The 57,671-nt window shown below is 55.0% G+C and carries 51 protein-coding genes and 1 riboswitch (1 of these 52 running past the window's edge); of the genes, 22 read left to right on the forward strand and 29 right to left on the reverse strand.

Annotated features, from left to right (window positions below):
• Positions 1 to 601: 601 nt before the first annotated feature.
• Together miaE and rraB are read right to left on the reverse strand one after the other, a co-directional pair.
• Positions 602 to 1,369, reverse strand: a complete 768-nt coding sequence (gene miaE / locus ACJY2L_RS17800; protein WP_439213700.1) for a tRNA isopentenyl-2-thiomethyl-A-37 hydroxylase MiaE — start codon at positions 1,367 to 1,369, stop codon at positions 602 to 604.
• A 61-nt stretch (positions 1,370 to 1,430) separates the two neighbouring features.
• A complete protein-coding gene (rraB, locus tag ACJY2L_RS17805; RefSeq protein ID WP_067427701.1) occupies positions 1,431 to 1,850 on the reverse strand; it encodes a ribonuclease E inhibitor RraB in 420 nt (139 codons plus the stop codon).
• A gap of 161 nt (positions 1,851 to 2,011) precedes the next feature.
• On the opposite strand from rraB, the gene argF reads away from it, so the two are divergent.
• The 4 genes from argF to ridA all read left to right on the forward strand — a co-directional run bounded on the left by argF (position 2,012) and on the right by ridA (position 5,138).
• Positions 2,012 to 3,022, forward strand: a complete 1,011-nt coding sequence (argF, locus tag ACJY2L_RS17810; RefSeq protein ID WP_439213701.1) for an ornithine carbamoyltransferase — start codon at positions 2,012 to 2,014, stop codon at positions 3,020 to 3,022.
• Positions 3,023 to 3,257: 235 nt separating this feature from the next.
• Positions 3,258 to 4,193: an aspartate carbamoyltransferase gene (gene pyrB / locus ACJY2L_RS17815; protein WP_439213702.1), complete on the forward strand. Its 936-nt coding sequence runs from the start codon at positions 3,258 to 3,260 to the stop codon at positions 4,191 to 4,193.
• A gap of 12 nt (positions 4,194 to 4,205) precedes the next feature.
• On the forward strand, positions 4,206 to 4,670 hold the full coding sequence (pyrI, locus tag ACJY2L_RS17820) for an aspartate carbamoyltransferase regulatory subunit (RefSeq protein ID WP_067427695.1): 465 nt from the start codon (positions 4,206 to 4,208) through the stop codon (positions 4,668 to 4,670).
• A gap of 81 nt (positions 4,671 to 4,751) precedes the next feature.
• Positions 4,752 to 5,138 (forward strand): 2-iminobutanoate/2-iminopropanoate deaminase, encoded by a 387-nt coding sequence (ridA, locus tag ACJY2L_RS17825; RefSeq protein WP_067427693.1) that lies wholly within the window; start codon positions 4,752 to 4,754, stop codon positions 5,136 to 5,138.
• Positions 5,139 to 5,190: 52 nt separating this feature from the next.
• Here the strand turns inward: ridA and exbD are convergent, their stop codons facing one another.
• Complete coding sequence (gene exbD / locus ACJY2L_RS17830) at positions 5,191 to 5,616, reverse strand: TonB system transport protein ExbD (protein WP_067427691.1); 426 nt, start codon at positions 5,614 to 5,616, stop codon at positions 5,191 to 5,193.
• A gap of 5 nt (positions 5,617 to 5,621) precedes the next feature.
• Positions 5,622 to 6,338: a tol-pal system-associated acyl-CoA thioesterase gene (gene exbB / locus ACJY2L_RS17835; protein WP_187485913.1), complete on the reverse strand. Its 717-nt coding sequence runs from the start codon at positions 6,336 to 6,338 to the stop codon at positions 5,622 to 5,624.
• Between the two features lie 350 nt (positions 6,339 to 6,688).
• Here exbB and ACJY2L_RS17840 point away from each other — a divergent pair, with 350 nt between their 5' ends.
• The 5 genes from ACJY2L_RS17840 (at position 6,689) to ACJY2L_RS17860 (ending at position 11,597) form a co-directional block, all read left to right on the forward strand.
• Complete coding sequence (locus ACJY2L_RS17840) at positions 6,689 to 7,654, forward strand: TRAP transporter substrate-binding protein (protein WP_439213703.1); 966 nt, start codon at positions 6,689 to 6,691, stop codon at positions 7,652 to 7,654.
• A 45-nt stretch (positions 7,655 to 7,699) separates the two neighbouring features.
• Positions 7,700 to 8,206 carry a TRAP transporter small permease gene (locus tag ACJY2L_RS17845; RefSeq protein WP_439213705.1) on the forward strand — a complete coding sequence of 169 codons (507 nt, stop codon included), beginning with the start codon at positions 7,700 to 7,702 and terminating at the stop codon, positions 8,204 to 8,206.
• A gap of 14 nt (positions 8,207 to 8,220) precedes the next feature.
• Positions 8,221 to 9,507 carry a TRAP transporter large permease gene (locus ACJY2L_RS17850; RefSeq protein ID WP_439213706.1) on the forward strand — a complete coding sequence of 429 codons (1,287 nt, stop codon included), beginning with the start codon at positions 8,221 to 8,223 and terminating at the stop codon, positions 9,505 to 9,507.
• A gap of 133 nt (positions 9,508 to 9,640) precedes the next feature.
• Complete coding sequence (metC, locus tag ACJY2L_RS17855) at positions 9,641 to 10,834, forward strand: cystathionine beta-lyase (RefSeq protein WP_439213707.1); 1,194 nt, start codon at positions 9,641 to 9,643, stop codon at positions 10,832 to 10,834.
• 100 nt (positions 10,835 to 10,934) lie between these two features.
• Positions 10,935 to 11,597 carry a DedA family protein gene (locus ACJY2L_RS17860; RefSeq protein ID WP_439213708.1) on the forward strand — a complete coding sequence of 221 codons (663 nt, stop codon included), beginning with the start codon at positions 10,935 to 10,937 and terminating at the stop codon, positions 11,595 to 11,597.
• On the opposite strand, the gene ACJY2L_RS17865 is transcribed toward ACJY2L_RS17860, so the two are convergent.
• The 5 genes from ACJY2L_RS17865 to ACJY2L_RS17885 form a co-directional block, all read right to left on the reverse strand.
• Complete coding sequence (locus tag ACJY2L_RS17865) at positions 11,591 to 12,622, reverse strand: fimbrial protein (protein WP_439213710.1); 1,032 nt, start codon at positions 12,620 to 12,622, stop codon at positions 11,591 to 11,593. The genes ACJY2L_RS17860 and ACJY2L_RS17865 overlap by 7 nt on opposite strands.
• A complete protein-coding gene (locus ACJY2L_RS17870) occupies positions 12,623 to 13,123 on the reverse strand; it encodes a fimbrial protein (RefSeq protein ID WP_439213711.1) in 501 nt (166 codons plus the stop codon).
• On the reverse strand, positions 13,120 to 15,537 hold the full coding sequence (locus ACJY2L_RS17875) for a fimbria/pilus outer membrane usher protein (protein ID WP_439213712.1): 2,418 nt from the start codon (positions 15,535 to 15,537) through the stop codon (positions 13,120 to 13,122). The genes ACJY2L_RS17870 and ACJY2L_RS17875 overlap by 4 nt, the downstream gene beginning before the upstream one ends.
• A gap of 14 nt (positions 15,538 to 15,551) precedes the next feature.
• Positions 15,552 to 16,250: a fimbria/pilus periplasmic chaperone gene (locus ACJY2L_RS17880; protein ID WP_439213713.1), complete on the reverse strand. Its 699-nt coding sequence runs from the start codon at positions 16,248 to 16,250 to the stop codon at positions 15,552 to 15,554.
• 81 nt (positions 16,251 to 16,331) lie between these two features.
• A complete protein-coding gene (locus ACJY2L_RS17885; protein WP_439213714.1) occupies positions 16,332 to 16,877 on the reverse strand; it encodes a fimbrial protein in 546 nt (181 codons plus the stop codon).
• A gap of 226 nt (positions 16,878 to 17,103) precedes the next feature.
• Here ACJY2L_RS17885 and ACJY2L_RS17890 point away from each other — a divergent pair, with 226 nt between their 5' ends.
• Positions 17,104 to 17,721: a response regulator gene (locus ACJY2L_RS17890; RefSeq protein WP_439213715.1), complete on the forward strand. Its 618-nt coding sequence runs from the start codon at positions 17,104 to 17,106 to the stop codon at positions 17,719 to 17,721.
• Positions 17,722 to 17,724: 3 nt separating this feature from the next.
• Here ACJY2L_RS17890 and ACJY2L_RS17895 read toward each other — a convergent pair whose 3' ends face one another.
• Complete coding sequence (locus ACJY2L_RS17895; protein ID WP_067427666.1) at positions 17,725 to 18,618, reverse strand: AraC family transcriptional regulator; 894 nt, start codon at positions 18,616 to 18,618, stop codon at positions 17,725 to 17,727.
• Between the two features lie 210 nt (positions 18,619 to 18,828).
• Between ACJY2L_RS17895 and dkgA the strand changes: the two genes are divergently transcribed.
• Positions 18,829 to 19,653, forward strand: coding sequence for a 2,5-didehydrogluconate reductase DkgA (dkgA, locus tag ACJY2L_RS17900; RefSeq protein ID WP_209500642.1), 825 nt, complete (start codon positions 18,829 to 18,831; stop codon positions 19,651 to 19,653).
• A 50-nt stretch (positions 19,654 to 19,703) separates the two neighbouring features.
• On the opposite strand, the gene ftsP is transcribed toward dkgA, so the two are convergent.
• From ftsP to ACJY2L_RS17920, 4 genes are all read right to left on the reverse strand, one after another.
• Positions 19,704 to 21,119, reverse strand: a complete 1,416-nt coding sequence (gene ftsP / locus ACJY2L_RS17905) for a cell division protein FtsP (RefSeq protein WP_439213716.1) — start codon at positions 21,117 to 21,119, stop codon at positions 19,704 to 19,706.
• 120 nt (positions 21,120 to 21,239) lie between these two features.
• Complete coding sequence (locus tag ACJY2L_RS17910; RefSeq protein WP_067427659.1) at positions 21,240 to 21,980, reverse strand: 1-acylglycerol-3-phosphate O-acyltransferase; 741 nt, start codon at positions 21,978 to 21,980, stop codon at positions 21,240 to 21,242.
• Between the two features lie 112 nt (positions 21,981 to 22,092).
• Complete coding sequence (parC, locus tag ACJY2L_RS17915; RefSeq protein ID WP_067427658.1) at positions 22,093 to 24,369, reverse strand: DNA topoisomerase IV subunit A; 2,277 nt, start codon at positions 24,367 to 24,369, stop codon at positions 22,093 to 22,095.
• Between the two features lie 156 nt (positions 24,370 to 24,525).
• A complete protein-coding gene (locus ACJY2L_RS17920; protein WP_439213717.1) occupies positions 24,526 to 25,293 on the reverse strand; it encodes a transporter substrate-binding domain-containing protein in 768 nt (255 codons plus the stop codon).
• A 152-nt stretch (positions 25,294 to 25,445) separates the two neighbouring features.
• On the opposite strand from ACJY2L_RS17920, the gene ACJY2L_RS17925 reads away from it, so the two are divergent.
• Positions 25,446 to 26,027 (forward strand): NAD(P)H-dependent oxidoreductase, encoded by a 582-nt coding sequence (locus ACJY2L_RS17925; protein WP_439213718.1) that lies wholly within the window; start codon positions 25,446 to 25,448, stop codon positions 26,025 to 26,027.
• Positions 26,028 to 26,063: 36 nt separating this feature from the next.
• Positions 26,064 to 26,372 (forward strand): putative quinol monooxygenase, encoded by a 309-nt coding sequence (locus ACJY2L_RS17930; RefSeq protein ID WP_067427652.1) that lies wholly within the window; start codon positions 26,064 to 26,066, stop codon positions 26,370 to 26,372.
• A 479-nt stretch (positions 26,373 to 26,851) separates the two neighbouring features.
• Here ACJY2L_RS17930 and ACJY2L_RS17935 read toward each other — a convergent pair whose 3' ends face one another.
• The 4 genes from ACJY2L_RS17935 to ACJY2L_RS17950 form a co-directional block, all read right to left on the reverse strand.
• On the reverse strand, positions 26,852 to 30,637 hold the full coding sequence (locus ACJY2L_RS17935) for an Ig-like domain-containing protein (protein WP_439213720.1): 3,786 nt from the start codon (positions 30,635 to 30,637) through the stop codon (positions 26,852 to 26,854).
• A 200-nt stretch (positions 30,638 to 30,837) separates the two neighbouring features.
• Positions 30,838 to 31,707 carry an OmpA family protein gene (locus tag ACJY2L_RS17940; RefSeq protein WP_439213721.1) on the reverse strand — a complete coding sequence of 290 codons (870 nt, stop codon included), beginning with the start codon at positions 31,705 to 31,707 and terminating at the stop codon, positions 30,838 to 30,840.
• A 65-nt stretch (positions 31,708 to 31,772) separates the two neighbouring features.
• Positions 31,773 to 34,538, reverse strand: a complete 2,766-nt coding sequence (locus ACJY2L_RS17945; protein WP_439213722.1) for an Ig-like domain-containing protein — start codon at positions 34,536 to 34,538, stop codon at positions 31,773 to 31,775.
• Between the two features lie 279 nt (positions 34,539 to 34,817).
• Positions 34,818 to 35,717, reverse strand: coding sequence for a LysR family transcriptional regulator (locus ACJY2L_RS17950; protein WP_439213723.1), 900 nt, complete (start codon positions 35,715 to 35,717; stop codon positions 34,818 to 34,820).
• A gap of 109 nt (positions 35,718 to 35,826) precedes the next feature.
• Here ACJY2L_RS17950 and ACJY2L_RS17955 point away from each other — a divergent pair, with 109 nt between their 5' ends.
• The gene (locus tag ACJY2L_RS17955) at positions 35,827 to 37,326 is read left to right on the forward strand and encodes a tetratricopeptide repeat protein (protein WP_439213725.1); all 1,500 of its coding nucleotides are present in this window, start codon (positions 35,827 to 35,829) and stop codon (positions 37,324 to 37,326) included.
• A 28-nt stretch (positions 37,327 to 37,354) separates the two neighbouring features.
• Here the strand turns inward: ACJY2L_RS17955 and parE are convergent, their stop codons facing one another.
• From parE to nudF, 5 genes are read right to left on the reverse strand one after another with little or no spacing between them, the layout of a single operon-like run.
• Positions 37,355 to 39,250, reverse strand: a complete 1,896-nt coding sequence (parE, locus tag ACJY2L_RS17960; protein WP_067427640.1) for a DNA topoisomerase IV subunit B — start codon at positions 39,248 to 39,250, stop codon at positions 37,355 to 37,357.
• A 54-nt stretch (positions 39,251 to 39,304) separates the two neighbouring features.
• Positions 39,305 to 39,886 (reverse strand): esterase YqiA, encoded by a 582-nt coding sequence (gene yqiA, locus ACJY2L_RS17965; protein WP_439213726.1) that lies wholly within the window; start codon positions 39,884 to 39,886, stop codon positions 39,305 to 39,307.
• A gap of 3 nt (positions 39,887 to 39,889) precedes the next feature.
• A complete protein-coding gene (cpdA, locus tag ACJY2L_RS17970; protein ID WP_439213728.1) occupies positions 39,890 to 40,717 on the reverse strand; it encodes a 3',5'-cyclic-AMP phosphodiesterase in 828 nt (275 codons plus the stop codon).
• A gap of 44 nt (positions 40,718 to 40,761) precedes the next feature.
• Complete coding sequence (locus ACJY2L_RS17975) at positions 40,762 to 41,184, reverse strand: DUF1249 family protein (protein WP_067427635.1); 423 nt, start codon at positions 41,182 to 41,184, stop codon at positions 40,762 to 40,764.
• Entirely contained in the window at positions 41,181 to 41,816 is a 636-nt protein-coding gene (nudF, locus tag ACJY2L_RS17980; protein WP_439213729.1) for an ADP-ribose diphosphatase, read from the reverse strand. The genes ACJY2L_RS17975 and nudF overlap by 4 nt, the downstream gene beginning before the upstream one ends.
• 216 nt (positions 41,817 to 42,032) lie before the next feature.
• On the opposite strand from nudF, the gene tolC reads away from it, so the two are divergent.
• From tolC to ACJY2L_RS17995, 3 genes are all read left to right on the forward strand, one after another.
• Entirely contained in the window at positions 42,033 to 43,496 is a 1,464-nt protein-coding gene (gene tolC / locus ACJY2L_RS17985) for an outer membrane channel protein TolC (protein WP_439213730.1), read from the forward strand.
• Between the two features lie 144 nt (positions 43,497 to 43,640).
• A complete protein-coding gene (locus tag ACJY2L_RS17990; RefSeq protein ID WP_209500667.1) occupies positions 43,641 to 44,300 on the forward strand; it encodes a DUF1190 family protein in 660 nt (219 codons plus the stop codon).
• Between the two features lie 6 nt (positions 44,301 to 44,306).
• Positions 44,307 to 45,470 (forward strand): glutathionylspermidine synthase family protein, encoded by a 1,164-nt coding sequence (locus ACJY2L_RS17995; RefSeq protein WP_187485769.1) that lies wholly within the window; start codon positions 44,307 to 44,309, stop codon positions 45,468 to 45,470.
• Between the two features lies 1 nt (position 45,471).
• On the opposite strand, the gene ygiD is transcribed toward ACJY2L_RS17995, so the two are convergent.
• Positions 45,472 to 46,263, reverse strand: a complete 792-nt coding sequence (ygiD, locus tag ACJY2L_RS18000) for a 4,5-DOPA dioxygenase extradiol (RefSeq protein WP_439213732.1) — start codon at positions 46,261 to 46,263, stop codon at positions 45,472 to 45,474.
• A 198-nt stretch (positions 46,264 to 46,461) separates the two neighbouring features.
• Here ygiD and zupT point away from each other — a divergent pair, with 198 nt between their 5' ends.
• Entirely contained in the window at positions 46,462 to 47,229 is a 768-nt protein-coding gene (gene zupT, locus ACJY2L_RS18005) for a zinc transporter ZupT (protein WP_439213733.1), read from the forward strand.
• 148 nt (positions 47,230 to 47,377) lie between these two features.
• Positions 47,378 to 47,761 (forward strand): cell wall hydrolase, encoded by a 384-nt coding sequence (locus ACJY2L_RS18010; RefSeq protein ID WP_067427621.1) that lies wholly within the window; start codon positions 47,378 to 47,380, stop codon positions 47,759 to 47,761.
• A 57-nt stretch (positions 47,762 to 47,818) separates the two neighbouring features.
• On the opposite strand, the gene ribB is transcribed toward ACJY2L_RS18010, so the two are convergent.
• A complete protein-coding gene (gene ribB / locus ACJY2L_RS18015) occupies positions 47,819 to 48,475 on the reverse strand; it encodes a 3,4-dihydroxy-2-butanone-4-phosphate synthase (protein WP_439213735.1) in 657 nt (218 codons plus the stop codon).
• Positions 48,476 to 48,584: 109 nt separating this feature from the next.
• Positions 48,585 to 48,735: riboswitch (FMN riboswitch) on the reverse strand.
• Positions 48,736 to 49,112: 377 nt separating this feature from the next.
• Between ribB and ubiK the strand changes: the two genes are divergently transcribed.
• Positions 49,113 to 49,517: a ubiquinone biosynthesis accessory factor UbiK gene (ubiK, locus tag ACJY2L_RS18020; protein ID WP_187485767.1), complete on the forward strand. Its 405-nt coding sequence runs from the start codon at positions 49,113 to 49,115 to the stop codon at positions 49,515 to 49,517.
• Between the two features lie 40 nt (positions 49,518 to 49,557).
• On the opposite strand, the gene hldE is transcribed toward ubiK, so the two are convergent.
• From hldE to ACJY2L_RS18035, 3 genes are all read right to left on the reverse strand, one after another.
• Positions 49,558 to 50,985, reverse strand: a complete 1,428-nt coding sequence (hldE, locus tag ACJY2L_RS18025) for a bifunctional D-glycero-beta-D-manno-heptose-7-phosphate kinase/D-glycero-beta-D-manno-heptose 1-phosphate adenylyltransferase HldE (RefSeq protein ID WP_067427617.1) — start codon at positions 50,983 to 50,985, stop codon at positions 49,558 to 49,560.
• A 75-nt stretch (positions 50,986 to 51,060) separates the two neighbouring features.
• Entirely contained in the window at positions 51,061 to 53,898 is a 2,838-nt protein-coding gene (glnE, locus tag ACJY2L_RS18030; RefSeq protein ID WP_439213736.1) for a bifunctional [glutamate--ammonia ligase]-adenylyl-L-tyrosine phosphorylase/[glutamate--ammonia-ligase] adenylyltransferase, read from the reverse strand.
• A gap of 31 nt (positions 53,899 to 53,929) precedes the next feature.
• Complete coding sequence (locus tag ACJY2L_RS18035) at positions 53,930 to 55,234, reverse strand: CYTH domain-containing protein (protein ID WP_439213737.1); 1,305 nt, start codon at positions 55,232 to 55,234, stop codon at positions 53,930 to 53,932.
• A 206-nt stretch (positions 55,235 to 55,440) separates the two neighbouring features.
• On the opposite strand from ACJY2L_RS18035, the gene ACJY2L_RS18040 reads away from it, so the two are divergent.
• Both ACJY2L_RS18040 and ACJY2L_RS18045 read left to right on the forward strand, forming a co-directional pair.
• The gene (locus tag ACJY2L_RS18040; protein WP_439213738.1) at positions 55,441 to 56,061 is read left to right on the forward strand and encodes a TIGR04211 family SH3 domain-containing protein; all 621 of its coding nucleotides are present in this window, start codon (positions 55,441 to 55,443) and stop codon (positions 56,059 to 56,061) included.
• A gap of 114 nt (positions 56,062 to 56,175) precedes the next feature.
• Positions 56,176 to 57,408: a multifunctional CCA addition/repair protein gene (locus ACJY2L_RS18045; protein ID WP_439213739.1), complete on the forward strand. Its 1,233-nt coding sequence runs from the start codon at positions 56,176 to 56,178 to the stop codon at positions 57,406 to 57,408.
• A 15-nt stretch (positions 57,409 to 57,423) separates the two neighbouring features.
• Here ACJY2L_RS18045 and bacA read toward each other — a convergent pair whose 3' ends face one another.
• Positions 57,424 to 57,671 carry the end of an undecaprenyl-diphosphate phosphatase gene (bacA, locus tag ACJY2L_RS18050; protein WP_067427606.1) on the reverse strand. The gene runs 571 nt beyond the window's last position, so only the last 248 of its 819 coding nucleotides appear in the window; its start codon lies off the right edge, out of view; it ends in the stop codon at positions 57,424 to 57,426.

Consider the following 57,671-nt stretch of genomic DNA (forward strand, 5'->3'; position numbering starts at 1 on the left):
CAAAAACCAGGTCAAAAACCAGGTCAAAAACCAGGTCAAAAACCAGGTCAAAAACAAAAATCTTAAGTTCTGAATAACAAATCAAACTTTTCACTGTTTATCTTCGCTGATTCTGTGCTTCTAAACACTGGCTTTGGCTTTAATTTTGGGTTTTAGGTTTTGGGTTTTAGGTTTTAGGTTTTAGGTTTTAGGTTTTGGGTTTTAGGTTTTAGGTTTTGACTTGGGTGTTGACCTTGAGGAGGCATCACAAACGCTGAGGAGGTAAACATTTTAGGATGTCCCGCCATGGATGGCGGGGCAAGGGAGCGCTGAGCGGGGAGCGAATCGCGACCGGTCCGTGAAGAAATGTGAGCCGACGAAGGTACCCGCCTTTGGCGGGCGGTTGTGTTTGCCGGATAGCGCGGGTGCAGGGCCGGGGCGACTGCCGGCCCTGCTCGGGCAGGCTTTTAGCCTGGACGAAATGGTCCTTGACCTGGTCCTGCTCGGGCAGGCTTTAGCCTGGACGAAATGGTCCTTGACCTGGCCGTTGACCTGGCCCTTAAAAGGCCTGCCGCCTTAAGGCCAATCCCCGGTCGCTGACCTTAACAGCCGCCTGCCAAGGCTACTCTCGTCCCGCCGGTATCCCACTATGAAACCGTAATTCGCTGTCGGGCTCGGCGATCAGCCGCCCTTCTGCTTCGCCGATGGCTTTTACTCGCGGCGCAATGTCCACCGGTGAAATCTGCGCGGCCAACGCAAGGTAATCCTGATAGTGACGCGCCTCGGAGCGCAGCAGCGACAGGTAAAACTTCTTCAGCTCCTCATCCAGAAACGGCGCCAGGCTGGCAAAACGTTCACAGGAGCGCGCTTCAATGTAGGCGCCGCAGATAAGCTTATCCACCAGCGTGTCCGGTTCGTGAGTGGTGACTTCGCGCAGCAGCCCTTTGGCATAGCGGCTGGCGGTGATTTTTTTATAGACGATGCCGCGCGCCTGCATGATCTCCCACACCTGATAAAAATGGTGCAGCTCCTCTTTGATCAGCAGCACCATCTTTTCAACCAGATCGTCAGCCCACGGCAGTTCGTTACGCACGATAATGCTGCGCGTCAGACCGCGATGGGCGTTGAGAAAGTCCGTGTCGTGATGTTCGCGAAAAATGAAGTTTTCATACGGCTTGAGCCACGCGAGGATCAGATCGCCGCTGGGCTGGTCGGCAACATATTTACGAATCAGCCAGGCCGCGGTTTGCGCCGCCTTGAGTTCGCATACCATATGATCGGTGAGCAGCAGCGTCAGATTTTTCGGCTTGCGGGCCTCATCAATCCACGCCTGAGAGGTGCGGCAGGTCAAAAAATGGTGGACGGGTTCGAGCAGTGCAGCGTAGTTCATGTTTTTCTGGCGTTATCAGCGAAAGGAAACCCGGCCAGCAAGCCGGGTTAATACAGAAGAATCAGTGACGAATACCGGTATCGTCATCGTCGATCATGTCGCCTTCTTCGTCTTCATCTTCGGCGTCAGGATCTTCAAAATAGGTGCCCCAGCCGTCGTAATCGACATTGTACTTGCCTGCCAGATTCACCAGCTGCTCAACCTGCACGTCGATCAGATCCGCATTCAGCGCACCTTCACTCAGAATATCCACGCACATCACCTTGCTGCCATCTTCCAGCTCCAGCTCTTCCGGCTCGCTGACTTCATAGCCCAGCTTGAACGCGTCTACCGCCACTTTTTCCAGCGAGTCGAAGTTGTTGCAGGAGAGATGATGCTCAATGGTGTAGAGCGCTTCCGGATCGCTTCCATCGTCCAGCAGCTCTTCAATGATCAGCCGCGTCTCTTCGCGCTGTTCTTCCAGTAATTCTTCATATGCCATGATTTATTCCCCATTAATTGGCAGAGTCTTGATTATTTTCCCACACACGCCGACGCGCCACTACACAAAAGCGAAAGTTTCTTTACCTCAGGGTTGAAAATGCATATTCAGACGGTTAAATTGAATTTTAATTCATTTTGCATCGCCTTATGGAGCACCACATGACCTCGCTTTATCACCGTTCTTTCCTGCGTTTACTGGATTTCACCCCGGCGGAAATAGACAGCATGCTGACGCTGGCGGCTGAATTAAAAAGCGCGAAAAAAAAGGGCAATGAAACGCCGCGGCTGACCGGAAAAAACATTGCGCTCATCTTCGAAAAAGACTCGACCCGCACCCGGTGCTCTTTCGAAGTTGCCGCTTACGATCAGGGCGCCAACGTCACTTATTTGGGTCCAAGCGGCAGCCAGATAGGCCATAAAGAGTCGATCAAGGATACCGCACGCGTGTTAGGCCGTATCTATGACGGCATTCAGTATCGCGGCCATGGCCAGGAGATTGTGGAAACGCTGGCGCAGTATGCCGGTGTGCCGGTGTGGAATGGGCTGACCAATGAGTTTCATCCTACGCAATTGCTGGCCGATCTGCTGACCATGCAGGAGCATCTGCCGACGAAAAAGCTGAATGAGATGACTTTTGTCTACGTTGGCGATGCGCGCAATAACATGGGCAACAGCATGCTCGAAGCCGCGGCGCTGGTTGGCCTCGATCTGCGGCTGGTGGCACCAAAAGCGTGCTGGCCCGATGAGGCACTGGTGGAAAGCTGTCGCGAAGCGGCTCAGCAGACCGGCGGTAAAATCACCCTGACCGAAGCGGTCGCCGAAGGCGTACAGGGCGCGGATTTTATCTATACCGACGTCTGGGTTTCCATGGGCGAACCCAAGACGGTGTGGGCCGAGCGCATCGCGCTGCTGCGTGATTATCAGGTTAACCGCGCCATGCTGGAACTCACCGGCAATCCTGAGGTGAAGTTTCTGCACTGCCTGCCCGCTTTTCATGATGATCAAACCACGCTCGGCCAGCAGATGGCAGAAGAGTATGGGCTGCACGGCGGCATGGAAGTGACCAACGAAGTGTTTGAATCGCCGCACAGCATCGTTTTTGATCAGGCTGAGAACCGTCTGCATACCATTAAGGCGGTCATGGTAGCGACCCTGAGCAAAGCGCCCTGAACAAGGCGGGCAAACGATTACGCGCGGCCGTTTTTCACTTGCCGCCCGGCACAGTTTCCGTATAATGCCCGACACTTTGCCGGGAGGATGTATGACTCAGCGTCACGCTTTTATCATCGCTCAATCACGCCTGATTGCAGGCGCACCTTCCGTTCTATTTTCGATCTTAAGAAAGCCCCTCATTGCAGGGGCTTTTTTTTGTCCATTATCCGGCACGCGCAGAGGAGAATGACAGATGGCCAACTCGCTATATCGCAAGCACATCATTTCCATTAACGATTTGAACCGACAGGAGCTTGAGCTGGTGCTGCACACCGCCGCCATGCTGAAAGCCCGTCCTCAGCCCGAACTGCTGAAGCATCAGGTGATCGCCAGCTGCTTCTTTGAGGCGTCGACGCGTACGCGCCTGTCGTTTGAAACGGCGATGCATCGCCTTGGCGCGTCGGTCGTGGGCTTTGCCGACGGCAGCAATACCTCGCTGGGCAAGAAAGGGGAAACCCTTGCCGATACCATTTCGGTGATCAGCACTTACGTGGATGCCATCGTGATGCGTCATCCGCAGGAAGGCGCCGCCCGTCTGGCCACTGAGTTCTCCGGCGGCATTCCGATCCTCAATGCCGGTGACGGGGCTAATCAGCATCCGACGCAAACGCTGCTCGACCTGTTCACCATTCAGGAGACGCAGGGCCGCCTCAGCAACCTCAGCGTGGCGATGGTAGGCGACCTGAAATATGGCCGCACCGTGCATTCACTGACGCAGGCTCTGGCCAAATTCGACGGCAATCGCTTCTACTTTATCGCGCCGGATGCGCTGGCGATGCCGGGTTACATCACCGATATGCTGGATGAACAAGGCATTGTCTGGAGCCGCCACGACAGCATTGAAGAGGTGATTCCGCAGCTCGACATTCTCTATATGACCCGCGTGCAGAAAGAGCGTCTTGACCCTTCAGAGTACGCCAACGTTAAAGCGCAGTTCATCCTGCGCGCTGCCGACCTGGCCGGCGCCGGCGACAATATGAAGGTGCTGCATCCGCTGCCGCGCATTGATGAGATCACCACCGATGTGGATAAGACGCCTTACGCCTGGTATTTCCAGCAGGCGGGCAACGGTATCTACGCGCGCCAGGCATTGCTGGCGCTGGTGATGAACAGCGAACTGGATCTGTAAGGAGAAAACCCGATGACACAGGACAATAAACTACAGGTTGAAGCGATTAAACGCGGCACGGTGATTGACCATATTCCGGCGCAGATTGGTTTTAAACTGCTGAGCCTGTTTCGCCTGACCGAAACGGACCAGCGCATCACCATCGGCCTGAATCTGCCTTCCGGCGAGATGGGCCGCAAAGATCTGATCAAAATTGAAAATACCTTTCTCACCGACGATCAGATCAACCAGCTGGCCGTTTACGCGCCGCACGCCACCGTCAACCGCATCGACGAATATGAAGTGGTCGGCAAAATCTCGCCCACGCTGCCGGATCGCATTGAGCGGGTGCTGACCTGCCCTAACAGCAATTGCATCAGCCGCAACGAGCCCGTCTGCTCGAGCTTTGCGGTGCGTAAACGCCAGGATGCGGTGCAGCTGAAGTGCAAATACTGCGAGAAAGAGTTTGCCCATCATGTGGTGCTGGCAAACTGGTAAACCCTGAGGCGGCACTTATAATGATGCCGCTATGTCAGCGCGTAACGGATGCCGTTGCGTCAACGTCTTCAAGGAGAAAATATGTCTCGTGAAATCAGTACCGACAACGCACCAGCCGCCATCGGACCCTATGTACAGGGCGTGGATTTAGGCAGCATGATCATCACCTCCGGCCAGATTCCGGTCGACCCAAAAACCGGCAACGTGGCCAGTGATATCGCTGCGCAAACCCGTCAGTCGCTGGAGAACGTGCAGGCGATTGTGGAAGCAGCCGGACTGAAGGTGGGTGACATCGTGAAAACCACCGTTTTCGTTAAGGATCTCAACGATTTTGCTACGGTGAACGCCACCTATGAAGCGTTTTTTAGCGAGCATCAGGCGAGTTTTCCGGCCCGTTCCTGTGTGGAAGTGGCGCGGCTGCCAAAAGATGTGAAAATTGAAATTGAAGCGATTGCGTTACGTCGTTAAATAAACGCCCGCCCGCTCGCCGCCTTGCGCAGCTGAGCGGGACGGGCATCGGTTATTTTTTCGCGACGCTTTCCATGCCCATCAGACCAATCTTGAGATAGCCCGCCTGACGTAAGGCGTCCATTACGCCCATCAGCGTTTCATAATCAACGCTCTTATCCGCCTGGAAGAAAATGGTGGTCTCTTTGTTGCCCTGCGTCTGAGCGCTGAGCACGTTGACCAGATTGGCTTCGGTCACCGCTTCATTGCCGATATAGAGCTGCTTATCCGCTTTGATCGAGAGATAAACCGGTTTTTCCGGGCGCGGCTGCGGTGAACTGGTGGAGGCTGGCAGATTAACGCGTACGTCAACCGTGGCCAGCGGTGCTGCCACCATGAAGATAATCAGCAGCACCAGCATCACGTCGATAAACGGCGTGACGTTGATCTCATGCATTTCACCGTCTGTTTCGACACCGTCGTTTAATCGCATGCCCATGATAATTATCCTAAGCGTAATTTCTGCGTGGTCGTCGGACGGCCAACGCCGCTGTTAGCCAGATCGAGATCGCGGCTCTGCAACAGCAGCACCTGCGCGGCAACGTCGCCCAGCGACGCTTTGTAATTGGCAATCATGCGCGCAAATACGTTGTAGATCACCACCGCAGGGATCGCCGCAACCAGGCCGACGGCAGTAGCCAGCAACGCTTCGGCGATACCCGGCGCCACGACGGCCAGGTTAGTGGTTTGCGTTTTGGCGATGCCGATGAAGCTGTTCATGATGCCCCATACCGTACCGAACAAGCCGATAAATGGCGCCACGGAACCGACGGTGGCGAGGAAACCGTTGCCACGACCAGCATGACGGCTGAAGGCGGCAACGCGGCGCTCAAGGCGAAAGCCGGTACGATCTTTAATGCCGTCATTGTCTTCGCTGCCCGCAGAGAGCTCCAGCTCGTTCTGCGCGTCTTTGATCAGCTGCAGGCTGGCGCTTTGCGCTTTGAATGCACCGGCAACCTGCGCGGCTTCATTCAGCGATCGCACTTCGGTCAGCGCCTGATGTTCACGCTTCAGGCGGCGACGGGCGCCGCTCAGCTCGGCATATTTACTGAAGAAGATCGCCCACGTGGCAACCGAGGCCAACAGCAGCCCAATCATCACCGCTTTTACCACGATGTCTGCATGTTCATACATGCCCCAAACGGAGAGATCCGTTTGCATCAAATCACTGGTTACCACGCTGTATCTCCAACATCATTTATGGCTGTTTTACGTCAGGGGCGGATCATACCAAAAAAGCGGCGAATTGATAGTAGTTCTCATTACTATTTACATTTTTCGCTGATTTTTCGCGCGCCTTTCTGCCTGATGACACCGGCTGGTTCCATAAATGTGATGGCCTGTTGAATTTTATTAAAACGTTGTTTTAATTTTGTGATGTATTTCATTCAATCCAACAGCCGCCCATTTGCAGCAGCAGACTTTTCTTTATAGTGATTCAGCCGCTGTCCCTGCTTGCGCCTCACTTCCTTCCCTAAAGCGGCATACCTCTTCGCTGGAGATAAAAAATAATGCTGAAAAAGTTACTGCTTGCCGTGTCGCTGACCGCTGCCTTTAGCGGTATGGCCTCAGCCAAAGTATTAAAAGTCGCGGAAGTTCAACCGGCCGGTTATCCGACGGTGGTAGCGCTGCAAAATATGGGCGAAAAATTGAAAAAGGCCACTGATGGCCGCCTGGAGATGAAGGTTTACGCGGGAGGCGTGCTGGGTGATGAAGATCAGGCGCTGCAACAGGTGCAGCTGGGGGCGATCGATATGATTCGCGTGTCGCTGGCGCCGGTTACTACCATTGCTCCGGAAACCAGCGTCTTAACCCTGCCCTATATCTTCCGCGATGAAGCTCATATGCATAAGGTGTTGGATGGTGACGTTGGCAAGACTATCACCGATAAATTCGACAAAGACCCTGCGGCACGCATGATATTTCTCGGCTGGACCGATGCCGGCGTACGCAACATGATCACCAAAAAGCCGATCGCTAAACCCGAAGACCTTAAGGGCATGAAAATTCGCGTGCAGAACAGCGCAATTTCCCTCGCCACGCTGAAAGCGATGGGCGCTAATCCGGTAGCGATGGGCGTCAGCGAAGTGTTCAGCGCCATGCAAACCGGGGTGGTCGACGGCACCGAGAACAACCCGCCAACCTTTGTGGCGCATAACTATATGCCAGTCACCAAGTATTACACCCTGACCGGTCACTTTATGCAGCCGGAAATGATCCTGTTCTCAAAAACCTCATGGAATAAGCTCTCGGCGGACGATCAGGCGCTGCTGAAAAAGCTCGGCAAAGAGGCGCAGGACGATGAGCGCGTGCTGTGGGCGAAATACACCGAAGAATCGCTGGCCAAAATGAAACAGGGCGGCGTGACCTTTCAGCAGACCGATCGCGATTACTTCATCAAGGCAACACAGCCGGTGCGCGACAAATTTGGTGCTAACTATCAGGATCTGATGAAGCAGATTGCTGAAGTTAAATAATTTTCCCCGTGCCGCGCTCGCGGCACTTTTCGCAGGAACCCAGTTATGACCTCTTATTGTCGTCTGATGGACGGGCTTTATCTGCTGTGCATGGTGGTGGCCGGTATTGCCTTACTGATTATGGTGTCGGTGATACCGGTGGGAATTTTTGCCCGTTACGTATTGGATGGTGCCCTCTACTGGCCCGAACCGGTGGCCATTGTCTGTATGATCATTTTTACCTTTATTGGCGCCCCGGTTGGCCTGCGCGCCGGTACGCATATCTGTGTATCGATGGTCACCGATCGGCTGCCTGCCCCGCTGCAACGGGCGGCGCGCATCCTCTGCGATCTGCTGATGCTGGCATTCTGCGTGATGCTGTTTCAGTCGAGCTTTAGCCTGTGTGAAGCGATGTGGTCACAGGCGCAGGCATCGCTGCCTGCGGTGACCTACGGGCAAATGTATCTGCCGATTCCGCTGGGCACGCTGATCACGCTGCTGTTTGTGATTGAGCGTTTATTCGCGGGCGAGCAGACCGCTCGTCCGGTTGTCATGCTTGGCGGCACTCACTAAGGCGGAGCAGGAAAATGGATGCACTTATACTGATTGGTAGTTTAGCGGTGCTGCTGCTGCTGGGGTTTCCGGTGGCTTTTTCAGTGGGCCTCAGCGCTTTTATCGGTGCCTGGTGGATTGATCTGCCGTGGGAAGCGGTGGTGATTCAGATCACCAACGGCGTGAACAAATTCTCTCTGCTGACCATTCCCTTCTTTATTCTCGCCGGTGCCATCATGGCCGAGGGCGGCATTGCCCGGCGGCTGGTGAATTTTGCCTATATCTTTGTCGGCTTTATTCGCGGCGGCCTGTCGCTGGTGAATATCGTTGCCTCGACCTTCTTTGGTGCCATATCAGGATCGTCGGTCGCCGATACCGCCTCGATCGGATCGGTGATGATCCCGGAGATGGAAGCCAAAGGCTATCCGCGCGATTTTGCCGCCGCGGTGACCGCCAGCGGATCGGTGCAGGCGGTGCTGACGCCGCCCAGCCACAACTCGGTGATCTACTCGCTGGCAACCGGCGGCGTGGTCAGCATCTCGTCGCTGTTTGTGGCGGGGATCTTTCCCGGCCTGCTGCTCGGCCTCTGTCTGATGATCATGTGTGTCGGCTTTGCCAGAAAACGCGGTTATCCAAAAGGCGAGCGCATTCCGTTTAAGCAGGCGCTGAAAATCTTTTTTGATGCGTTCTGGGGCCTGTTTACCATTGTGATCATTCTTGGTGGCATCCTCACCGGGATCTTTACCGCCACGGAATCTGCCGCTATTGCCTGTTTATGGGCATTTCTGGTCACCATGTTTATCTATCGTGATTTCAAATGGAATCAGCTGCATATCCTGCTGTTTCGCACCATCAAAACCGTGACCATTGTCATGGTGCTGATCGCCTTTGCCGCCAGCTTTGGCGCGGTCATGACCTTTATGCAGCTGCCGCAGATGATCACCGATACCTTCACCAGCATCTCTGACAACAAATATGTCATCCTGATGTGTATTAACGTGTTGCTGCTGGTGATCGGTACGCTGATGGATATGGCGCCGATCATTCTGATTCTGACACCGGTGCTGCTGCCGGTTACCAATGCGTTAGGCATCGATCCGGTGCATTTTGGCATGATCATGATGACTAACCTTGGCATCGGTTTGATCACACCGCCGGTGGGATCGGTGCTGTTTGTCGCCAGTGCGGTGAGCAAGCAGAAGATCGAGCAGGTGGTGCGTGCGATGCTGCCGTTTTATTGCGTGCTGTTCATCGTCCTGCTGTTAATCACTTACATACCGGCCATTTCGCTCTGGCTACCGCGTGCCATGGGTGTGATTTGAGTCTGGCGGGCGAACCTGGTTCGCCCGCTGCTTCCCGCTGGCAGCACTCTGATTATGCCAATTCCTTATCAACGCCCTGCCGGGATTCATGCTAAGTTTATGCCTTTCACAGGGATCAGCAGGGCGTCCGCAGATGAGCAAAGAGAAGTTAGAAACCACATTAATCCGCGCCGGCCGGGCAAAGCGATTTACGCAGGGATCGGTGAACAGCGTGATTCAACGCGCCTCGTCACTGGTGTTCGACACCGTGGCGGACAAACAGCGCGCCACCGCAGGCCGTGCGCACGGCGAACTCTTTTATGGCCGCCGCGGCACCCTGACCCACTTTGCACTTCAGGAAGCGATGACCGAGCTGGAAGGCGGCGCCGGCTGCGCGCTCTACTCCTGCGGCGCGGCAGCGGTAGCCAATGCGATGCTTGCCTTTGTTGAAGCGGGCGATCACGTATTGATGTGCGGTTCGGTCTACGAGCCAACGCAGGATTTCTGCACCAAAATTCTTAGCAAGCTTAACGTCAGCACCACCTTTTTCGATCACTGCCTTGATGGCGGTATCGCCGCGCTGATCCAGCCCACTACGCGCATCGTTTTCCTCGAATCCCCCGCGTCCATCACTATGGAAGTGCAGGATATTCCGGCCATTGTCGCCGCCGTGCGCGCCAAAGCGCCGGAAGCGATCATCATCGTCGATAATACCTGGGCGGCGGGCGTGCTGTTTCGGCCGCTGGATCACGGCTGCGATATTTCGATTCAGGCAGGCACCAAATATCTGATCGGTCACTCCGATGCGATGATCGGCACCGCGGTCGCCAATGCGCGCTGCTGGGATCGCCTGCGTGAGAACTCCTATCTGATGGGACAAATGGTCGACGCTGATACTGCCTATATGGCCAGCCGCGGATTGCGCACGCTGGCGGTACGTCTGCAACAGCATGAAGAGAGCGGCATTAAAATCGCAGAATGGCTCGCCACGCGGCCAGAAGTGGCGCGGGTAAACCATCCGGCGCTGGCGCAGTGCAAAGGCCATGCTTTCTGGCAGCGTGACTTCAGCGGCAGCAGCGGCCTGTTCTCTTTTATTCTGCATCAAAAGCTGAGTCCGCAGCAGATGGCTGACTATCTCGACCATTTCCAGCACTTCAGCATGGCCTATTCGTGGGGCGGCTTTGAATCGCTGATCCTCGCCAATCAGCCCGATGAACTGGCGGCGATCCGACCGGCCGGTGGCATCGATTTCAGCGGCACGCTGGTGCGGCTGCATATTGGCCTGGAACACGTTGACGATCTGATCGCCGATCTGTCGGCAGGCTTCGATCGTCTGCTCAGCGTCTAAACTACACGGGGGATACGGTTTTCGCGTGGCGGAAACCCGACCTGACTGGCTTCTTATTATTCGTTAAAATTAAACGAAACCGCTGTCAACGGGATTAAACATGGGTGTTTTACACGAGATTGTGCAGGCGTTGTGGCATCAGGATTTTGCTGCGCTGGCCAATCCGGATGTTGTGTGGGTCGTTTACGGGGTCATGTTCCTGACGCTGTTTCTGGAAAATGGGCTGTTACCCGCCTCGTTTCTGCCGGGCGATAGTCTGCTGCTGCTGGCGGGTGCCATGGTGGCCAAAGGCGTCATGGACTTCGTTCCCACGCTGATTATTCTGACCATGGCGGCCAGCCTCGGCTGCTGGTTGAGCTATTTGCAGGGCCGCTGGCTGGGCAATACGAAAATGGTGAAACGCTGGCTGATGCATTTACCCGCGCAGTATCATCAGCGCGCCTGGCAAATGTTTCACCGCCATGGCCTGACGGCGCTGCTGGTGGGCCGTTTTCTGGCCTTTATCCGTACCTTGCTGCCTACCATGGCGGGCATTTCCGGCCTGAAACATGGCCGCTTCCAGTTCTTTAACTGGCTCAGCGGCCTGCTGTGGGTCACCATCGTGGTGACGTTTGGTTACGGCATCAGCCAGGTGCCGTTTATCAAACGCCATGAAGATCAGGTGATGACCGTGCTGATTATCCTGCCGGTTGCCCTGCTGTTTATCGGCCTGGCGGGAAGCCTGTTGCTGATCTGGAAAAAGCGCCGCGGTGCGTCTCACTGATAGGAAAAGGTGATCGACGCGATACCGTTGGCGCTGCCAGCGGTAATCGGCCCGGTGCGAATATAGCGCGCCATAAGCGGCACGGTCAGGATCTGCTGATCGTACTGCGCTTGTTCTATCCTCCACTGGTTGAGCGTGCCCTGAGCGCTGGCGTCCGGTCCGTAACGAATCACGTTGCCATCATCGCGCACAAACTGAATGCCCACGCCGGTCGCCGTGGAGTCTGGGGTCAGGTTGAGAATATCGCTGAGATTGCCCTTCTGGCTCTGGTCGGTCATCACCGCGTGTAACACCACGCCTTTGTCGCAGCTCAGCGAAATCGTGGCGGATCCACTCCCATAAACGCTGCCCACCTCCGGTAATGAACCTGCCCACACTTTTCCCAGCATCACCGGCTCTGAGGCACCGGAGACCACCGAGCACCCTTGTGGCTGAATGCGAATCGTCATCTTATGCAGCACCACCGGCGCAACAACGTTGAAGCGCCCATTGCGCGCCGTAATCTGTGCAATGGGCAAAGACAGCGTCTGCGTCACGCCGGTCTGCAGCTGTTCGCCGGTTGTAATGAAACGCATGCGGGCACGTACGCCGCGTGTGGCGCTGAGGCGGCTGCTGCCGGGAAATGGATACAGCTGCAATTCCTGTTGCAACTGATTCACCGGCTTAAACCGGTTGTCCTCAAAATCCTGAATACCCAGCACGTAACCGATGCCGGTTACCGAACTGCGATAGACATCATAACGCTCCCCCTCTTCGTAGTATTGAATGCCGGTAGCCAGCGTGCCGACGGGCCTGACGGTCATCAGATCGATGCACTCACCTTCTGCGGGCTCGCACTGAAATAGCGTGCTGACTGCCGCATCGCCTTGCCATTCGTTACCCACCAGTTGGCCAACCGGCAGGCCATCGGCGGGTAAACTGTAGGGCGGCGGATCGACATCGGGCGCCACATCAACGTCGTCAACCGCACTCATGGCGTGCAGCTTCAGGCTCAGCAACATTATCCAGATCGGGTTCCATCTCATTCAGTCATACTCCAGGCTAAGCAGCGCCGTCGCGTTGGCCGCACCGGCAGTAATGGGCGGTGTTAAAGAGATATAGCGCGCGTGAAAGTGCAGCACGTTATCAACCTCAGGCAGCAGCGGCTGACGTATGCCGCGCTGATTAATGGCCAGCGGCTCTCTGTTCGCATCACTGAGCTCAATTGCCAGTCCGCTGATGCTCTGCTGATCCAGCTTCAGTAACTGAGGGTTGGCCGCAGCGGCTTCACCCTGGAAGCTGACGCGCACGCCGGTTATCGCGTTGATGCACTGGCTGAGCACCAGCGTAAACGGTCGATGATCGCTGGCGCTGCCCGGCAGGGAAAAATGGGTGGTTTCCCATTCCCCCATCGCCACTTCAGGCGGCTTTTCACGGTAATTCAGCGTGCAGGCTTCATTCACTATTTCGCCGGTCACCTCCAGCATCACATCGTGTGCCTGCAGGCAGGCACTCCCCAACAGCAATAGCGTGCAGAATCGTCTCACTGGCACTCTCCCTGTAAGCGTTGAATGCCGCTGGCGGCATCGTCGGGTAAACGGTAGCGCAGCCGACATTGCTGCTCGGCACCTTTGCCCCAGCGCGCCTGCAACTCTCCTGTGGCGGGCAGACCGGTGAGCCAGACTTCGCCGTCATCGCCGACAATGCTTTGCCGATTACCGATCGCGACCAGGGCGCCAAAAGGCAGGGCGTTTCCGCGGTAGCGCAGCGTCATCAGCACCCGATAGCCCCGTTTAACGTCAAAGTGAGCACGCACTAACGCACCCCGTTTTGGTGCCAGCCATTGCACCGCCTCTTCTATTTCATAGCCTTCTTCCAACTGCCGCAGATTCGGTGCGACCCGGTTCCAGCGATAGGGTGACGCCCACGGCACCACGGCATAGCCGCGCCAGTCCGTTTTTACGCTGCCATTCTGCTCCAGCGGCAGATTGGCCACACCGGGCGCGCTCACCAGAATGTTGGTTTCTCCCAGCGGCTGCGTGAAGGTTACGCCCTGCGGATGTAGCACCACGCCGCCGCTGAGGCCCCAGCTAAGCTGCTGGCCGCGGGCGTTGCTGACAATTGCGCCGTCGAGGTTACCGGCGCGGCTGCGCCAGGCCGCACTCGCATAGCTGCTGCCTGCTGACTGATTGCTCAGGCGCTGCTGCAAACGGTAACTGAGCGCATGCCCTTCACCCGCGCTGCCGCTAATGCCGCTCCAGAATTGCGCATTCCCGTGATTATCCACGCTGCTGCCCGCCGTAGCGTTAAGGATATGGCTACGGTTGGCATAACGGTTTTTGCTTAGCCAGCGATCCAGCGGCACGATCAGGTTGAATCCAATTACCCGATCGCTGCTGCGATAGCGCAACAGCTGGTTGTGGCTGTAGCTCAGGTTAAAGGTCATGCCGCGCCATACGCCGCTGTAACCTAACTGTAGTGAGCGTTCGCTACCGCTTTGCTGCCAGTAGTTCTGCCAGCTGCCGTTAACCCACAGTGACCCATAGCTGCCCAGCGTCTGCGTGAGGCTGAGATCAACGCGTTGTTTTCGCTGTACCGTGTCGGGCCGTTTTTTGCTCTGCGCGGCCTCAGAAAAGGTGCGGTAGCCGGATGTCGCGTAGCGGTAAGCGGAAAGCTGCAATTGCGTCTGCGAAAAGTAGCGTGCGTATCGCCAGCGCCAGGCTTCGCCCGACGCCTGCTGATGCCGTGCATGCGTCAGATCGAGTGACATGGCGCCCCAACTTCCACCGTTGACCCCCAGGCCCGCCGCCAGCGACTGATACTCTTCCGCCAGCTGACTGCCGCCATAGGCGGTAAGCTGCCAGGGCAATCCCCACGCCACGGTATTCTGCAACAGCCAGGGCCGATCGCCAGATACCAGCCGCAGGCGCCCGGCGCTCAGGCTATAATGCCCGCGCCCTTCGCGTTGCAGCACCGGCAGCGATGAAAAAGGCACGCTGAAACCGCTACGGCTGCCATCCTGTTCGATAATCTCCACGTCCAGCGTGCCGCGGCTGCTGAGCGGATAGAGATCGTCGATCACAAAGGCGCCCGGCGGCACCTGGCTTTCGCGGATAAGTGCGCCCTGCTGACGTACCTCAACCCGCGCCGGGCCGCGCGCCACGCCGCGAATAACCGGCGCAAAACCGCGCAGGCTGTCCGGCAGCATGCTGTTATCGCTGCTCAACTGCACGCCGCGCAGGCTCAGGCTGTCAAACAGCTCGCCTGCGGTGGCAAAATCCCCGAGCTGCAGCTGACTGCGCAACACCACGATATCGCGCTGAAACTGGCTGGAGAGATGACGCCAGCGCGTTTCTCCCTGCGCAAGACGCAACGTGCTGTAGTCGCGCCAGCGCCATTCACCGAGGTTGATACCACTTTGTAAGGTCATCAGCTGCTGGCGGCTTGAGGCTTCTCCCCACCGCTGGCTGCCGTGCAGACTGTAATTGAGCATGGCGGCGTTAATGCCACGCTGCCAGCGTGCCTCCGGCACCGTACCGCGCGCGCGATTATGCAGCGCCGCCTGCGGAATGCTCAGGATAAGTTGTAAGCGCTCACTATCAACCTCAGTGCTGGCTCCAGCGATGAGTTCGGTAAAAGGCACACATGCGTCTGCCAGTCCCTCCGCAGGCAAACGCGCCAGATTGACGCCCAGCTCTTCCAGTGATGCTGCGGATAAACAGGGCAACAGCCCTTGCTCGCCGGGTAACAGCTGTGTTTCTCGCAGGCCGGCGCTTCGCTCATTCATACGCCACTCCATCAGGTAGGTCCCCGGCAACAGTCCGCTCTGTTCATCAAGCTGTGACAGATCGGCAACGGCTTGGCCCCCTTCAATCAGAAACGCCGGATCGAAGCGGACAGCATTCACCTCCGTGCTCGCCATGATCAGCAGCGCGGTAAGACGGTAACAGCCACGTTCCATGTCGGTTGCTCCAGTCAGGGCTGTACAGCGGCGGCACCCTGCATTACGCCGCGCGTATTCGGCGTATGTGCGCCATAGTCATTAATGGTTTGATAGAAGATGTCGCCGCTGTTAACGCGCTGCGGTAGCATCTGTTGACTCCGTGGCGCCACCATCACGTTATCGATCGCCTGTCCGCCGACGCTGAGATTGATCACGGTCATCCAGAAAGGCGTGGGGTTATGCACCGTCAGCTGGGCACCACTGCGGGAAAAGCGCAGCGACTGCCACGCGCTATCCGGGTCATCGCGCAGTGCTTCGGGCCGGTAAAACAGCTTGATACGGCTGACCACCGCCAACTGCAGCGTATTACTTTCCGCCAGCGCCTCGCTTTTCTCGGGTACCGATTTCACGCTGAGCCAGAATAAGGATTCACGATCGGCGGGCAATGCGCTGCCAACATAAATAATACGCAGCGTATTTTCCCTGCGCGGTTTCATTACCATCAGCGGCGGCGTGATCAATATATTGCGACTTTTCTTGTTGTCTTCTTCCGCCCACGACTGAATAAGGAAAGATTTTTTCTCGTCGCTATTCCTGATTGAAAGAGAAATTTGCTTTTGGTCTGACGGATATATCACGCGCGTTGCGCCTAATACGATACCACCAGCATATGAAAAGGGAGAGCAGCAGAGAAGAAGCGCAATAATTAGCCAGCAAAAATGATTATTCATAATGGTAATAATGCCTGATGGATTTAATTAACCGTTGAGCTGTTATGCAGGAAATTCAGGCCATCCCTGGCCTGACTGATATTATGCGTAAGTAATATCAAAAGTAGCAGTGGCATCCGCATTGCCCGGGGTAACGGTATCGCTTACCGAAATATAACCTGCACGAAAATGCAGCGTATTGGTGCCATCGATCAACTGGGTTGCTGTTGAAAGCGTATTTAACGGCAGCGGTTCGCCAGTGGTGTCAAATAGCTGAATACCGACGCCGGTAGCCGCGCCTGCACCGAAACCGGCACTCAGGATTCCGTTATAACCCGGCGAGCCGGTTCCTTTAAAAGTCACCGCTGCTGTTTGGGCAACGCTGGTATCACAATCGAGCAGTTTGATATCCACATCCTGGCGCAGCTTCGCCGGCGTACCGGCGGTGCCGTTGAAGTCAGCCACACGCACCTGACCCATTTGCACCACTTTATCAACATCACCGGCATCCACCGCGCAGGCGCCGTTAACTACCGTGCCGAGAAAACGTACCGTGCCGCCTGCGACGTCTTCTGCCTGAACCTGCGAAAAGGTGCCCATGGCGATAAATAAGCCGCTGACCAGCGATGCTTTCACTGAGTTTTTCATCTTCTGTTCCTTATCCATAATAATGCTTTTGGTTAAAAGTAATTTGCTGCGTTATTTCAGCGTTATTATCCTGACGCGCAATTAAAGCCACCGCCATAGCCGGATATTGCATTATTATGTCGGCCATCACGCACAAAGCGGTTATCTCCTGGTGAATAACACTATCTTTTTATTTTGCAGATGATTATTATTTTTGCATCGCATGGATGCCAGTAAGGAAAAGAGAATGAACAGGGTTGTTATTATTGATGAACATCCGTTAGTCAGGATGGCGGTTCGCACACTACTGGAAAAAGCGCATTATCAGGTCATTGCTGAAAATAACGGTGAGGATGCGTATAACACCATAGATAATTATTATCCCGACATCATTATTATTGATATCGCTATTCATTCGCAGTCAGGGCTATCGCTAATTAAGCGCGTTCGTAATACGGGCTTTCCCGGCATTATTATTGTGGTCACCGCCAAAAGTGCGGACCTTTATGCGCCGCGTAGCGCCCACGCTGGGGCGAATGGCTATATCAGTAAGAAGCGCCCCTTTCACGATATTTTGCTGGCGATCACCGCGGCGCAAAACGGCTACGGCTTCTTTCCTTATCAGAGCTATGTTCCTGAGCGTGCCGCACCGACGCTGGAGGCAGAAAAATTGGAACGGCTCTCAGCGCGCGAGTTTCAGGTGCTGCAACATATTCTCAGCGGCAATGATAACGGCAAAATTGCCGCCAGCATGCATGTCAGCACTAAAACCGTGAGCACCTATAAGTCACGGCTAATGGATAAACTGGAATGCCCCACGCCGCTGGCGCTGTTCGAATTTATGCGCCGTAATCAGCTCGAGTAGCGATCAGGCGGGCTGGCGCAGTCGGGTAATCTCCTCGCCGGGGGTGGTGCCAAAATAGCGTTTAAATTCGCGTGAAAATTGCGAGGCGCTTTCATAGCCCACCTTCATTGCCGCCGTACTCGCCTTCAGGCCATCCTGTACCATCAGCGTCCGCGCCTGGTGCAGCCGGTAACTCTTCAGGTACTGCAACGGTGACGTGCTGGTTACCGCTTTGAAGTTATGGTGAAACGCCGATACGCTCATGTTGACCTCGGCGGCCAGCAGTTCCACGCTCAGCGTTTCCGCAAAGTTATTTTCAATGCGGCGCAGCGCACGGGCGATTTGACTGAACTGCGTTTGTCGACTGACCAGCGCCAGCAGCGCGCCGCCACACGGACCGGTTAAAACGTGATAGAGGATTTCCCGCACGATCTGCGGGCCCAACACGCGTGCATCGCGCGGGCTCGACATCACATCCAGCAACCGCTCAGCCGCGCAGAGCATCGGCTCGGTTAGCCAGGCGGAGTGAATACCGCTGGTTTGCGGCACCGGCTGAAAACTGTCGTCATCGCCGATATCGATCAGCAGATCCTGCAGCTTCAGGCTATCCACGCTAAGCTTGATGCCCGCCAGCGGCACTTCCGGCGAGGCCCAGGTTTCACACTCAAACGGCAGCGGCACGGTGAGCATCAGGTATTTGGTCGCATCGTAATGAAAAACGCTGTTGCCCAGATAACCGGTTTTTTTCCCCTGAAACAGGATCACAATGCCGGGTTTATACATCACCGGCATGCGCGTACTCGGAGAATTAGCATATAACAGTGAAATATCAGCAACCTGCGAAAGCGAGGCATAATCACCGCTGGCTAATTCGATAACGCGCTGCGCCAGTTTCGAACAGATTTCATCATGCTGCATCTGGCTTTCTCCTCTGCCTTTTCCGGCGTGCAGTGTGCGTGATTTTCGTGCACTTCTCCACCGCAGTGCAGAAACAGGCAAGATTATGGCAGAAATGAGCAGAGATCTCTGCGCTTCGCTTGTCCCAATCGGCTGAATGTTGACTAGACTTAATCTCCAGTGGCGAGCCGTGCATTTTGCGCGGGCGCTGAAAGCTAAAAGGAGCGTTTTATGGCAGAGCAACCGATTATCAAACTGCGAGACGGCAACATGATGCCGCAGCTCGGTTTAGGTGTCTGGCAGGCGAGCATCGATGATGCCCGCAAGGCGGCAGTAAAAGCGCTGCAGGTCGGCTATCGTTCTATCGATACCGCTGCGATCTATAAGAATGAGGAAGGTATCGGTCAGGCGCTGCAGGAAACTGACGTCGCGCGTGACGATATTTTCGTGACCACCAAGCTGTGGAATGACGATCAACTCAACGGTCAGCAGGCGATTGAAACCAGCCTGAAAAAGCTCCAGCTGGAGAGCGTTGATCTCTATCTGATGCACTGGCCATGTCCGCAGAAAGATAACTATGTGGATGCATGGAAAAGCATGATTGAGCTGCAGAAACAGGGGCTGACCAAAAGCATCGGCGTCTGTAACTTCCAGCAGAATCACCTGAAGCGTCTGATCGACGAAACCGGCGTTTCCCCGGTGATCAACCAGATTGAGCTGCACCCGATGCTGCAGCAGCGTGAACTGCACGCGTGGAATGCCATGCACCAGATTCAGACCGAATCCTGGAGCCCGCTGGCACAGGGCGGTAAAGGCGTATTTGATCAGGAGATTGTGAAAAACCTGGCGAAAAAATATGGCAAGACGCCAGCACAGATCGTCATTCGCTGGCATCTGGATAGCGGACTGGTGGTGATTCCTAAATCGGTCACGCCATCGCGTATTGAAGAGAACTTTGCGGTGTTTGATTTCCGTCTCGAAAAACCGGAAATCAGTGAAATGACCAAGCTCGATAAAGGCAATCGCCTCGGTCCTGATCCCGATGAACTGAACTGATGCGCGACTGGCGCAGCACGCAAAAAAGGCCGACAGCTGTCGGCCTTTTTTTATGGTGCCGGGTTAACCAGCAACTGACCGGCGGTGCCGCGATCGGCCATCTCCAGCGTCTGGCTGTGATAGACAAATGGAAAGTGTTCTGACGACGCCTGCGGGAAAAACACCAGCAGTTCCGTATCGCCATCGACCCAGACGGTATCTTTCCAGCCGCGATCTTCCGCCATCGCCTGCGCGCCATTGACTCGCTTGACCAGAAACATCACGCCCTGAATATGAAACGCCTGCGGCGTATCAGAATGGATAATCCAGCGCTCAAAGCTGTTCTGCTGCGCCTGCGTGTCGATGCGCGTCATGTCCCACAGCGCACCGTTAATGCCTGGCAACGCATCGCCGAGGCGGAACTCGCGAGTGCGCACCGCCACGCCATCGAGGATCTGATCGGCCAGCAGGCGCATCGGCAGGTTATCGGTGACCAGCGGCAGCAGTCCGGTTGGCCGCAGCGTCAGTACCTGATTCGAGGTCAGAATACTGGACGGTTCAAACAGGCCACGCAGCCGATCCATTACCGATGCCGCAATACCCGACGTAATCGTAACTTCATCGCCCTGGGTCATATCCAGTAGCACCTCGCGCCGTTCACCTGGCGCCAGTGACAGCTGCTGTACCGGCACCGGCGCCGGCAGGAAACCCTGATCGCTGGCGATAACGTGAAACGGTCGGCTGTCGCTTAACGTCAGTTGATAACGCCGCGCGTTAGACGCATTCAGCAGCCGCAGGCGCACCCAACCGCGCGACACTTCGACAAACGGATTCTGCACGCCATTCACCAGCAGCGTATCGCCAACAAAACCGCCGTTTTGCGGTGGGTTGTAAACCGGCGTGCCAAAGTTATCGAGCCGTTTGTCCTGAATGATCAGTGGAAAATCATCGACGCCATAATGGTTAGGTAAGGGTAGCGCCTTGCTGACGGCATCCTCAATCAGCCACATGCCCGCCAGCCCGTTATACACGTGCGGCGCCATGCGGTTAGGCGTATTGGCGTGGTACCAGCAGGTTGCCGCAGCCTGACGCACTGGCAACACCGGCGCCCAGTCAGCGCCCGGCGACATCAGTCGCGGCGCGCCGCCCATCAGCGCGCCGGGCATCTGCAATCCGCTGATGGTCATCGCCACCGGCTCATTAAGGCGGTTGCTGTAGATCAGCTTAACGTCATCGCCGTTCCAGACGCGCACCGTCGGGCCAAGATACATGCCGTTGACGCCCCAGACCGGTGATTTGCTGCCGCTCATAAACGCCCAATGGCTGCGCTGTAGGGTGAGAAACAGCGGCTGGCCGCGGCGGGATTCGATCAGCGGCGGCACCGGCAATGCGGTTTCAACAGCCGCGGCCCGGGCATTACGCGGCAATGCGCCTGCACAGGCTGCCGCGCCAGAGAGCTGAAGAAAGTGCCGTCGACTGAAAGACATAAAAACTCCGAACAGGTCAGCGAAACGAGGAATATCGTCGCCGTATTGTTATTTTGCGGGATTGCTATGGGTTGCTGTAGTCGTGCAAAACCTGCGGGACTTGCGCCCCGCAGCAGTGACTCAATATTTGCCGCTCGCTTCACGCTCGGCGACTTCGGCATTCAGTTCTTCCAGTTTAGCGGACATCAACTCGCGACAGTGCGTCGCCAGCTTGCGTACCGACTGGTTTTCAAACGCTTTGATATCAACCGGCGGCAGCATTTCAACAATCACCAGGCCGTTCTTCAAACGGTTGAGTTTGATTTTGTCGTGGGTGTTCGATACCACAATCGGAATGATCGGCACACCGGCGGCGATGGCCGCATGGAAAGCGCCGGTCTTAAACGGCAGCAGGCCGCGTCCGCGACTGCGGGTGCCTTCCGGAAACATCCAGAATGAGATGCGCTTTTTATTAAACTGATCGACCAGCTGCGCAATGGTGTTGTGCGCCTTGGCGCTGTTATCGCGATCGATAAGCAGGTTGCCGCTCAGCCAGTAAAGCTGGCCAAAAAACGGAATCCACAGCAGGCTTTTTTTTCCGACAGTTACCGTGGTCGGCTGCACAATCTTCGCCGCAGTGATCATGTCGTAGTTATTCTGGTGATTGGCAATGTAGATAGCGTTGCCGTAGTGCTCGGCACCTTCCGGTCTGCGCAGCTCAACTTTGACGCCCAAAACCGTCGACAAACGACCATAGGCACGGCCAAATGTGGCGACGTGACGTGGGTTGCGCGGAGAGAAGATCAGGCAGTAAATACAGCCGAAAATGCTGACCAGAAGAGAGTAAATAATGACCACAATGGCACGTAAAATTAAGAGCATAGCTACCTCATGTTCGCCTTGTCCCTGAGTATACCGGCTTTGTCATAAAACACACCGGTATCGCAGCGGGCGTTAGCGAAATAACCTCGCCCGCTGCGTGACTGCATTATTGTTACTCGTCGCTGCTGCTTTCGGTGCGGGCTGATGCAGGCGCATCCACTTCTACCCGATCAATACGCTGCAAACCACGCGGCAGCGAGGTGCCACGACGGCCACGCTCGGCACGGAATTTCTGCAGTTCTTCGCTGCGCAAGGTGAGCTTACGCTTGCCAAAGTGTAGCGTGATCGCGCTTTGCGGCTGTAACAGCAGCAGCCAGACCAGCTTATCTTCCCCAGCCGCTGCCTGCGCCGCCGGAATGGAGATAATTTTGTTGCCTTTGCCTTTGGAGAGCTGAGGCAGATCGCCCACCGGGAACATCAGCATGCGTCCGGCGGCGGTGATCGCCAGCAGCAGATCGTCGTCGCTGTGCACCGCCATCGGCGTCAGCACTTTGGCATTTTCCGGCAGCGTCAGCAGCGCTTTGCCCGCACGGTTGCGCGAGATCAAATCGGCAAAGGTGCAGACAAAACCGTAACCGGCATCGGATGCCATCAGCAGCTTCTGATCTTCCGCCTCCATCAGCACCTGTTCCATCACCGCGCCCGGTGGCGGCGTGAGTTTGCCGGTCAGCGGCTCACCCTGGCCGCGTGCCGACGGCAGCGAGGTCGGATCGAGCGTATAGCTGCGGCCGGTGGAATCGATAAAGGCTACCGGCTGATTGCTCTTGCCGCGCGCGGCAGCACGGAAGCTATCGCCCGCCTTATAGTTTAATCCACTCGGATCGATATCATGGCCTTTGGCGCTGCGCACCCAGCCCATCTGCGACAGCACAATGGTCACCGGCTCTGATGGCACCAGTTCATTTTCACTGATCGCTTTCGCCTCTTCACGCTCGTTCAGCGGTGAACGACGGTCGTCGCCATAGGCTTCGCTGTCTGCCTGCAGCTCTTTCTTCAGCAGGCTATTCATTTTGCGTTCCGATCCCAGCGTGCTCTGCAGGCGATCGCGCTCTTTTTCCAGCTCGCTCTGTTCGCCGCGGATTTTCATCTCTTCCAGTTTGGCGAGATGGCGCAACTTCAACTCAAGAATCGCTTCTGCCTGGGTTTCACTGATGCCAAAACGGGCAATCAGCTGCGGCTTCGGCTCATCTTCACTGCGAATCACCTCAATCACTTCATCGATGTTGAGGAACGCCACCAGCAACCCTTCCAGAATGTGCAGGCGTTTCAGCACCTTTTCCAGACGGTAATTAAGGCGGCGACGCACCGTGTCACGGCGATAAACCAGCCATTCGCTGAGGATTTCCAGCAGGTTTTTCACCGCAGGACGGTTATCCAGCCCGATCATGTTCAGGTTAACGCGGTAGCTTTTTTCCAGATCGGTGGTGGCAAACAGATGGTTCATCACCTGCTCAAGATCGATGCGGTTAGAGCGCGGCACGATCACCAGACGCGTCGGGTTTTCATGATCCGATTCGTCACGCAGATCCTCAACCATTGGCAGCTTTTTATTGCGCATCTGGTTAGCGATCTGCTCCAGCACGCGCGCACCGGAAACCTGATGCGGCAGCGCGGTGATCACCACGTCGCCATCTTCTTTTTTCCATACCGCGCGCTGGCGAATTGATCCACGGCCAGTTTGGTAGATCTTACGGATCTCCGCACGTGGTGTGATGATCTCCGCCTCGGTAGGAAAATCGGGCCCCTGCACAATATCCAGCAGCTCATCCAGCGTGGTTTTCGGCGCATCGATCAGCTTGATGGTCGCCTGCGCCACTTCGCGCAGGTTGTGCGGCGGAATATCGGTTGCCATACCGACAGCGATGCCGGTGGTGCCGTTAAGCAGAATGTTTGGCAGGCGCGCCGGCAGCATTTTCGGCTCGTCCAGCGTGCCGTCAAAGTTAGGCACATAGTCCACCGTGCCCTGCCCCAATTCGCCCAACAGCAGCTCGGCGTATTTCGACAGGCGCGATTCGGTATAACGCATGGCGGCAAACGACTTCGGATCGTCCGGTGCGCCCCAGTTGCCCTGACCATCCACCAGCGGATAGCGGTAGGAGAAAGGCTGCGCCATTAACACCATCGCTTCATAGCAGGCGCTGTCGCCGTGCGGGTGGTATTTACCCAGCACGTCACCCACGGTACGCGCCGATTTTTTAAACTTGGCGCTGGCGTTCAGGCCCAGTTCTGACATGGCGTAAACAATGCGGCGCTGTACCGGTTTAAGGCCATCGCCAATATAGGGAAGCGCACGATCCATGATGACGTACATGGAATAGTTGAGGTACGCGTTCTCGGTAAATTTGTGCAGTGCAAGGCGCTCTGCACCATCCTGCGTCAGATCACTCATTAATTTCAATTCCTCACATCGTGGCGCAAAGCCAGACCCGGCAGCACGCCACCCAGCGGACGGTTTGGCGAGGATAGTACCTTATCTGCCTGCCGAGTCACAGAGGCTGCCGGTTGAATATCACTGAGTGAGAGCGTAGCTGAGCGCCACGTTTTTTCAGGCTTTACCGAGCCACTGCGTCACAATTTTTGCGTATTCGCCGGTGGCAACCGACAGGTGCAGCCACTGGTCGACGTAGAGTTTCCAGCCGATGTCGTTCTGCGGCAGCATGTAGCCCTTTTCGCCATACTGCATTGGCCGATCCGGATTCACCGCGCAGAGCTGTGGATAACGCTTCGCCTGGTATTGCGCCTCTGAGGCATCGGTAATCATCACGTCCGCTTTTTTATCCACCAGCTGCTGAAAAATGGTGACGTTGTCGTGGAATAGCGTCAGCGAGGCCGCGGGTAAATGGCTGTGCACAAATGCCTCGTTGGTGCCGCCAGCCGGTTCTATCAGGCGCACCGCAGGCTGGTTCAGCTGTTTGATAGTTTGGTAACGCGCTTTATCTTCACAGCGCACCAGCGGGATTTTGCCATCGCTGCCCAGCGGCTGCGCGAACCACGCGGTGAGCTGGCGCTTCAGCGTGACCGAGACGCCGCCCAGGGCGATATCGCACTGTTTGGCCAGAAAATCGGGGGTCAAGGTTTTCCACGTGGTTGGCACCCACTCCACCTTCGCATCCAGGCTGCTGGCCAGTGATTCGGCCATTGCGATATCAATGCCTTCATAGCCGCCATCGGGCCGCAGAAAGCTGTAAGGCTTGTAATCGCCGGTGGTGCACACCTTTAACGTTTTGCTGCTGGTGATGTTTTCCAGACGCGATTGCGCCTGCGCGGTGGCTGAAATGACGATCAGCGCCGCACTGATAACGAACTTGTTCATAGAGGATCCTGAAAGGGGTTTGCGTCCGAATTGTGTCATATGCCAGCCGATTGTTGCTGCCGAAGCAAAAGTCTTGTGACCCGGACCACATTTTTCTTTGGTACGGTCGCGCGTAAACTACGCACATTATTGTTTAACGGAGCATCATCCTTATGAGTAACGTCCTGATTCTTGACGCAGGCAAAGCGTTTGCGCATTCAAAAGGCGAACTGAACCATACGCTGGCTAACGTTGCCGCATCCTTCCTGCGCGATAATGGCCATCAGGTCACCACTACCAATATCGACAATGGCTATGATATTGCGGAAGAAGTACAAAAATATCTTGCGGCCGACGTGGTGATCTATCAGATGCCGGGCTGGTGGATGGGCGAGCCGTGGATCCTGAAAAAGTACATTGATGAAGTCTTCACCGAAGGCCATGGTTCACTGTATGCCAGCGACGGCCGCAGCCGCGCTGACGCCAGTAAAAAGTACGGTTCCGGCGGCTTGCTGCAGGGCAAAAAATATATGCTCTCGCTGACGTGGAATGCGCCGCTGGAAGCCTTTACCGATCCGGATCAGTTTTTCGAAGGCGTTGGCGTCGACGGACTCTATCTGCACTTCCATAAAGCCAATCAGTTCCTTGGCATGAGCGGCCTGCCAACCTTTATCTGTAACGATGTGATTAAACAGCCTGAGATTGAGAATGATATTGCACGTTATCGCGAGCACTTAGGCAAAATCTTTGCTTAACTTACTGCCTTAACAAGCCAAACGGGAAATGCCGCTATGCTGACAGTCGTTGCAGAGATCTGTGTGAAACCGGGCCGTCGTCAGGCAGTGCTGGAGATCATTAAACAGCTGATTCCCACCGTACTGAAAGAAGAAGGCTGCGGCCAGTATGATGCGCTGGTGGATCATCAGGCGCAGGTGCCGTGGAAACAAAACTCACCTGACAGCATCTATATGCTGGAAAAGTGGGATTCGCTGCGTCACCTTGAGCAGCATCAGCAGATGCCGCACATGGAAGCGCATCGCGCGCTGATTAAGGATGACGTGGTTGAGGTGAAGATCTTTGTGCTGGAGCCGACGGCGTAACCGCGTGCTAAGGCAACGTTGCCCTGAATAAATCGTTACATGACCATACGACAAAGGCGGCCAACAGGCCGCCTTTGTTTTGGCTGCGCACAACAGTGGCAAGCCGCATGTTGCAGCCTAATGGTGTACGGCTTAACGTTGATCTCATTCAGATGACGATAGTGGAGCGGGAGCCAGCTGCTCAATCCTGCGCTGAGACAGCATTAATCTGCATGCAACTTTACCGCGCCTACAGAATAAAAAGGCGGCAAGCTGTCTGCTTTTTTATTCTGTGGGCACAATGATGGAAAGCGGGTGTCGTATGAGCCAGCGTATCGCATATTAATTCGCGATAATGTGGCTGAGATGACAAATGCTGTGCTGTAAGCCGACGACCTGGCTGTGCGCTTAAATAGCCTCGTTCTGCAGTGGGCATTGGTATTCCAGCGGTAATAAAAAAAGGCGGCCAGTTGGCCGCCTTGATTCAAACTACTATTCGATTACAGCTGGGTATTGAGATCCTGCTGTACCAACAGTTCCACATCCTTGCCCGCGCTCTGGAAGACATTATATTCCACGCCGCCTACCGTTACGCTGCCGTTAGCCTGCTGCCACTCATTCTGATCGTTGGTCAGGTCTTCCAGGTTCAATACTGCACCTGACTTACCGGTAACCATCAGCTGAGTGGTGCCGCTGTTGATGAACAGATCCTGCTGACCCTGCTGCAGGACGTCATCAACTGACAGTGCTGCACCTTGCTCGTCAATCTCAAACAGACCACGGGTTCCCGGGTTTATCGGAGTGATCGGTGGGCCTGGTGGCTGGGTATCGATCTTAACTGGAAACTCAACATCAATTGTCGTGGTATTACCTGCCACATCGGAGAAATCAATGGCAAAGTTATACGTTGCGTCCTGCAGTTCAATGGTTTCAATTCTCCAGCGTCCTGTATCCTGGACGTAGCCAGAAGCCACCACGTTTCCGTTGTCTTTGTCGTAGATGGTGACTAACGTACCGACTTCACCTCGGCCGGAGAATACCGGGCTGCTATCATTGGAATGAGCAATATATTCTCCTTCGCCGTCCGGATCTGGAAGAATACTACTATTTGAGCCGCCGGTATTTTTCCAAATGCCCTCCATTGTGCCGTTAAGTGGAGCACTGACATCGACAGTAAACTCGATAGCTTCGCTGATAGCACCCATATTTCCCGCCGCGTCGCGAATAGCGACTTGATAGCTGTGTTCGCCTGCATCCAAATCGGTGTCCGGCATCCATGACCACTCACCTGACTCGTCCACCTTGATCGAGGCAATGGCATTCTCAGTATCACCGTCAGCGTAAATAAAGATCACTTCATCCTCCTCTGCGATACCCTTGAATTCTGGTCTCACATCATCGGTTTGGCCGCCCTGGGTAATTTCACCGGTAATTGAACCTACGTCATCCCAGATACCGAAGTCGGTGCCCAAAACAGGTGCTTCTGGCGTGCTAAGATCCACGGTGAAGTTGAACTCGGTTTTCGCACTCTGCACACCGTATGGTGACTGCGCGTAGATTTCCAGCTGGTAGTTACCTTGATCCAATGGCGCCTCTGGCGTAAACGTCCAGCTACCGTTATTCACCTGCACGCTGCCGATGATGGTATTGGTCAATTTATCGACGATAAACACCGTTGAACCATCGGTCGCGCTACCGGAGAAGGTTGGCGTGGTATCGTCGGTTTTGTCGCCGCTGACCAAATCATTCTGATAAATACCTTCGTTATCGCTCACAACCAGAGCAGAAAGGCTTACCGGACTGGTATCAACAATAATGTTGATTGGTGCCGTCGCCTCACCGCGGTTGCCCACTTCATCAACCGGTTGGGCAACAAAGCTGTGCTCTATGCCCTCTTCCAGATCGTCTGCAGGCTGCCATGACCACTCGCCGTCATCGTTTACCTGGACGGTACCAACTTCCTCATCATCAACAATAATGATGACGCTGGAGCCAGGCTCACCGCGACCACTGAATTCCGGACGCGGGTCATCGATCCGCGCTGGATCGCCAGTAAGAGGATCCGTAATCGGGCCGGCATTATCCTTCAGCACCACGTCGGTCAGGTTTCCAGGCGGCGTGGTATCGACGATCAGTTTGAAGGGATCTTCTGATTTTTCAGACTCATTGCCCGCCGGATCGGTAACGATGATGACAAGATCATATTCACCGGTATCCAAACCTTCTTCTGGCGTGATCTCCCAGCGCCCATCTTCGACGATAGCGGAGCCGATTGGGTTGTTATCCTGGTCAACGATGGTGATCAGATCGCCATCAGTGCCTTCGCCGGTAAAGGTTGGCTTATCATCGCCAGTTTTTACACCCTCTTCGATCGGGTTATTTTCATCATCAACCACCGTACCGGCACCGATATCGATGCTATCTGGCGCCTGAGTATCCAGATTGAATTTGAAAGGCTCGGACTCTTCAGAAGTCTGGCCGAACTCATTAGTCACGGTGATGGCCAGCTCATGGTCACCATCTTGCAGGCCATCAATTTCAGGTACTACAAACGACCATTTGCCGTCTTGCACCGTGGTTGAACCAATCTCATTGCCATCCAGGAAGACCTTAATGATATCGCCATCAACACCTTCACCGGTCAGCAGCGGGGTTTTATCGTTGGTGTCGGCACCATTGGCAATAGCAACAGGCACATCGCCATCATTGTTAAACACGCCGCCGATGACTGGCTGGTTCGGATCTTCTGACAGCGTCAGCACAAAATCATCTGATGGTGAGCTTTCGTTGCCAGCTTTGTCCTTAGCCACAACCTTGACAACGTTGTTACCCGCTTGCAGCGGCGCATCAAGGGTCCAGTCGCCGGTGATTGCGTCGGCATAGGTGCTGGCCACGGCTTCGTTGTTCACATAGATGATGACCAGCGCGCCTGCTTCCGCCTGACCTCTGAAGGTAGGACGATCATCATCGGTGCGATCGTTGCTTACCAATTCGGTAGGCACGCCGACGTCGTCAAAAGCGCCACCAATGGTCGGCTTCTGAGGCCCACTGACATCGATATTAATCACCCACGCATCTGAAGGAACACTCTGGCGCTCATATTTATCTTCCGCTTTGACCGTGAAGTTGTAATAGCTTCCGTTTAGATTCACCGGAGCGGTATCAAATTCCCAGCGGCCATTTTCATCCGCGTAAACCGACCCAATCTCGGTGTTACCGTTGAAAATATAAACCAGCGACTCTGGTTCAGACACACCAATTAAGGTAGGCCTGGTGTCGTTGGTAGAATCCATTAGCGACAGATTACGATTGTTGGAATCGTCGTATATTTGCAGGATCTCAGGCTTCGGCGGCGGCGTGGAATCCACCTCAAACAGGAACTGCGTCGGTAGGCCTGGGTTCTGCGCCAAATCGATATAACGAACTTCCACAACGTGCAGGCCATCTTCCAGCTGAAGAGCTGGCAGCGTCCATTCAAGATCTTTAATGGTAGTTGTATAGATTATGCCATCGACAACCACCTGAACCAGGGCGCCATCATCTGCAGGATTGACCTCATACCCGTCGAAAGTCAGCACACCATCGCTGGAAAGCTGGGGGATCGTTGCCCCGGGGATTGGATCAACCGGCGTCTCTTCTTCCTGAACTACTGGCGTCGTGTCCTGAGTCACTGGCTGACGCGCGATCTCTTCAGGTGCATCAGCTGGCTTCTCGTTCAGGTAAATATTGAACGGATCGGACTCGCTTTGATTACCCGCTTTGTCGGTAGAAATCACGGTGAAGGTATTGGTGCCTTCATTCAGCTCTGGGGTATACTGCCAGCGTCCAAGATTGTCGACCTCAACCTCGCCCACTACCTCAGTGCCGTTCATCAGTTTAACTTTGGTGCCTGGCTCAGCGGTGCCGGTCAGTGCTGGCGCGCCATCTTTGGTCACATCACCAGAAGTCAGGTTATAAGGTTCAGTGCTGCTATCATCAACGGCACGCAGAATTTCAGGCTTAACTGGCGCTGTATAATCGACATCCAGCAGGAAAACACCCGGTAAGCTTGCGTTACCAGCCTGATCGAATGTCATAATCTCTACGATGTGCTTGCCTTCCGGCAGTGCCTGTTTGAAATCAATAACGTATTTATCGTCTTCATTAATGTCAAAATTAAATTCTTTACCGTTAATGTAGACTTTAACTTTCCCGTTCGCCGCGTCCTTGCCTTCCAGCGGCCAGGTCCAGAAGGGATCGTTAGTGTGAATTACGGTGCCGTGGTTGACACTGAAGGGGTTATTCATATCGCTTTCCTTTGTATGATTGCATCCGATTAATAGTCCTTTTCGCTTTCGCCCGGACATAGCCTACTGTCGTTGATTCCCGCTCTTCTCCCCACAAGACCCGTCTCAAACCCTGCTGCTTTGTAAATACCCACCAGAAAAAAACGATAAAAAAAGCCATATCCGAAGATATGGCTTAGTGGTTGGGCAGTGGTACTGCGTTACTGCATTACGCGTACGACCACGCGGCGATCGGGTTTGTGACAGGCGATGCGCTGTGTCTGCGTGCCGCTACACTGGCTGGATGCCTGGCTACTGCCGACGCTCTGGCTGAGAATATTGTCGGCTGAAACGCCCTGCTGAATCAGCATCTGACGCACCGTATCGGCACGACGTTGACCCAGCAGCAGATTAGCCTGTGGCTGACCGATAGGATCGGTGTGGCCAATCACCTCAATACGGCTCTGTGCTTCCCCGCTTTGTTTAAGCTGGGCGGCCAACTGAGAAACTGCCTGGCGCCCTTCAGCGGTAATGTCCTTCATGCCACCGCCGCCAAAGCGGAACAGAATATCGCTGGAGATTTGATAATCATTGTAGATTGGCGCAGCGGTAGGCTGACGACACGCCTGCACCGAAGAGGCGCGTGACAACGTGTGAGTTTGCTGACGCAGGCCAGCCAGTTCGCTCTCTGCCTGATTGCGGGCAACCACCTGCGGCTGCCCGCTGCCGTCAATGCTGGCACGAATGTAATAGGTTTTGCCTGCGCCTAACTCATCACGCCAGGGCTGATCGCGCTTGCCTTCATAACCTGGCGCATCCTGAACAAAGCTGCCCAGAGAATGACTGCCTGGCGACAGGCAAAAACGGCTGTAGTTACCGGGCAGCAGCGCGGCCTGATACTCCCCATCAACATAAATGTGTGCCGGACCATTACCCACTAAATCAGCGGGACGATAATAGATAATCTGTACCTGATCGCTCGCGGCTGGCGCTGCGCTTTGCCAGGTTGGACCAAACGTCGGTGCGGCCTGCACAGCAAACATCGGCGCCGCTAATAAGGCCAGCCAGAGGGTAGAAGTAAACTTTTTCATAACGTCTCCACGGATGCCTCTCCAGGCATCCGATTAAATAAGTTGCGGTGAGGGCTTTCGCACTCTCAATAAATTGGCTGATCGTCAGGTGAAATGGACGCCAGCAGACGTGCCTGCTCGTCATTCGCGGAAGGCTGCGCTTGCACTCCCTCAATCGGCTGTTCAGCCGCCGGTTGATCGATATCCGCCAGTTGCAACAGGGTGCTTGTCAGAGCTGTGCCCGGTAGCGCCTCTGCCTCACTGAACAGGGTCGGTAATATGTTGTTCAATAGTTCATCGGCGCTGAATGGCATCGCCATGGCATCAGAAGCAGGATCCGGACGCACTGGCGGTAAGGGGGCAATTGAATCGATCTCAACATCCCAACCGGCCTCCGGGATGCGGGCAGTTTGCGGCTGCGTTTCATCGCCGAAAGCCACCCGGAAGATATGATCGCCGTCATCCAGTGCTGCTGCTGGGGTATATTCCCAGCTACCATCTTCCAACACGCTAAACGTCGCCAGCAGAGCATTGCCATCATAGAGATAGACCACGCTTCCTGGCACGCCGGTACCACCAAAGGTTGGCTGGTTATCGTTCATCAAACTGCCTGGCAACTGATTACCGATGGCCATCGCCACGTCGTCCCAAACGGTATCGAAGGTGCTTTCTGTCGGCTGAGGCTGAGTCAGATCGGTCTGCACAATGATGGTCCAGCTTTCTGATGCTTCAGACTGGTTGCCGGCCCGATCCTCGCTCACGACGGTAATAACGTGCTCACCTGAGGTCAGCGCATTGTCTTCTGTTGGCTGAAAGCTCCACGTGCCATCCTTAGCGACAACGACGCTGCCGATCTCTTTGTCATTATCAAAGATGCGAATAATGGTATCCGCTTCAGCACCGCTGCCGCTGATTACCGGGCGCGTGTCGTCGGTGGTGCCGCCCGCCCCGATAGGGCCGGTTTCATCACCGGTGTTATCTTCAATGCCGCCAATAGCCGGCTGCACTGGCGCTTCGGTATCGAGGTTAATTTCCACCGGATCGGATTTAGCCGATTCACGACCGTTGCTGTCTTTGACGATGGTTTCAACAATGTATTTATCATCACCTAGCGGTGTGTCAGGAATAAATTCCCACTTGCCGTCTTTGACCACAACCGACCCTACGACTTCATCATTGATGATGATTTCAACGATCTGTCCATCTTTCAGGCCTTCGCCACCGAATGCAGGCTGGGTATCTTTCAGCCAGCCGCCATCTTCAATGCGCTTTGGATCGTCGCCGCTGCGATCCTCGACATAACCGATGCCGTTGTTTTCCGGAGTCTGTGTGTCGACGATCACTTCAATCGGATCAACTTTGCCTGACTCATTGCCCGCCGGATCGGTAATCACGATTTCGATCAGGTGTTCGCCTTCACCAATTGGTTTCTCCGGACGGAATTCCCATTTGCCATCATCACCGACGACAACCGAGCCGATGACTTCGTCATCAACGATAACTTTAACGATATCGCCCTTTTCCTGGCCTTCGCCGCCAATGCTCGGACGTGCATCACTGGTACGACCATCTTCACCGATCGGCCCGGTTACCGCGCCCTCGTTATCTTTGATGTAGCCAATACCCTGATTTTCCGGCGCCACGGTGTCGACATGAATCTGGTAAGGTTCAGAAGGTAGCGAACGGTTGCCTGCTGGATCGGTGACCACCACGGTGAAGCTGTGGCTACCGTTACCCAGTGCTGCCGGGGTATAGCTCCAGTCGCCTGATGCCGTCACATCGGCTGTACCAATACGTTTACCATCCAGCCAGATTTCAACAATTGATCCTGGCTCTGCTTTGCCGACCAGGGTTGGTGTAGTGTCATCGGTCGATTCACCCGGCGCGATGCTGCCGCGTTTGCTGCCGACATTGTCGATCATTTGGCTGATCGAGCCTTTTGCCGGCGCAGTCAGATCAAGGGTGAAATCGATCGCTTCCCCTGCTTCGCTTTTATTGCCGTCTGCATCGCGCTCAATGGGATAAATACTGTGCTTTCCAGTGGTTAAGGCTTTCTCCGGCGTAAAGCTCCAGCTGCCGTCGTCGTTGACTTTGGTTTCGCCGAGTTTGGTTGAACCGTCCCAGATTTCGATGGTATTGCCTGGCGTTGCACGACCGGTAAACTCAGGGCGTGAATCGTCGGTGGAGCCGCCCGCAGGAATGGGGCCGGTAACGCTACCGATATTATCGATCGCCGCGCTCATGACCGGTTTTTGCGCCGGTTTGTCAGTGCCGCCTTCGCTGCCTTCGTTGCCGCTGCCGCTTCTGCTTTTGTCGCTGCCGCTGTCTTTGAATTGCTCTTTCGCTACCATGTAGCCAAGGCCCGTCGCAGCGATAATGGCCGCCAGGCCGCCCAGGGCGAGCAAAGCGGGCGACCAGGCAAAACCTGCCGCCGGCTCGAGGTTATACAGGCTGTCGCCCATGGTTTCTGCGCCGAGTGCCAGCGCCGAGGACTCTCCGTCAGCCAGGACTGCTGCCTCATGATCGCTCTCACCATCAGTAGCAATAAATGGGTGATATTCGCCATCTTCGGCAATACCGACCAGCTCACCCGGCTTGTCAAAGAAGCCTTCGATAATCAGCTGTGGCTGATCGGAATCCGTGCCTTCCAGCATCACCAGCAGATTTTTACCGGAACGCTTCACGGTAATATTTTCAGGGGCCACGCCGTTTTGTTGTTCGGCGAGCAAGTATTTACCGTTGGCAACGGCTTTGATCTTAACCGGTGCGCCTGTTGTAGTGGTGCGCAGCACTTCTGCTTTGGTCACCGTCTTGTCCGCGATGACCGCGACGCTTACTGGAGTAGCATTCATGAATAACCCTTACGATTGTTAAACCGAACTGCGTCGCAGGCTCAGCGCGCAGAACTTCCCTGGTTGAACCACAACCAACATGGTTCAAAATTTTTTCGAATATTTCCTGAATACGGACGAATCGCTTATCAGACCTGTCTTGTTCGACGGAAATATTTTGCGGGACGGAAAGGTTATATAATTAACAAGCTATTGTTTTTGATAAAATTAATGGCGCTTACTTTATTGAAATTAAGCGCCAGCAGCGGGCAAAAAAAAGAAGGGTTCAGGGGGGATAAGCTAAAGCAGTTTGCTGGCGTCGATTTTTTGCTGCAGGAAATCCAGAAAGCAGGTGATGCGCGAAGAGAGCGTTGAGTTACGGTAATAGACCGCGTTGACCGGCAGGCGAACATCGCGTGTTTCAGCTTCCAGCACCTGTACCAGCCGTCCATTAGCGACATCCTGATGCGTAACGAAATCGGACATACGGGCGATGCCCTGGTGCGCCAGTACCAGCTGACGAATGGTTTCCCCGCTCGATGCTGCCAGATCCGGTTTGATGTGCAGCAGCTCACCTTCCTGATGCCAAATCGGCCAGGTATTATGCGGTTCGGCCTGCGTAAAACCGATCAGCCGATGCTGTGCCAGCTCCTGCACGCTGCGCGGCGTACCGTGCTTTGCCAGATAGGCGGGCGTGGCCATCAAACGCAGCTTACTGCAGCCCAGCGAGCGCGCACGGATAGAAGAGTCACGCAGTTCGCCGATGCGAATGGCGATATCAGTTTGCTGCTCCAGCAGATCGATCAACACATCATCGGTGTTCAGTTCCAGCTGAATCAGCGGATAGGCTTCAGTGAATTCCGCTACCAGCGGCACAATCACATGCAGCATAAACGGCGTCGCTGCATTGACGCGCAGTCGCCCGGCAGGCATTTCCCGGCGCTGGGCAATTTGCTCTTCTGCCTGCTCCACCGAAGCCAGAATCTGTCGTGCGTGTTCGAGGAAAATGGTGCCCTCTTCGGTCAGCGCCAGCCGACGTGTGGTGCGATGCAGCAGCGTGGTTTGCAGCTTACTTTCCAGACGGCTTAACGCCCGGCTGATGCCAGAACTGGTTTGATGAAGCTGCTCCGCTGCGGCGGTAATCGAGCCGGTATCCACCACGGTGACCCAGGCGCGTAGCTCTTCAAGCGTAATTTTCACGGCACATCCTTTCAGGCAATAAATAACAACGATTTTCAAGACCGGACTTACAGGCAGGCGCTGAGCGTTATGTTTCAATGCGCGCGTTTTCAACCTTCAGGATAACGCAATGATTCGGCAAAAGCGCCAGGCGGTTCAGGCCGATAGCGCACTCAGGGAGATTCAACAGCTGATCGATCGCGGTGATTATGCGATTGCACGCAGAAAAATTCGCAGTCGGCTGTTGTTTAGCAGCACCAGCAGTACTCTGCTACATGAAGCAGCGCGGCTAGAGCGACGCGCAGGCAACCTCAAGGCCGCCATCAGCTATTATCAGCGCCTGTTAGCGCTCTCTGCGCATGACGCGGGCGCGTTAAACGGTCTCGGACTCGCCTGGTATGACAGCGGCGACTGGCAACAAGCCGAAAGTTATTATCAGCAGGCGCTGCAGGTGCTGCCCGATTACGCGGCCTGTCTGAACAATTACGCTATTCTGCTGCACAAACAATTCAGGCATCAGGAGGCGATCGGCTGTTACCAACGCCTTCTGGCGCATGATCCCCATTATCGTGAAGCCGCCTATGGTTTGAGCACGGTTTATGCGCATACCGGCCAGCTGGATGAGGCAGCTACGCAGCTACGCGGCCTGTTACAGCAGCAACCGGAAGAGCCGCGCTGGCAAAATACGCTGGGCATGGTATTGCTGCGTCAGGGCGAATTCAACGAAGGCTGGCGGCGCTATCAATATCGTTATCATGCCGCCAATCCCGACGCCTTTTTCCGGCTGCCCGCACTCACCCAGCCCTACTGGCAGGGCGAGCCACTGAGCGGTAAAACCATTGCTATTCTGTGTGAACAGGGGCTGGGCGACATTATTCAGTTCAGCCGTTACGTCACCCGGCTGAAGCGGGAAAAGCAGGCAGCTCAGGTTATTTTTCTCGGTCGTCCTGAACTGCACGCCCTGCTGATCACCCTGCCGGATATCGATCGCTGCCTGACCCGCTTTGAAGAACTGAACGGCGTGGCATTTGATTGCTGGTGCATGCTGCTCGATCTGCCAGCCTGGTTTCTGACCCAGGATCCTTTTGGCCCGCTGCCGCCGCTGTTTCAGATTGAAGCGCACCGCACTGCGCAATGGCAGCTGTCGCAGAATAGTAAAGCGTTGCAGGTTGGCGTGGTGTGGAAAGGCAATAGCGCCCATAAGAATGATGTGCAGCGCTCGTTGGCGCATTTCAACCAGCTGGCGCCGTTATGGCAGGTGCCGGGCATTCGCTGGGTGAGCCTGCAAAAAGGCGCCGGGGAAGAGGAGGTGCTGCCCTGTGCGGCTACGCAACCGGCGCTGGCGCTTGGGCCGCGTTTCCACGATTATGCCGATACGGCCTCAGCCATTGCCCAACTGGATCTGGTTATTAGCGTCGATACGTCGGTGGCACACCTGGCCGGCAGCATGGGCAAACCCTGTTGGGTGATGGTGCCCGGTATTGCGACTGACTGGCGCTGGACGGCTGGCCGCGAAGATTCACTGTGGTATCCACAGATGCGTCTGTTTTATCGTCATCAGGATGAGGAATGGACGGCGGTGATTACACGCATCGCCTGCGCGCTGGAGACGTGGGTAAAGCAGCAATAAAAAAAGGGCGACCTGCGTCGCCCTGATTTTAGACTTCGATTTCGGCGGTATCGCCTTTTTCCTGTAGCCAATTGCGCCGGTCTTCCGAGCGCTTCTTGGCCAGCAGCATATCCATCATCGCCAGCGTCTGATCGATATCCTCATCGCTGATGGTTAACTGCACCAGGCGACGCGTATTGGGATCCAGCGTGGTTTCACGCAGCTGCATCGGGTTCATCTCACCCAATCCTTTGAAACGCTGTACGTTTGGCTTACCGCGTTTACGCTTGAGCTGCTCAAGAATGCCCGCTTTCTCCTCTTCGTCCAGCGCGTAGTGCACCTCTTTGCCCAGATCGATGCGGTAAAGCGGTGGCATCGCCACGTAAACATGGCCGCCTTTCACCAGCGAACGGAAGTGGCGCACAAACAGCGCACAGAGCAGCGTGGCAATGTGCAGGCCATCGGAGTCAGCATCGGCAAGAATACAGATTTTGCCGTAGCGCAGCTGGCTCATATCCTCGCTGTCGGGATCGATACCGATAGCCACCGAGATGTCGTGCACTTCCTGAGACGCAAGCACTTCATCCGACGACACTTCCCAGGTATTGAGGATCTTGCCCTTGAGCGGCATGATCGCCTGAAATTCGCGATCGCGTGCCTGCTTGGCCGAGCCACCTGCAGAATCCCCTTCCACCAGAAACAGCTCGGTTTTATTCAGATCCTGCGCGGTACAGTCAGCCAGCTTGCCCGGGAGTGCCGGACCGCTGGTGAGCTTTTTACGCACCACTTTTTTCGCGGCACGCATGCGGCGCTGGGCGCTGGAGATCGCCAGTTCTGCCAGTTGTTCAGCAGCCTGCACGTTCTGGTTTAGCCACAGGCTAAAGGCATCTTTCACCACGCCGGAGACAAAAGCTGCGCACTGCCGTGAAGAAAGGCGTTCTTTGGTCTGGCCGGCAAACTGCGGATCCTGCATTTTTACCGACAGCACGTAGGCGCAGCGATCCCAGATATCTTCTGCCGAGAGCTTCACGCCGCGCGGCAGGATATTGCGGTATTCGCAGAATTCACGCATCGCATCGAGCAATCCCTGACGCAGGCCGTTCACATGCGTGCCGCCCTGCATAGTGGGAATCAGGTTAACGTAGCTTTCCGTCAGCAGTTCGCCGCCTTCCGGCAGCCAGAGCAGCGCCCAGTCAACCGCTTCAACATCACCGGAGAAGCTGCCGACAAACGGCTGCTCAGGCAGAGTAATCAGGCCGTTGACCGCTTCCATCAGATAATCAGTCAGGCCATCTTCATAACACCAGCGCTGCTCGGTGTTATTGAGCTTGTCCTTGAAGACAATCTCTACGCCCGGGCACAGTACCGCCTTGGCCTTTAACAGATGGCTCAGACGCGAGACGGAAAAGCGCGGGCTGTCAAAAAAGCTGCCATCCGGCCAGAAATGCACACGCGTGCCGGTGTTGCGTTTGCCAACGGTGCCGGTAACGTGCAAATCCTGCACCTTATCGCCATTTTCAAACGCCATTTCGTAGACTTCGCCATTGCGGCGCACGGTCACTTCCACGCGCGTCGACAGGGCGTTAACCACCGAGATACCAACGCCGTGCAGCCCGCCCGAGAACTGGTAATTTTTATTGGAGAATTTTCCGCCCGCATGCAGCCGACAAAAAATCAGTTCAACCGCCGGGACGCCTTCTTCCTGATGGATATCCACCGGCATACCGCGTCCGTCATCAATCACTTCCAGTGACTGATCGGCGTGCAAAATGACCTCGACGCGCTTTGCGTGACCCGCTAACGCTTCGTCGATACTGTTGTCGATCACTTCCTGCCCTAAATGGTTGGGGCGCGAAGTGTCGGTGTACATGCCCGGGCGACGCCGTACGGGCTCTAAACCGCTGAGTACCTCAATGGCATCAGCGTTGTAGCTGGATTGAGTCATCGTAACAATCTGATTAAAGGAGAAATGTGGGTTAACCTTTTTTGGCGGCGTGGATCAGGCGTGCTTCAGCCCGATAAAGTCCAGGATTGCCGGAAAAAAGCGTTCGAATCCGATAAAAGCATGGTTGCCCCCCTCTTCAACCGTCTGGCGGCAGGATGCGTAGTAATCCAGTGCGTGGCGATAATCCAGCACCTCATCACCTGTTTGTTGCAGCAACCAGAGAAGATCGGGTGATTCAAGCGGTTCAATCTGCATGACTTTCAGATCGTAAATGTGGCGAGACTCTAACACATATTGCTGGCCGGTGTAGGGGTTCTGATTGTCGCCCAGAAAACCGTTTAGCAGCTCAAACGGACGTACCGCCGGATTCACCACCACGGCAGGCAGCATGAAGCATTGCGACAGCCAAGTGGCGTAATAGCCGCCCAGCGATGAGCCAACCAAACCGATTGGCTGACCGGCGCGCGCCAGCACCAACGACTCCATTAATTCTGCTGCGTCAGCCGGGAAAGCGGGCAGCTGTGGCACCACCATTTCTATTTCAGGATGATGTTTTGCCAGCCACGCCTGCATCTGTGTCGCCTTGGCCGACTGCGGCGAACTGTTAAAGCCATGCAGATAAAGAAGGGTTGCCATCGCTTAGTATCCGTCAGAATCGAGGTCGGGGCTGAATGCCTGCGTCGCCAGCCGCTTGACCTGAGTGCTTAGCGAGCCATCAGCGTGCAGTTCCAGCAGCCGCCAGCCTGGCGCCAGGGAATCGATAGCAAAGTTGGTGCAGTGCGGCTTGAACTGAACGCAGGTTGAGGGCGAGGCCATGACGCGTCGGCCGTTCCATTCCACGTCCAGATCCTGATGAATATGTCCGCAAAGCAGATTTTTCGCCTGCGGATAACGTTGCAACAACTCATCAAGCATGTGCGAGTTGCGCAGACTGTGCTGATCGAGCCAGGTGCAGCCCGACGGCAGCGGATGATGATGCAGCAGCACCAGCGTATGGCGATCGGGCACCGCAGCGAGCGCGTTATCCAGCCAGTCCAGCTGATAGTCGCTGAGCATGCCGTGCGGCACGCCGGATACCTGACTGTCGAGCAGCACCAACTGCCAGCTGTCGCCCAATAAAACCTGCTTGGCGTCGTTAATGGCCGCGGCCGCTAACGTCTCAAACATCACGGGCTGAAAATCATGATTGCCCGGCAGCCACACGCAAGGCGCGCCAAGTCGGGCAATACCATCAGCAAAGAGCTGATACGCTTCGGTAGAGTGATCCTGAGCCAGATCGCCAGTCGCAACGATCAGGTCGAACGCATCCTGATGGGCGCTAATAGCGTCCAGCACCGCGCTAAAACTGTCCCATGTGTTCACGCCCAATAAGGTTTCATGCTTACCCGCAAACAGATGAGTATCGGTAATTTGTAAAATCCTGATGTTGGCATGGCTCGTCACAGGAAGAGTTAGCAGGCTATCCAAAGCGTTTCCTTAGTTCCACCTCAAACTTTAGATGGCATGCAGCGTCAGGCTGGCACCGCCATCGCCCCATGCGCCAGGCAGTAACGCAGCCAGTCGGCAAGGAATTGATTGATCTGATGCTTTTCATCACGCTGATGCAACTTTTTATTAGGATAATCATAGCGTGCTTTAAAGCGATAGATCTGCTGCGTTGAACACACTTCAGCAACCATTGCATCGTGATAAAGTCTGACAGACATTGAAGGCAGACTCCAGTAACTCACGGCCGGTGCAGTTTGTTTCACTTCCACCAGCGTCGTGTAACGGGTGGACTCAAGAACGGTAATGCTGTAACGGGCGCCGTTAACCTGATAGCTCACCGCCGCGCCCGCTTCATCGTTGCGTGGCAGCAAACGCCGCAGCTGCGCGAAATTGGTTTCGCACAGGCGCATCATTTCGGGAAAGTCAGGCGTATAGCGCTTGGTCATGTTGGATTCCACTCTTTTTTTAGTCTCTCATGGTGCAGTTCAAGCCATTGCAAGGCAATCACCGAAGCCGCGTTGTCAATTATCCCCTCTTCCACCCATTGGTAAGCCTGCTGGCGACTGACCACATGCACGAGAATATCCTCATTCTCCTCCTCCAGACCGTGGTTTCCCTCCGCCACGCTGGCATCCACTTCGCCTACCATTACCGATAAACGCTCACTGGTGCCGCCAGGGCTGGCCAGATAATTAATCACTGGTTTAATACGATTGACCTGCAGACCCGCCTCTTCCATCGCTTCGCGGCGAGCCACGTCTTCCACACTTTCGCTGGGTTCAATAATGCCAGCAACGAGTTCAAGCAGCCAGGGTGTGGCGCTGGTGTCATAGGCGGGAATGCGAATCTGCTCGATCAGGACCACTTCATCACGACGAGGATCCCAGGGCAACAGCACGGCAGCATGGCCGCGCTCAAAAACTTCGCGCTGTACTTCGTTGCTCATCTGGCCGTTAAACAAACGATGACGAAAGCGGTAGCGCGTCATGGAAAAAAAACCGTCGTAGATCGACTCGCGTGCAATAATTTCTACATCGTTTTTCGAGAAAGTCACAGGGGATTTTTTACTGTTGCTCATTGTCGGCCCTCGTTCCATCAGTTGGGGATGCTATCGCGAAATTCAAATCACATTCGCGTCATTGTCTGGTTCTTTCTGAATTATTTACGTAAATTAAGACGAGATGGCACTTTCAGCCAACTTAACAATTCATCAGTCTCTGGTAGAATCGGCGATTATTTTTTTGGTCTCCAGCAGCGCTACCATGGCAATTTGGCTGCACCACAAGGAATGCAAATGAACAAACTGCTCCCATTAGTAATTGGCCTTAGCCTGGGTGGCTTTAGCGTTGCGAGCCAGGCTGAGAATCTGTTACAGATTTATCAGCAAGCACGCATCTCTAACCCTGACTTACGCAGTTCCGCGGCTGACCGCGATGCGGCATTTGAAAAGATTAATGAAGCCCGTAGCCCGTTGCTGCCCCAGCTTGGTTTGGGTGCTGATTATCAATACACCGGCGGTTATCGTGATAGCAGCGGCCTGCATTCCAATACTACAAGCGGTTCATTACAGTTAACGCAGACAATATTTGATATGTCAAAATGGCGTGCGTTGACCCTGCAGGAAAAAACCGCCGGTATTCAGGATGTCACCTGGCAGACCGCGCAGCAAAACCTGATGTTAAATACCGCTACCGCCTATTTCAACGTACTGCGCGCCATCGATACGCTTTCCTATACCGAAGCGCAGAAACAGTCGATTTACCGTGAACTGGATCAGACCACTCAGCGTTTTAACGTTGGCTTAGTGGCGATTACCGATGTGCAGAACGCCCGCGCGCAGTATGACAGCGTGCTGGCTAACGAAGTGACAGCGCGTAATGCGCTGGATAACGCGGTTGAGTCACTGCGTCAGGTAACCGGCAACGACTACCCAACGCTGGCTTCGCTGAATATCGATAATTTCAAAGCGACGAAACCACAGCCGGTGGCCGCTTTGTTGAAGGAAGCGGAAAGCCGCAACCTCAGCCTGCTTTCAGCGCGGTTGACGCAGGATTTGGCACGCGAGCAGATTCGCCTGTCAGAAACGGGCCATATGCCGACGCTGGATTTAACCGCGTCAACCGGCCTGTCGAACAGCAAATATGGCGGCAGCCGTGCGAATCAGAGTACCTCATCCACCGACAGCATCACCGGCTCCAACCAGGTTGGTCTGAGCTTTACCCTGCCACTGTACAGCGGCGGTTCGGTGACTTCTCAGGTTAAGCAGGCGCAGTATCAGTATGTTAGCGCCAGCGAGCAGCTGGAAAGCGCGCATCGTTCAACGGTGCAAACCGTGCGCTCATCGTTTAACAACGTTAATGCATCTATCAGCAGCATCAATGCCTATCAGCAGGCGGTTGTGTCTGCACAGAGTTCACTGGATGCCAGCGAAGCGGGTTATCAGGTCGGTACACGCACCATTGTTGATGTGCTTGATGCTACTACCACGCTGTATAACGCCAAGCAGCAGCTCTCCAACGCACGTTATGATTACATGATTAACGAGCTCAACATTAAATCGGCGCTTGGCACGCTGAACGAGCAGGATCTGGCGGCACTGAACAATCGCCTTGGCAAAGAAGTGTCCACTACACCTGAAGTGGTTGCGCCTGAAAACAGTGCTCAGCAAACCTCAGCCGATCACGGTACGCCAGCGGCTCAGCCGGTGAGCAATCGTCATCGTAACGTGGCTGCCAGCAACAATCCTTTCGCTAACTAAGCCGGTGGGGCAGCGCCTGCTGCCCCCCTTCTCATCCCAACGTATAGCTACGTAAAGATCCCCGCCCGTTCTGCGCTTCCTGCTTCAATTATCAGCATGCTTAACCTATCCTACCCATTAACCTTTGGGCACAGGAGAAACATCATGAAACGGACAAAAACGATTAATTACGCCTCTTTTCGCAAAAGCTGGAGCGCGCGACATTTGACGCCGGTTGCGCTGGCGGTGTCGGCGGTGTTTATGCTGGCTGGCTGTGAGCAGGCCGATGAAACGGTTTCGATGTACCAGAATGCTGACGACTGCAGCAAGGCTAATCCAGGTCAAAGCGCGCAGTGCACCACCGCTTACAATAGTGCGCTGAAAGAAGCGGAAAAAACCGCGCCGAAATATGCCTCGCGTGAGGATTGCGTGGCGGAGTTTGGCGAGGATCAATGTAAGCAGGCGCCGGCCCAGGCCGGAACCAACGCGGAAGCGCAGCAGAGCGGCAGCTTCTGGATGCCATTAATGGCCGGTTATATGATGGGACGTATGATGGGCGGCGGCGCAGGCTTTGCTCAGCAACCACTGTTTTCATCCAAAAACCCGGCCAGTCCGGCTAATGGTAAATTCGTTGATGCCAGCGGTCGCAACTATGGCAATGCCACGCCAGGCCGCACTATGACCGTGCCTAAAACTGCGCTGGCACCAAAACCTGCGACCACCAACACCGTGACACGTGGCGGCTTTGGCGAAAGCGTTGCGAAACAAAATTCGATGCAACGCAGCAGCGCGACCAGCACTGGCAATCGCTCGTTTGGAGGCTAACGGCTGATGAAACGCATCGCTATTGAGCCACGTTCAGACTGGCGCGAGAAAGCAACCGAATATGGCTTTCGTTTTCACACCATGCATGGCGAGCCCTACTGGTGCGAAGATGCTTATTATCAGTTTACGCTTGGGCAGATCGACTATCTGGAAGAAACCACCGCTGAGCTACATCAGATGTGTTTGCAGGTAGTGGAGAAAGTGGTCGCCAGTGAAGCCCTGCTGGAAAAGTTTCGTATCCCAAAACACACCTGGGATTTCGTGCGCGATTCATGGCACAGCCGCCAGCCATCGCTCTATTCGCGGCTCGATCTGGCGTGGGATGGTGAAGGCGATGCCAAGCTGTTGGAAAACAACGCTGACACGCCAACGTCGCTGTACGAAGCGGCTTTTTTCCAGTGGATCTGGCTGGAAGATCAGCTGAAGTCGGGCCGCTTAACTGCCGGCAGCGATCAGTTTAACAGCCTGCAGGACAAGCTCATCGACCGCTTTAGCGAGCTACATCAGCAGCATGGTTTCAACCTGCTGCATTTTGCCTGCTGTCGCGACACAGATGAAGATCGCGGCACGGTACAGTATTTACAGGATTGCGCCGCAGAAGCGGGATTGCCCAGTGAGTTTCTCTATATCGATGAGATTGGGCTGGGTGAAAGAGGCCAGTTTACCGATGTCCAGGATCAGGTCATCAGTAACCTGTTCAAGCTCTATCCGTGGGAATTTATGCTGCGCGAGATCTTCTCCACCAAACTGGCCGATGCGGGCGTCCGCTGGCTTGAACCGGCATGGAAAAGCATTCTCTCCAATAAAGCGCTGCTGCCGATGTTATGGCAGATGTTTCCCAATCATCCTAACCTGCTGCCCGCCTGGTTTGCCGACGATGACAACGTGCCGCACATGGATAAGTATGTGATCAAGCCGCTGTTCTCACGGGAAGGCGCCAATATTCGCATTATTGAAAATGGCAAAGAAATTGCCCGTGTCGATGGCCCTTACGGTGAAGAAGGCATGATCGTGCAGCAGTTTCATCCGCTACCGAAGTTTGGGGACAGCTTTACGCTGATCGGCAGCTGGCTGGTAAACGATCTGCCCGCCGGGATTGGTCTGCGTGAAGATCGTGATCTGATCACGCAGGATCTTTCCCGATTCTATCCGCACGCCTTCATCGACTAACTCAGCGGTTTTGCTTGCCGATGACCACGGAAAGCATGCTAATTGCGCCCATCACGATGCCGTCAATGGGCATGCTGATGGGTTCATGCTCATAACGTGAACCCAGCACGTACAGCAGCGGCAGAAAATGTTCTGGCGTGGGATTAGCGAGCTCCGCAGCCTGATGGCGTTCGAAGTTAATCAAAGGGTGCTCTTCGCCCTGCCAGTCGAGATGCTCTTTGACATACTGATTGAATGCCGTTGCCCATGGCCAGGCCTCAGCATCTTCTTGCCAGCGCATTTTGCGTAGGTTGTGTACCACGTTGCCGCTGGCGACGATCATATAGCCCTCATCACGTAATGCCGACAGCCTGCGTCCGATAGCAAAATGCGCGGCAGTTGGCTGTGTGCTGTCGATGCTGAGCTGTACAACCGGGATATCTGCCTGAGGATACATTTTTATCAGTACGCCCCAGGTGCCGTGATCCAGTCCCCAGCGTTGGTCCAGTTGCACGTCCAGCGGCGATAACGCCTCGGCTATTCTGGTGGCAAGCTGCGGCGATCCCGGCGCCGGATAGTGCGTATCAAATAGCGCCTGAGGGAAACCGCCAAAATCGTGAATGGTGCGCGGATTTTCCATGGCGGTAACAGCGGTGCCTTTGCCATACCAGTGTGCGGAAATGGCGATGATGCCTTTTGGACGCGGTAGCTGCTGGCCAAGCTGCTGCCAGCGGGCAGTAAACAGATTCTCTTCCAGTACGTTCATGGGGCTGCCATGACCAAGGAATAAGGCGGGCATACGATCTGTATTCACGTTAATTCTCCGGGGGAGCGGTCGCTCTGTATACACAGGTTACGTGATTTGGTTTCACGATGAACCCGGATTAACGTGACGAACTCTATCAATAAATTTGACGCAACATCGCCGACATTTCTTTACGCGAAAAGACTCGATTTTTGTAGGGTCTCCGTATAATTTAAACAATTATCATTATCATCTATGGAGCCAGAAATGTCAGTGCCACTGCTTCTGACTGTATTAGCCGGAGCCGCTACTTTTATCGGCGCACTGCTCGGTGTAATGGGGCAAAAGCCCTCTAATCGCCTGCTCGCCTTCTCGCTGGGTTTTGCCGCGGGCATCATGCTGCTTATTTCACTGATGGAGATGCTGCCTACCGCACTGCATACTGTCGGCATGCCGGCTGTGCTCGGCTATGGCATGTTTTTAGTTGGCCTGATTGGTTATTTTTTGCTTGATCGCCTGTTGCCGCATCAGCATCCTCAGGATCTGATGGATCAGAAAAAGAAGCCGCAGAATATCAGGCGCACCGCCATTTTATTGACGCTGGGCATCAGCCTGCATAATTTTCCCGAGGGCATCGCCACTTACGTTACCGCCAGCAGCGACATGGAACTGGGTCTGGGTATCGCGCTGGCAGTGGCGATACATAATATTCCTGAAGGTCTGGCGGTGGCCGGGCCGATGTATGCAGCAACGGGCTCCAAGTCGCGCGCCATTTTCTGGGCCTGTATTTCCGGCCTGTCAGAAATATTAGGCGGCGTGCTGGCTTTCGCCTTGCTGGGTCCGATGGTGTCGCCGGTGGTGATTGCCGCCATCATGGCCGCTGTGGCCGGAATCATGGTTGCGCTCTCCGTTGATGAGCTTATGCCGCTGGCAAAAGAGATCGATCCTCACAGCAACCCAAGCTATGGCGTGCTCTGTGGTATGACGGTGATGGGATTCAGCCTGGCGCTGCTGCAAAGCAGTGGCATAGGTTAAGACAAATCTCGATAATTTTAAGACAGCTTTTAATTATCAAAGAGTTAATAATCGCCATTTTTATTACAAGACAGGTCTTGTGACCTGTTTTTTGCTGCTTAATTACACTCCTCTTCCGTTGATTCTGATAAAAAAACACGGAAAAGGTATGTTACTTCAAGGAGCTATTTTGTGCCTTGCGCTGAACATTTATCATGAAGCGCGCGGCGAACCAGAACTGGGGCAGATTGCCGTTGGTACGGTCACAATGAATCGTGCTAACTGGGAGGTTAAAGAGATTTGCCCGGTGGTTTATGCACCCAAACAGTTTTCCTGGACCAACTTTAAAAAACGCCTCGACGTTAAACCCTCAGATAGTGACCCCAGCTGGCAACGCGCTCAAAGACTGGCGCACCGTATTGTGCATGGCGAACTGGAAGATGTAACCAACGGTGCCACCTATTTTCACAATCATCGGGTAAAGCCGTACTGGCGTAAGACTTTCCAGCGCACCATGGTCATTGGTAACCATACTTTTTATGCGGCACGGTAAAGCGGCAAAAAAAATGGCAGCCTCTGTAAAAGGCGGCCATTGCGAATGAGTCAGTCGTTAGCTGGCGTGGCGTGTTTCACGACTGCGGCGGTAAGCCACTAAATCTTCGATCGTTACGACCGGCATTTTATGCTGCTTCGCAAACACGATTGCTTCCGGCGCATGCGCCATGGTGCCATCGTCATTAGTCAGTTCGCACAGCACACCTGCCGGTTTGAAGCCTGCGAGCGTAACCAGATCGATGGTTGCTTCAGTGTGGCCACCGCGCGTTAAGACGCCACCCTCACGGGCGCGCAGCGGAAAAACGTGGCCTGGGCGATGCAGATCGCTGGGTTTAGCGTTATCAGCAATAGCCGCACGAATAGTGGTTAAGCGATCCTGAGCAGACACACCGGTGGTCACACCTTCAGCGGCTTCGATAGTCACGGTAAAACCAGTGCCGAATGAGCTGGTATTGTTCTCGACCATCATAGGCAATTCAAGCTGTTGACGACGCTCTTCATTCAGGCAGAGACAAACAATGCCGCTGCCGTGGCGAATCGTCAGTGCCATTTGCTCAACGGTCATGGTTTCTGCGGCGAAAATCATATCGCCTTCGTTTTCGCGGTCCTCGTCATCGAGCACCATAACGCCCTGGCCCGCACGCAACGCGGCCAAAGCATTTTCCACACGCTGTTCCGGCGTGCCAAATTCAGAAAGAAGCGTCTGATTCATGGTAAATAAACCTTTAGTATGAAATGAGTTACCAGAATCAGGGCATGCTTAGGAGTGTGTCTGCGGCGACAAAACAATAACATGAGGCGAGCACAGGCTCGTCAGAAATCGTTACCCTCTCCCATCCGGACTTTAACCGTCGGCCCCGGAATCACACCGGATCTGCTGACCTTCAAACATAGCCTGAAGCGCTCGCGGGCTTTCAGCACAGAAGCTGATTTACCGCCGGTGGGGAATTTCGCCCCGCCCTGAGAATAAGCAAATTTACTATAACGCCAAACATCTGGACGGGCAATCAACAAAGCCGCAAAAGCTTATGCGCTGCGGATGCAATGTTTTGGGTTTATCCTTTTGGATTCAGGCATTACACTTAGCAGAGTTGTGTCTGTCTTGTGCGCACAGAAAGAGAATTATACCTGCCCGACACGAGCAATAACGTGCGCTTTACTGATGGGCGACACAACGCACTGGCTGTCCGTTTCGCGGGACGCCTTTCAGCAGGATGCCGCAGCTGCCTTCAGGCTCGGGCGACATCTTCTGTTTGCGCCTGGCCGTGATAACCAATTTTCGGGCTGTGACGCTGCTGAATTTCATGGCAGAACGCAGCTTAATACTTATATGCGATCAGGAAACCGCCATGATTGACTCAAAAAAAATTGAACAACTTGCTCGTCAGGTTCACGAAGCGATGCCTAAAGGCATTCGCGATTTAGGCGACGACGTTGAGAAAAAGATTCGCCAGGTTTTGCAGGCTCAGCTGACACGCATGGAGTTGGTTAATCGTGAAGAGTTTGATGTGCAGACGCAGGTGTTGATCCGCACGCGCGAGAAACTGGCCGCGCTGGAACAGCGTATTGCCCAACTGGAAAATCAGTCGACTTCCTCTGCACCTGTAGCAACCGCTGTGCCTGCGACCGCAACAACTTCGTCAACAGCCGCGCCTGTAGCTACTCCTGCACCTGCTACTGCAGCAACTGCGCCAGTTACCGCGCCGAAGCCGGTGCACGAGCCAGACGCAAAGCCAGAAGAACCTAAGCAATAAGTTTTAAAAGCGGGAGGATCACCTCCCGTTTTCTCTGCAATCAGGATTTAGCGCGAATAGCCTTGATGATATTGGTCGTGGACAGACCATCCTCAAAATTCAGCACGCGCACCTCACCGCCGTTAGCCCAGACCTCTTTGCTGCCCGCAATATCTTCCGGCTTGTAATCTCCGCCCTTCACTAACAGATCCGGCAATACCTGTGCGATCAGTCGCTGCGGCGTATCTTCTTCAAATGCCACGACCCAGTCAACGGACTCCAGCGCGCCCAATACAATCATTCGGTTGATCAATGGATTAATTGGACGCTCTTCGCCTTTCAGACGCTTCGTTGACGCATCGCTGTTGACCGCAACAATTAGTCGATCGCCTAACTTGCGGGCATTGGCGAGGTAAGAGACATGGCCTGCATGCAGAATGTCAAAAATGCCGTTGGTCATGACCACTTTTTCACCGCGCTGACGCGCTTTTGCCACGGCATCCTGCAACTGCTCTTCGTTCATGACGCCAAAACCGGTTTCCGGACGGGCATGAATGGCATTCTCCAATTCTACCGGTGATACGGTTGATGTGCCCAGCTTGCCCACCACCACACCTGCCGCCGCATTGGCAAGGAAGCAGGCGTCTTCCAGTGAGCTCCCTGCTGCCAGCGATGCCGCCAGTACGCCGATAACCGTGTCGCCCGCACCGGTAACATCAAACACTTCCTGCGCCTGGGTAGGCAGATTGAGTGGTTCACGGCCTGGTTGTAAAAGCGTCATGCCATTTTCTGAACGCGTGACCAGCAGCGCCGACAGATCGTAGTCAGCGATCAGCGCCATGCCGCGCGTCACGATCTCTTCTTCGGTTTTGCACTTACCCACCACCGTTTCAAACTCTGAAAAGTTAGGTGTTAGCAGCGTTGCGCCGCGGTAGCGAGAAAAATCGGCACCTTTAGGATCCACCAGCACCGGTACACCCGCTTCGCGCGCCAGCGCAATCATGGTTTGCACGTCGGCCAGCGCGCCTTTGGCGTAATCCGACAGCACCAGCGCCCCAACCGCAGGCAGTGCCAGGCTGATACGCTGATGAACCGGCGTTGGATCGACCCCCTCAAAGCCTTCTTCAAAATCGAGACGGATCAGTTGCTGGTTACGTGACAGCACGCGCAGCTTGGTAATGGTTGGATGGGTGGCGATAGCCACAAAATCGCATTCAACGTTGACCTTACGCAGAGAGTGATCGAGCGCCTGTGCAGCATCATCAACGCCGGTGAGGCCGATGAGACGGGAGCCGGAACCCAGTGCCGCGATATTCATCGCCACGTTAGCCGCACCACCCGGTCGCTCTTCAATATTTTCTACTTTTACCACCGGCACTGGCGCTTCCGGCGAGATACGACTGGTAGGCCCATGCCAATAACGATCCAACATAACATCACCAACCACCAGCACAGCCGCATGGTTAAACTCGGGCAGTGTTACTTTCATTCCAGATACTCCAGACTACAGTCAAAAATATTGCGCCGGATAATAGCACAGGCTCTTCATCCGGCGAGCATGGGGTTAAGCAGGTAATAACCAGCGCTGCCAGCTTTGCTGAACCTGCTGGCGCAGCGCCAGCCAGGCATCAGCAGCCACATGGCCAGGCAGTTCCTGCAGCGCCAGATGATGCAAAGTATCACGCAACGTCACGTAGGCGTGCGTTAGCGCCTGCGCTTCCTGTTCGTCCATTTTGCCGTATTGCGCCAACAGTTCAAAAATGCGCACATTGTCGGACCAGCGCGTTAAGTTGGGCTCATCGGCAGCGTACAGCAGGACAAGATATTGTGTAATGAATTCAATGTCGGTAATGCCGCCTTCATCCGCTTTTAAATCCCAGCGTCCTTTGTGTTTACCGCCCAGATGCGCGCGCATTTTCTGACGCATCTCACGCACCTCAGTTTGCAACTGCTCCCCTTCACGCTTCAGACACAGAATATCGCGGCGAATCTCATCAAAACGCTGGCGCAGCGTCTGATCGCCATACACTACGCGAGCACGTACCAGCGCCTGATGTTCCCATGTCCACGCCTCGTTGCGCTGATAATCATCAAAAGCGCTGAAGGTACTGACCAGCAGGCCAGCCGCACCCGATGGCCGCAGGCGGGCATCAACTTCGTACAGAATGCCCGATGAGGTGCGCGTGCTAAAGAGGTGCATGATGCGCTGGGTCAGGCGCAGATAGAACTGACGAGCATCAATGCTGCGTTCGCCGATGGTTACCGCATCAGCCGGGCACTCATGCAGAAACACCAGGTCAAGATCGGAGCTGTAGCCTAATTCCCAGCCGCCGAGTTTGCCGTAGCCGATTACCGCAAAGCCGCGTTCCGCATCATCGTTAAGATGCGAAGGACGACCGTAGCGCTGAATCATCATGCTCCACGCCTGCTGAACCACCGATTCAATGATCGCTTCCGCCAGCCAGGTGAGATGATCGCTGACTTTCATGACTGGCAAGGTGCCAGCAATATCAGCCGCCGCAATGCGCAGCAACTGTGCCTGTTTAAACTGCCGTAGCGCTTCCAGCTGTTGCTCTTCATCGTCAGTGGGGATGCGCAGCAAATATTGCCGTAGCTCGTCGCGATAAGCGTCAGTGGCGGTGGGTTGATAGAGCGTGGCAGGATCGAGCAGTTCGTCCAGCAGCAGCGGATAACGCGCCAGCTGGCTGGCAACCATCGGCGATGCGGCGCAGAGCCGAATAAGGTGCTTCAGCGCGCCGTGGTATTCGGTTAGTAACTCAAGATAAGTGGTACGTGTGACGATGCCCAACAGCAGCGGTGTGATGCGTTGCAAGGCAACCGCCGCATCGTCGCGTGCACAAATCTCACTGAGCAGCCGCGGCACCAGCTGATCCAAAGACTGACGCCCGCGTGGGCCAATAGTGCGCTTATTCACATCCTGACGGAAATCATTGATGGTTTGCAGCAGACCATGCCTGGCCTCTGGCATTAACTGTGGCGTCAGCGCAAGCACATCGTCGGCCTCCAGCGGCTCCTGCCACAGGGCAACGTATTCATCCAGCGCTTTGCCGTCGGCGATTTCTGGGGTGTCATCACCAATCAGCTCATCAAAGATGGCGCGCACGCAGGCCATATGATGGTTCAGTTGCCGTTGTAGCTCAGTCCAGTCGGCGCATGACATTGCCCATGCCAGACGCGCCTGGTTTAGCGCATCGGCTGGCAATGTTTGTGTCTGTTCATCGTTGATGCTTTGCAGAACGTTTTCGAGGCGGCGCAGAAAAAGGTAGGCTTCGCGCAGCGCGGTGACCTGATCGCCGGACAATAAATTTAGCGTTTCAATCGCCTGCAGGCACGGCAGCAACGCGCGCTGTTGCAGGCTAAGTTCGCGTCCGCCGCGAATCAGCTGGAAAACCTGAACGATAAATTCCGTTTCGCGAATACCGCCGGCGCCCAGCTTAATGTTGTCGGTTAAGCCACGTCGCCGCACCTCACGGGCAATCATCGCTTTCATGTTACGCAGCGACTGAATCACGCTGAAATCGATATAACGACGGAATACAAAAGGCCGCAGCATCTGGCGCAGCTCTTCGCTCCAGCGATCGTCGCCACCGCCCATCAAGCGGGCTTTAACCATCGCGTAGCGTTCCCAGTCGCGTCCCTGTTCCTGATAATAGTCTTCCAGCGCGGCAAAGCTCAGCACCAGCGGTCCGCTGTCGCCAAAGGGTCGCAAACGCATGTCGACCCGATAGACAAAGCCATCGATGGTCGGCTGATCCAGCACCTTGATTAGCCGCTGGCCAAGACGGGTGAAAAACTGGGCATTATCAAGTTCACGCCTGCCGCCGCGCGTGCTGCCATTTTCCGGCCAGGTAAAAATCAAATCGATATCTGATGAAAAGTTGAGTTCACCCCCGCCCAGCTTGCCCATGCCCAGAATCAACAGCGGCTGCGGCTCGCCTTCTGCATTGCAGGGCGTCCCCAGGTCGGCGCAGCAGGCGTGCCAAAGCCAGTCGCGAGCGGCAACAATCACCGTTTCCGCCAGCGCGCTAAGCTGCTGCAAACTGTCTACCGTGCTGCACAGCGACAGCGTCTGCATCCAGGCGATGCGCACCAGCATTTCACAGCGAAACAGCCGCAGCTCGCGCATCAGGCCGTTCTCATCCTGAACAGGGTCCAACCGTTGTGCCAGCCATGCCGCATAATGCTGCCACTCAGCGGGCTGCGGCGGCTGATCGTCCAGCGCCTGCGCCCATTGTGGATAGTGAGCAAGGTTGTCCACCACAAAATCGCTGCCAGCAAACACCGCTTTTTGCCGATCGCTGAGGCTGTCCGGCTCTAACGCCAGACGCTCGGCCGCTTTACGCCACTGCTCCTGCAGCAACGGTGGCAAAGGAATAGTCATGATCCCTCCCTGAACAAAACTTCAGATAACGTTACCGTGCCGAGCCGTTTAGCCAGAAAGCAGGCTGCTTGAGCGCCTGATTGCTTAGCCAGGCCAGCGTATTGTATTGATGCTCATCAATCGCCAACAGCAGCTGTCGCCAGTTATCCTGCCATGCAGCCACGGTCGACGGATACGCGCCAGCCAGCAGCGTAACAGCAATGAGATGGCGTGCCAGACGAGGGGCTTTATCGTGATACTCATTGGGCTGACGAACATGGCTGATGGTCTCTTTCATGTTCGCTGCTATACGGCCCAACATAATATCGGCAAAGCGCTTAAATGAACCATTGAGCTTGGTCTGCGCTTTTTGATCGGTAAACGCCTGCCAGCGCTGCGTCACCAGCCAGCGCGTTAACGCCAGCTGTGTTTGTACCCACAGCGGCGTAAAGCAGATCTCCTGTGCATCGACCTGCTCGCCCGCCAGCGCCTCTTCCAGTTCGGTCAAGCTCTGACGCAGTTCACTGCTCGCTTTACGAGAAATCAACGCGCTGAACAGCGAAAAGCCCTGACGCACAATCTCCAGTGCTTCCACCACCGCATGCTGCGCATCCGCATTACCGCGTAACCAGACTTCCTCGTGATATTGCCATTGCTTCAGTCCCAGCTGGAATATCGCCACCATGCCCTGCTCTACCGTAGCTTTTGGCGCAAGCTGCAACAGCGGCACCGGTTTTACCGGCAGCGGTGCGTTGCCTTGCGCCAGTGCATAGCCACGTGCCGCTTTACTCAGGCTACCCAGACGCAGGCCCGCCAGTTGAACGAACTCTGTGGCAAACTGCAGCAGATCGTTACGCTCACCCTGTTTCAGCTCAAGTTCGATTTCATGCAGTGCTTCGCTCAGCTCGCCAGCTTTTACGTCGCCCTGATCGAGCGCCACTTCAATTTCGCTGTTGCCATAGGTCACGACCCAACGTTCACGCTGGAAATGTGTACTGAACAGCGGTTGCAGACGAGCCTGTAATGCGGCGACATCGGTACCTTGCGGCCAGATCTCTGCCGGCAGGCGGGCGATGTTGAGTTCAGGTGACGCGATGTCGACATTATATTCAGCACGCTGATGCAGCCCACCGATGCTGTCGCCCTTGCCTTTCAGCGTCATTTCATACTTTTGCTCAACGCCGCGAATACGTAATCCCATGTCCCAGCGACGCAGCTGGTGATCATCCGTTTCAAAATAGATGTTGGTCAGGGCGATCGCGGGCGCATGCTGATGCGGCCAGGCGGCAAGAAAAGCGGGCAGTTGAGCAATCGCCTGCGGCGTTGCGATGAACTTTAATTCGATTTCGATGGTCATAATTTTTTATTCACTAATTCACTGGCACGGAAAGTTTCACGAAAGAAAGAGTAATGCAGATAAGCCCTTACTGTCTCAGCTTTCTTGCGCGATCGCGAGGAGTGCCGCACTGCGCCCGAGACCAGGATAGTTCTCATTCAGATTTCTGTGAAGCGTCTCCAGACTGTGCCGTTAATTTTTCCGATCACTTGCAAAAACGAAATCGAATGAAAAAAATTACTCTTATTGCGCTCTCTTTGCTGACCTTCAGCGTTACCGTATCCGTCCACGCCAGTGAAAAACGCTACATTTCCGATGAGCTGTCAACCTGGGTTCGCAGCGGTCCCGGCGATCAGTATCGTCTGGTAGGCAAGTTGAATGCGGGCGAAGAAGTGACGCTGCTGCAAACTAACAGCAGCACTAACTATGCACAGATTCGCGATGCGCAGGGCAACACTAACTGGATCCCAATGACGCAGCTCAGCGCCGATCCCAGCCTGCGTACGCAGGTACCGATTCTGCAGCAGCAGGTTAAAGATCTTACCGACAAGCTCAACAATATCGATAACAGCTGGAATCAACGCACCGCCGAAATGCAGAAGAAAGTGGCAGGCAGCGACGGCACCATCAATGGTTTAAAAGAGCAGAATCAGAAGCTTAAAAACGAGCTGGTGGTGGCGCAGAAGAAAGTCAGCGCCGCCAATGTGCAGCTCGATGATAAGCAGCGCACCATCATCATGCAGTGGTTTATGTATGGCGGCGGGGTGGCGGGCGTTGGTCTGCTGTTGGGCCTGCTGCTGCCGCATATGATTCCACGTCGGAAGCAAAATAACCGCTGGATGAACTGAGTTAATTCGTCTGTCCGAAGCAGAGCATCATCTGATGTTCTGCTTTGCCGTGCCCGCAATGTCAGTGATTTTATGTAACAATGAGGGCATTATCTGACTTATCAGGAGAGCCCTGTGAAAACATATCTGGTCGGCGGTGCGGTCCGCGATGGCCTGCTTAATCTACCGATTAAAGACAGAGACTGGGTGGTGACAGGCACGACGCCGGAAGCGATGCTGGCAGCCGGTTATCAACAGGTTGGCCGCGATTTTCCGGTGTTTCTGCATCCAAAAACCCGCGAAGAATATGCCCTGGCACGTACCGAACGCAAATCGGGCCAGGGTTATACCGGCTTTATCACCTGGTTCGCACCTGACGTCACGCTTGAGCAGGATTTACAACGCCGCGATCTGACCATTAATGCCATTGCGCAGGATAGCGACGGCAATATCATCGATCCGTTTAATGGTCGCCACGACATGCAGCAGCGCGTGCTGCGCCATGTTTCTGCCGCCTTTAATGAGGATCCGCTGCGTGTGCTGCGCGTGGCACGCTTTGCCGCACGCTTTGCTCATCTTAATTTCCGTATTGCCGATGAAACCATGGCGCTGATGCAGCACATGGCAGCCAGCGGCGAACTGGCGCATCTGACGGCTGAACGCGTGTGGAAAGAGACAGAAAGCGCGCTGCAGTCGCCCAATCCGCAGGTCTTTTTCCAGGTACTGCGCGACTGCAATGCTTTGGCAGTGCTTTTCCCGGAGATCGACAAACTCTTTGGCGTGCCGGCGCCAGCGAAATGGCATCCGGAGATCGATACTGGCGTTCATACGTTGATGACGCTGGCGATTGCTGCTCAGCTCTCGCCAGAGATCGATATTCGTTTTGCAACGCTCTGTCATGACGTTGGCAAGGCGCTGACGCCGCCAGAGAAATGGCCGAGTCATCATGGTCATGGCCTGGCAGGCGTGCCGGTGGTTGAACAGCTGTGCCAGCGTTTGCGCGTGCCGAATCACGTACGCGATCTTTCTCTGCTGGTCACCGAATTCCATGACATCGTGCACACGGTGGAGCGCCAGAGCAGTGAAACGCTGGTCGGCCTGTTCGATCGTATTGATGCCTGGCGCAAGCCACAGCGCGTTGAGCAGATTGCTCTGACCAGCGAAGCAGATGCCCGCGGTCGGGCGACGCTGGAGAATAATCCCTATCCACAAGGTGATTATCTGCGTACGTCGTTCGCGGTGGTGCAGGCGGTGTCGCCAAAAGAGGTGGTTGAAGCAGGATTTACCGGATCGGATGTCAGAGAAGAGTTGCATCGTCGCCGTATCACGGCGCTGGAAAGCTGGCGGGAAAATCAGCGGCCAGCGTAACTGGCCGCTTCAGCATTACATGAAGACCATATACACCGCAGCCGCCACGATAAAGCGATAGATAGCGAACGACACAAAAGAGATGCGCTTGATCAGCTCAAGGAAGATTTTGATTGCGATCATCGCCACCACGAACGCCGTGATGAAGCCGACGGCAAACATTGGGAAATCTGCCATGGTCAGGAAGCCCATGCTCTTGTAGAGATCCAGTACCGTCGCGCCCATCATCATCGGCACCGCCAGAATGAACGAAAATTCTGATG

This window comes from Duffyella sp. Ts4, from assembly GCF_051851875.1.
GTDB lineage: Bacteria > Pseudomonadota > Gammaproteobacteria > Enterobacterales > Enterobacteriaceae > Duffyella > Duffyella gerundensis.

Bases quoted from the DNA above. Each gene is read 5' to 3' on its own strand.
- ribB (WP_439213735.1), bottom strand. From the start codon at position 48,475: ATGAATCAGACGCTTCTTTCTGAATTTGGCACGCCGGAACAGCGTGTG.
- ACJY2L_RS17850 (WP_439213706.1), top strand. From the start codon at position 8,221: ATGGATGCACTTATACTGATTGGTAGTTTAGCGGTGCTGCTGCTGCTG.
- exbD (WP_067427691.1), bottom strand. From the start codon at position 5,616: ATGGGCATGCGATTAAACGACGGTGTCGAAACAGACGGTGAAATGCAT.
- ACJY2L_RS17995 (WP_187485769.1), top strand. From the start codon at position 44,307: ATGAAACGCATCGCTATTGAGCCACGTTCAGACTGGCGCGAGAAAGCA.
- parE (WP_067427640.1), bottom strand. From the start codon at position 39,250: ATGACTCAATCCAGCTACAACGCTGATGCCATTGAGGTACTCAGCGGT.
- ftsP (WP_439213716.1), bottom strand. From the start codon at position 21,119: ATGTCTTTCAGTCGACGGCACTTTCTTCAGCTCTCTGGCGCGGCAGCC.
- ACJY2L_RS17955 (WP_439213725.1), top strand. From the start codon at position 35,827: ATGATTCGGCAAAAGCGCCAGGCGGTTCAGGCCGATAGCGCACTCAGG.
- ACJY2L_RS17885 (WP_439213714.1), bottom strand. From the start codon at position 16,877: ATGAAAAACTCAGTGAAAGCATCGCTGGTCAGCGGCTTATTTATCGCC.
- glnE (WP_439213736.1), bottom strand. From the start codon at position 53,898: ATGACTATTCCTTTGCCACCGTTGCTGCAGGAGCAGTGGCGTAAAGCG.
- ACJY2L_RS17920 (WP_439213717.1), bottom strand. From the start codon at position 25,293: ATGAACAAGTTCGTTATCAGTGCGGCGCTGATCGTCATTTCAGCCACC.
- ACJY2L_RS18035 (WP_439213737.1), bottom strand. From the start codon at position 55,234: ATGACCATCGAAATCGAATTAAAGTTCATCGCAACGCCGCAGGCGATT.
- nudF (WP_439213729.1), bottom strand. From the start codon at position 41,816: ATGAGCAACAGTAAAAAATCCCCTGTGACTTTCTCGAAAAACGATGTA.
- miaE (WP_439213700.1), bottom strand. From the start codon at position 1,369: ATGAACTACGCTGCACTGCTCGAACCCGTCCACCATTTTTTGACCTGC.
- parC (WP_067427658.1), bottom strand. From the start codon at position 24,369: ATGAGTGATCTGACGCAGGATGGTGCAGAGCGCCTTGCACTGCACAAA.
- ACJY2L_RS18040 (WP_439213738.1), top strand. From the start codon at position 55,441: ATGAAAAAAATTACTCTTATTGCGCTCTCTTTGCTGACCTTCAGCGTT.
- pyrI (WP_067427695.1), top strand. From the start codon at position 4,206: ATGACACAGGACAATAAACTACAGGTTGAAGCGATTAAACGCGGCACG.
- ACJY2L_RS17930 (WP_067427652.1), top strand. From the start codon at position 26,064: ATGCTGACAGTCGTTGCAGAGATCTGTGTGAAACCGGGCCGTCGTCAG.
- ACJY2L_RS17875 (WP_439213712.1), bottom strand. From the start codon at position 15,537: ATGGAACGTGGCTGTTACCGTCTTACCGCGCTGCTGATCATGGCGAGC.
- tolC (WP_439213730.1), top strand. From the start codon at position 42,033: ATGAACAAACTGCTCCCATTAGTAATTGGCCTTAGCCTGGGTGGCTTT.
- zupT (WP_439213733.1), top strand. From the start codon at position 46,462: ATGTCAGTGCCACTGCTTCTGACTGTATTAGCCGGAGCCGCTACTTTT.
- ubiK (WP_187485767.1), top strand. From the start codon at position 49,113: ATGATTGACTCAAAAAAAATTGAACAACTTGCTCGTCAGGTTCACGAA.
- ACJY2L_RS17975 (WP_067427635.1), bottom strand. From the start codon at position 41,184: ATGACCAAGCGCTATACGCCTGACTTTCCCGAAATGATGCGCCTGTGC.
- ridA (WP_067427693.1), top strand. From the start codon at position 4,752: ATGTCTCGTGAAATCAGTACCGACAACGCACCAGCCGCCATCGGACCC.
- argF (WP_439213701.1), top strand. From the start codon at position 2,012: ATGACCTCGCTTTATCACCGTTCTTTCCTGCGTTTACTGGATTTCACC.
- rraB (WP_067427701.1), bottom strand. From the start codon at position 1,850: ATGGCATATGAAGAATTACTGGAAGAACAGCGCGAAGAGACGCGGCTG.
- ACJY2L_RS17880 (WP_439213713.1), bottom strand. From the start codon at position 16,250: ATGAATAATCATTTTTGCTGGCTAATTATTGCGCTTCTTCTCTGCTGC.
- ACJY2L_RS17945 (WP_439213722.1), bottom strand. From the start codon at position 34,538: ATGAATGCTACTCCAGTAAGCGTCGCGGTCATCGCGGACAAGACGGTG.
- exbB (WP_187485913.1), bottom strand. From the start codon at position 6,338: ATGCAAACGGATCTCTCCGTTTGGGGCATGTATGAACATGCAGACATC.
- metC (WP_439213707.1), top strand. From the start codon at position 9,641: ATGAGCAAAGAGAAGTTAGAAACCACATTAATCCGCGCCGGCCGGGCA.
- pyrB (WP_439213702.1), top strand. From the start codon at position 3,258: ATGGCCAACTCGCTATATCGCAAGCACATCATTTCCATTAACGATTTG.
- ACJY2L_RS17910 (WP_067427659.1), bottom strand. From the start codon at position 21,980: ATGCTCTTAATTTTACGTGCCATTGTGGTCATTATTTACTCTCTTCTG.
- ACJY2L_RS17935 (WP_439213720.1), bottom strand. From the start codon at position 30,637: ATGAATAACCCCTTCAGTGTCAACCACGGCACCGTAATTCACACTAAC.
- ACJY2L_RS17890 (WP_439213715.1), top strand. From the start codon at position 17,104: ATGAACAGGGTTGTTATTATTGATGAACATCCGTTAGTCAGGATGGCG.
- hldE (WP_067427617.1), bottom strand. From the start codon at position 50,985: ATGAAAGTAACACTGCCCGAGTTTAACCATGCGGCTGTGCTGGTGGTT.
- ACJY2L_RS17990 (WP_209500667.1), top strand. From the start codon at position 43,641: ATGAAACGGACAAAAACGATTAATTACGCCTCTTTTCGCAAAAGCTGG.
- ACJY2L_RS17860 (WP_439213708.1), top strand. From the start codon at position 10,935: ATGGGTGTTTTACACGAGATTGTGCAGGCGTTGTGGCATCAGGATTTT.
- ACJY2L_RS18010 (WP_067427621.1), top strand. From the start codon at position 47,378: ATGTTACTTCAAGGAGCTATTTTGTGCCTTGCGCTGAACATTTATCAT.
- ACJY2L_RS17940 (WP_439213721.1), bottom strand. From the start codon at position 31,707: ATGAAAAAGTTTACTTCTACCCTCTGGCTGGCCTTATTAGCGGCGCCG.
- ACJY2L_RS17840 (WP_439213703.1), top strand. From the start codon at position 6,689: ATGCTGAAAAAGTTACTGCTTGCCGTGTCGCTGACCGCTGCCTTTAGC.
- ACJY2L_RS17845 (WP_439213705.1), top strand. From the start codon at position 7,700: ATGACCTCTTATTGTCGTCTGATGGACGGGCTTTATCTGCTGTGCATG.
- ACJY2L_RS17865 (WP_439213710.1), bottom strand. From the start codon at position 12,622: ATGAGATGGAACCCGATCTGGATAATGTTGCTGAGCCTGAAGCTGCAC.
- yqiA (WP_439213726.1), bottom strand. From the start codon at position 39,886: ATGGCAACCCTTCTTTATCTGCATGGCTTTAACAGTTCGCCGCAGTCG.
- dkgA (WP_209500642.1), top strand. From the start codon at position 18,829: ATGGCAGAGCAACCGATTATCAAACTGCGAGACGGCAACATGATGCCG.
- ACJY2L_RS17895 (WP_067427666.1), bottom strand. From the start codon at position 18,618: ATGCAGCATGATGAAATCTGTTCGAAACTGGCGCAGCGCGTTATCGAA.
- ACJY2L_RS17925 (WP_439213718.1), top strand. From the start codon at position 25,446: ATGAGTAACGTCCTGATTCTTGACGCAGGCAAAGCGTTTGCGCATTCA.